The organism is Bacillus sp. FJAT-28004 (genome assembly GCF_001280845.1).
GTDB lineage: Bacteria > Bacillota > Bacilli > Paenibacillales > Paenibacillaceae > Pristimantibacillus.
The window spans coordinates 3,308,089-3,365,759 of sequence record NZ_LGHP01000001.1 but is presented as its reverse complement, the minus strand read 5'-3'; the positions used below and the strand labels follow the sequence as shown (position 1 = coordinate 3,365,759).

The 57,671-nt window shown below is 44.0% G+C and carries 43 protein-coding genes, 2 pseudogenes and 1 riboswitch (1 of these 46 running past the window's edge); of the genes and pseudogenes, 43 read left to right on the top strand and 2 right to left on the bottom strand.

Annotated elements, in window-relative coordinates:
- Positions 1-332: 332 nt before the first annotated feature.
- The 10 genes from AC787_RS14565 to AC787_RS14520 all read left to right on the top strand — a co-directional run bounded on the left by AC787_RS14565 (position 333) and on the right by AC787_RS14520 (position 9,724).
- Positions 333-1,841 carry an efflux RND transporter periplasmic adaptor subunit gene (locus AC787_RS14565; protein ID WP_054025435.1) on the top strand — a complete coding sequence of 503 codons (1,509 nt, stop codon included), beginning with the start codon at positions 333-335 and terminating at the stop codon, positions 1,839-1,841.
- On the top strand, positions 1,838-2,605 hold the full coding sequence (locus tag AC787_RS14560; protein ID WP_054025434.1) for an ABC transporter ATP-binding protein: 768 nt from the start codon (positions 1,838-1,840) through the stop codon (positions 2,603-2,605). The genes AC787_RS14565 and AC787_RS14560 overlap by 4 nt, the downstream gene beginning before the upstream one ends.
- A complete protein-coding gene (locus AC787_RS14555) occupies positions 2,547-3,737 on the top strand; it encodes an ABC transporter permease (protein ID WP_054025433.1) in 1,191 nt (396 codons plus the stop codon). Before AC787_RS14560 ends, AC787_RS14555 begins: the two co-directional genes overlap by 59 nt.
- Positions 3,738-3,861: 124 nt before the next feature.
- The gene (spoIID, locus tag AC787_RS14550) at positions 3,862-5,061 is read left to right on the top strand and encodes a stage II sporulation protein D (protein ID WP_235560981.1); all 1,200 of its coding nucleotides are present in this window, start codon (positions 3,862-3,864) and stop codon (positions 5,059-5,061) included.
- An 82-nt stretch (positions 5,062-5,143) separates the two neighbouring features.
- Positions 5,144-5,884, top strand: coding sequence for a M23 family metallopeptidase (locus AC787_RS14545; protein ID WP_054025431.1), 741 nt, complete (start codon positions 5,144-5,146; stop codon positions 5,882-5,884).
- 192 nt (positions 5,885-6,076) lie between these two features.
- Complete coding sequence (spoIIID, locus tag AC787_RS14540) at positions 6,077-6,364, top strand: sporulation transcriptional regulator SpoIIID (RefSeq protein WP_054025430.1); 288 nt, start codon at positions 6,077-6,079, stop codon at positions 6,362-6,364.
- A gap of 124 nt (positions 6,365-6,488) precedes the next feature.
- Complete coding sequence (gene mreB / locus AC787_RS14535) at positions 6,489-7,481, top strand: rod shape-determining protein MreB (protein WP_054025429.1); 993 nt, start codon at positions 6,489-6,491, stop codon at positions 7,479-7,481.
- 173 nt (positions 7,482-7,654) lie between these two features.
- On the top strand, positions 7,655-8,518 hold the full coding sequence (locus tag AC787_RS14530) for a flagellar hook-basal body protein (RefSeq protein WP_054025428.1): 864 nt from the start codon (positions 7,655-7,657) through the stop codon (positions 8,516-8,518).
- Between the two features lie 32 nt (positions 8,519-8,550).
- The gene (locus AC787_RS14525) at positions 8,551-9,393 is read left to right on the top strand and encodes a flagellar hook-basal body protein (protein WP_054025427.1); all 843 of its coding nucleotides are present in this window, start codon (positions 8,551-8,553) and stop codon (positions 9,391-9,393) included.
- Positions 9,394-9,409: 16 nt separating this feature from the next.
- The gene (locus AC787_RS14520; protein WP_054025426.1) at positions 9,410-9,724 is read left to right on the top strand and encodes a DNA-directed RNA polymerase subunit beta; all 315 of its coding nucleotides are present in this window, start codon (positions 9,410-9,412) and stop codon (positions 9,722-9,724) included.
- Positions 9,725-9,873: 149 nt separating this feature from the next.
- Here AC787_RS14520 and AC787_RS14515 read toward each other — a convergent pair whose 3' ends face one another.
- Positions 9,874-12,084: an Ig-like domain-containing protein gene (locus tag AC787_RS14515; protein WP_152970637.1), complete on the bottom strand. Its 2,211-nt coding sequence runs from the start codon at positions 12,082-12,084 to the stop codon at positions 9,874-9,876.
- A gap of 244 nt (positions 12,085-12,328) precedes the next feature.
- On the opposite strand from AC787_RS14515, the gene AC787_RS14510 reads away from it, so the two are divergent.
- The 17 genes from AC787_RS14510 to AC787_RS14430 all read left to right on the top strand — a co-directional run bounded on the left by AC787_RS14510 (position 12,329) and on the right by AC787_RS14430 (position 42,123).
- Positions 12,329-12,862: a CDP-alcohol phosphatidyltransferase family protein gene (locus AC787_RS14510; protein ID WP_054025424.1), complete on the top strand. Its 534-nt coding sequence runs from the start codon at positions 12,329-12,331 to the stop codon at positions 12,860-12,862.
- A gap of 176 nt (positions 12,863-13,038) precedes the next feature.
- Complete coding sequence (gene fabZ, locus AC787_RS14505; RefSeq protein WP_056631018.1) at positions 13,039-13,470, top strand: 3-hydroxyacyl-ACP dehydratase FabZ; 432 nt, start codon at positions 13,039-13,041, stop codon at positions 13,468-13,470.
- Between the two features lie 33 nt (positions 13,471-13,503).
- On the top strand, positions 13,504-15,231 hold the full coding sequence (locus tag AC787_RS14500) for a phospho-sugar mutase (RefSeq protein WP_054025422.1): 1,728 nt from the start codon (positions 13,504-13,506) through the stop codon (positions 15,229-15,231).
- 35 nt (positions 15,232-15,266) lie between these two features.
- Entirely contained in the window at positions 15,267-17,411 is a 2,145-nt protein-coding gene (locus AC787_RS14495) for a DUF5693 family protein (protein WP_054025421.1), read from the top strand.
- The gene (csaB, locus tag AC787_RS14490) at positions 17,375-18,532 is read left to right on the top strand and encodes a polysaccharide pyruvyl transferase CsaB (protein WP_054025420.1); all 1,158 of its coding nucleotides are present in this window, start codon (positions 17,375-17,377) and stop codon (positions 18,530-18,532) included. Before AC787_RS14495 ends, csaB begins: the two co-directional genes overlap by 37 nt.
- Before the next feature lie 64 nt (positions 18,533-18,596).
- Positions 18,597-19,301, top strand: a complete 705-nt coding sequence (locus AC787_RS14485) for a WecB/TagA/CpsF family glycosyltransferase (protein ID WP_082360986.1) — start codon at positions 18,597-18,599, stop codon at positions 19,299-19,301.
- A 103-nt stretch (positions 19,302-19,404) separates the two neighbouring features.
- Positions 19,405-20,547: a glycosyltransferase family 4 protein gene (locus AC787_RS14480; protein WP_054025418.1), complete on the top strand. Its 1,143-nt coding sequence runs from the start codon at positions 19,405-19,407 to the stop codon at positions 20,545-20,547.
- A gap of 260 nt (positions 20,548-20,807) precedes the next feature.
- Complete coding sequence (locus AC787_RS14475) at positions 20,808-24,941, top strand: S-layer homology domain-containing protein (RefSeq protein WP_054025417.1); 4,134 nt, start codon at positions 20,808-20,810, stop codon at positions 24,939-24,941.
- Between the two features lie 594 nt (positions 24,942-25,535).
- Positions 25,536-28,046: an S-layer homology domain-containing protein gene (locus AC787_RS14470; RefSeq protein WP_054025416.1), complete on the top strand. Its 2,511-nt coding sequence runs from the start codon at positions 25,536-25,538 to the stop codon at positions 28,044-28,046.
- Between the two features lie 212 nt (positions 28,047-28,258).
- Entirely contained in the window at positions 28,259-30,349 is a 2,091-nt protein-coding gene (locus tag AC787_RS14465; RefSeq protein ID WP_152970636.1) for a hypothetical protein, read from the top strand.
- A gap of 79 nt (positions 30,350-30,428) precedes the next feature.
- Positions 30,429-30,920 (top strand): hypothetical protein, encoded by a 492-nt coding sequence (locus tag AC787_RS14460; protein ID WP_054025414.1) that lies wholly within the window; start codon positions 30,429-30,431, stop codon positions 30,918-30,920.
- 112 nt (positions 30,921-31,032) lie between these two features.
- Positions 31,033-31,311 carry an alpha/beta-type small acid-soluble spore protein gene (locus AC787_RS14455; RefSeq protein WP_054025413.1) on the top strand — a complete coding sequence of 93 codons (279 nt, stop codon included), beginning with the start codon at positions 31,033-31,035 and terminating at the stop codon, positions 31,309-31,311.
- A 159-nt stretch (positions 31,312-31,470) separates the two neighbouring features.
- Positions 31,471-32,685 carry a methionine adenosyltransferase gene (metK, locus tag AC787_RS14450; protein ID WP_054025412.1) on the top strand — a complete coding sequence of 405 codons (1,215 nt, stop codon included), beginning with the start codon at positions 31,471-31,473 and terminating at the stop codon, positions 32,683-32,685.
- 183 nt (positions 32,686-32,868) lie between these two features.
- The gene (locus tag AC787_RS14445) at positions 32,869-37,251 is read left to right on the top strand and encodes an Ig-like domain-containing protein (protein WP_054025411.1); all 4,383 of its coding nucleotides are present in this window, start codon (positions 32,869-32,871) and stop codon (positions 37,249-37,251) included.
- A gap of 190 nt (positions 37,252-37,441) precedes the next feature.
- Positions 37,442-40,150 (top strand): stalk domain-containing protein, encoded by a 2,709-nt coding sequence (locus AC787_RS14440; RefSeq protein WP_054025410.1) that lies wholly within the window; start codon positions 37,442-37,444, stop codon positions 40,148-40,150.
- A gap of 76 nt (positions 40,151-40,226) precedes the next feature.
- The gene (locus tag AC787_RS14435) at positions 40,227-41,387 is read left to right on the top strand and encodes a sensor histidine kinase (protein WP_054025409.1); all 1,161 of its coding nucleotides are present in this window, start codon (positions 40,227-40,229) and stop codon (positions 41,385-41,387) included.
- 4 nt (positions 41,388-41,391) lie between these two features.
- A complete protein-coding gene (locus AC787_RS14430) occupies positions 41,392-42,123 on the top strand; it encodes a response regulator (RefSeq protein WP_054025408.1) in 732 nt (243 codons plus the stop codon).
- A gap of 168 nt (positions 42,124-42,291) precedes the next feature.
- On the opposite strand, the gene AC787_RS33790 is transcribed toward AC787_RS14430, so the two are convergent.
- Positions 42,292-43,782 carry a SpaA isopeptide-forming pilin-related protein gene (locus AC787_RS33790; RefSeq protein WP_054025407.1) on the bottom strand — a complete coding sequence of 497 codons (1,491 nt, stop codon included), beginning with the start codon at positions 43,780-43,782 and terminating at the stop codon, positions 42,292-42,294.
- A gap of 33 nt (positions 43,783-43,815) precedes the next feature.
- Positions 43,816-43,897: riboswitch (cyclic di-GMP riboswitch) on the bottom strand.
- Between the two features lie 245 nt (positions 43,898-44,142).
- Between AC787_RS33790 and AC787_RS14420 the strand changes: the two genes are divergently transcribed.
- The 16 genes and pseudogenes from AC787_RS14420 to AC787_RS14350 all read left to right on the top strand — a co-directional run.
- Entirely contained in the window at positions 44,143-44,604 is a 462-nt protein-coding gene (locus tag AC787_RS14420; protein WP_054025406.1) for a glycosyltransferase family A protein, read from the top strand.
- A 193-nt stretch (positions 44,605-44,797) separates the two neighbouring features.
- On the top strand, positions 44,798-47,050 hold the full coding sequence (locus tag AC787_RS14415; protein ID WP_054025405.1) for a DEAD/DEAH box helicase: 2,253 nt from the start codon (positions 44,798-44,800) through the stop codon (positions 47,048-47,050).
- Positions 47,047-47,937 carry a ComF family protein gene (locus AC787_RS33275; protein ID WP_054025404.1) on the top strand — a complete coding sequence of 297 codons (891 nt, stop codon included), beginning with the start codon at positions 47,047-47,049 and terminating at the stop codon, positions 47,935-47,937. The genes AC787_RS14415 and AC787_RS33275 overlap by 4 nt, the downstream gene beginning before the upstream one ends.
- 114 nt (positions 47,938-48,051) lie before the next feature.
- Complete coding sequence (locus tag AC787_RS14405; protein ID WP_054025403.1) at positions 48,052-48,468, top strand: TIGR03826 family flagellar region protein; 417 nt, start codon at positions 48,052-48,054, stop codon at positions 48,466-48,468.
- A gap of 108 nt (positions 48,469-48,576) precedes the next feature.
- On the top strand, positions 48,577-48,843 hold the full coding sequence (gene flgM / locus AC787_RS14400; protein ID WP_054025402.1) for a flagellar biosynthesis anti-sigma factor FlgM: 267 nt from the start codon (positions 48,577-48,579) through the stop codon (positions 48,841-48,843).
- 8 nt (positions 48,844-48,851) lie between these two features.
- Positions 48,852-49,355 carry a flagellar protein FlgN gene (locus AC787_RS14395; RefSeq protein ID WP_054025401.1) on the top strand — a complete coding sequence of 168 codons (504 nt, stop codon included), beginning with the start codon at positions 48,852-48,854 and terminating at the stop codon, positions 49,353-49,355.
- Positions 49,356-49,374: 19 nt separating this feature from the next.
- Positions 49,375-50,934 carry a flagellar hook-associated protein FlgK gene (gene flgK / locus AC787_RS14390; RefSeq protein ID WP_054025400.1) on the top strand — a complete coding sequence of 520 codons (1,560 nt, stop codon included), beginning with the start codon at positions 49,375-49,377 and terminating at the stop codon, positions 50,932-50,934.
- Between the two features lie 23 nt (positions 50,935-50,957).
- Positions 50,958-51,929 (top strand): flagellar hook-associated protein FlgL, encoded by a 972-nt coding sequence (flgL, locus tag AC787_RS14385; protein ID WP_054025399.1) that lies wholly within the window; start codon positions 50,958-50,960, stop codon positions 51,927-51,929.
- Positions 51,930-51,941: 12 nt separating this feature from the next.
- Positions 51,942-52,508 (top strand): DUF6470 family protein, encoded by a 567-nt coding sequence (locus tag AC787_RS14380; RefSeq protein WP_054025398.1) that lies wholly within the window; start codon positions 51,942-51,944, stop codon positions 52,506-52,508.
- Between the two features lie 100 nt (positions 52,509-52,608).
- Positions 52,609-53,001, top strand: a complete 393-nt coding sequence (gene fliW / locus AC787_RS14375) for a flagellar assembly protein FliW (RefSeq protein ID WP_235560980.1) — start codon at positions 52,609-52,611, stop codon at positions 52,999-53,001.
- A 15-nt stretch (positions 53,002-53,016) separates the two neighbouring features.
- Positions 53,017-53,241: a carbon storage regulator CsrA gene (csrA, locus tag AC787_RS14370; protein ID WP_054025397.1), complete on the top strand. Its 225-nt coding sequence runs from the start codon at positions 53,017-53,019 to the stop codon at positions 53,239-53,241.
- A gap of 140 nt (positions 53,242-53,381) precedes the next feature.
- Positions 53,382-53,807 (top strand): annotated as a pseudogene (locus AC787_RS35380) (flagellin); the annotation flags it as partial.
- 756 nt (positions 53,808-54,563) lie between these two features.
- A pseudogene (locus AC787_RS35375) lies at positions 54,564-54,890 on the top strand (flagellin); the annotation flags it as partial.
- Between the two features lie 347 nt (positions 54,891-55,237).
- Positions 55,238-56,773: a flagellar filament capping protein FliD gene (gene fliD, locus AC787_RS14360; protein WP_054025395.1), complete on the top strand. Its 1,536-nt coding sequence runs from the start codon at positions 55,238-55,240 to the stop codon at positions 56,771-56,773.
- A gap of 61 nt (positions 56,774-56,834) precedes the next feature.
- Positions 56,835-57,203 (top strand): flagellar protein FliT, encoded by a 369-nt coding sequence (locus tag AC787_RS14355; RefSeq protein WP_054025394.1) that lies wholly within the window; start codon positions 56,835-56,837, stop codon positions 57,201-57,203.
- A 149-nt stretch (positions 57,204-57,352) separates the two neighbouring features.
- A protein-coding gene (locus AC787_RS14350) for a flagellar protein FlaG (protein WP_063847528.1) crosses the window boundary here: on the top strand, positions 57,353-57,671 show its 5' portion. 95 nt of this gene lie beyond the right edge of the window; the window shows 319 of its 414 coding nt (coding positions 1-319); its start codon is at positions 57,353-57,355; its stop codon lies off the right edge, out of view.

The following is a 57,671-nucleotide window of genomic DNA, read 5'->3' as shown; positions in this document are numbered from 1 at the left end:
ACGCAGGTGTTCTTACAGCGAAGAAATAGGCATGATTAGTTGTCTGTAAGCACGTATGTGTTCTTATGGTGCGAATACGGCGTATGTGGCGGCAGAAAGAATGGCTATAAGCACGCAGGTGTTCTTACAGCGAAGAAATAGGCATGATTAGTCGTCTGTAAGCACGTATGCGTTCTTATTGTGCGAATACGGTGTGTGTGGCGGCAGAAAGAATGGCTGTAAGCACCCTCGTATTCTTACACCGCTAAAGGAGGCAAGCTTGTTCATCTTCCGTTCATTTTTGAGTGCTATAGTCGATCTCACTAAGACCGATGGAAGGTGGATTAAAGCAGATGAAGAAGTGGACGATAGGGCTCGGCATTTTAATCATTTTTGCCGCAGCTGGAGCAGGTGCATATTATTTTTATTTTGCTAAGGATAAGGAAGCAGCAGGTGTGATGCCTACATCTCTGACTGTGCAGGCTACCAAAGGGTCAATCGTCAAACAAATTAGCGGAACTGGATCAGTAGCAGCTAATTCGAGGGAAACGGTGACTGCAGGCAAGAGCGGCACCATAGCCACTGTGAATGTCAAAAAAGGGGACAAGATCAAAGCAGGGCAAGTTCTTGTTACCTTTGAGGCTGCGGATGACAATGATGACAAAATAAAAACGATTGAGAAAAGCATTAAAAAACTGCAAGAAACGATTACTGGATATCAACAAAATTATAAGGAAGCAACGGGCACTGAAAATGAAGAGGCTACGAAGGAATCGCTTCAAAAAAATATTGAAAATGCAAATGACGAGATAGCGGACTACCAAGATCAATTGCAAGATATTTATGATGAACAAGAAAAAGAGGAAAAAGTGGTGACAGCCTCCATCGATGGCGAAGTTACCGAAATGACTATTGAAGTAGGCGATGAGGTAAATGCAAGTACGGCGATAGCTACAATTGTAGATTATACGAAGCTGGAATTTGTTACGTCTGTGGATGAGCTTGATATATCTTCTTTAAAAGTTAAGCAAACGGCAGACCTATCCTTAAGCGCACTTACCGACAAGACGATCGATGCGACCGTATCTGAAATTGCGATGGAGGGTACATCAAATAACGGTTCATCAGCTTTTGAAGTTAACCTACTGCTTAAGGACATCGAGGGTGTTAAGGCGGGTATGTCTGGTGAAGCAGCAATAACGATTGCATCAAAGGAAGATATCATTCTTGTACCGGTGAATGCCGTTGTCGAAATGGGAACAAGGTCTTTCGTTCGTGTTCCGGCTGAAAACGGCGGAGAGGCTGCACCAGCGGGAGTAGGGCAGCAGCAAGAGGGAGCAGATGGTCCCGGCGGAGCCGCAAGCGGGAAGCAAGGGGCTGCAGCTGGTCAAGGCAATGCGACAAGCGGAGCTCAGAAAGCTCCGGCTGAGGGAGCTGGTACAGGAGCAGGAGCAGGAGCTGCGAGGCAAGGTGCTGGAGCAAGAGCAGGAGCGGTTCAATCAACGGCAGTGGATGGAGCGGCTCCTGCAGGACAAGCAGGCGCAAACCGTGCAGCCACTGGAGGCGGGTTTGCAGCAGGAGGCCGTGCTGGCGGCCGAATGCCGGATGCGCTTGGCGGTAAGCTCGTAGAGGTGACAACAGGACTTAGTAATGAGAATTTTGTGGAAATTGTCTCAGGGCTGAAAGAAGGGGACAGTGTGCTTGTTCCGATTGCCCAAGGAGCGGCTGGCATGGGCAGTGGATCTACGGAGATGACGATGCGGCAGGGCGGTTTCGCTGGCGACGTAATGGTCTTCCCAGGCGGAATGGGCAACGGAGGCATGGGTGGAGGAATGCGAACAGGAGCGGGTGGTATCCGATGAGTTCAACGCTGAATGCTCCTTTAATAGAAATGAACAATATTTCAAAGTTTTATATGATGGCGCGTGAAAAAATGACCGTGCTGCACGAGGTTTCCCTCACGGTTGCACACGGTGATTTTCTAGCCATCGTTGGTCCATCCGGATCTGGGAAGTCGACGCTAATGAACATTATTGGCTGTCTCGATTTGCCGAGCGAAGGAAGCTACAAGCTTGAAGGGCTTGAGGTGACTGGACAAAACGACAATAAGCTGACGGAAATTCGCAATAAAAAGATCGGATTTATTTTTCAAGGGTATCATTTGCTTCCGAAGCTTACAGCACTAGAGAACTGCGAGCTTCCGCTTATTTATCGGGGCTTGCCTGGCAAAGAGCGGCGATTGAGAGCAATGGAAGCGCTGGAGAGAGTAGGGCTTGGCGATCGGATGAATCACCGCCAAAACGAGCTATCAGGCGGACAGCAACAACGTGTTGGCATTGCGCGCGCGCTGGCGACTAATCCCCCAATACTACTTGCTGATGAGCCAACAGGGGCGCTTGACTCTAAGACTGGCATGGAAGTGCTAAATATGATGGATGAGCTGCACAGCGCGGGTCAGACTATCGTTTTAATTACACATGATATGGAAGTAGCCAAACGAGCAAGCCGTACAGTCATTATTCGAGATGGGGTGTTGACGGAGCGGGAGCAAGAGAGGAGGGACAGCGATGAAGCTTACGCAAGGCCTCAAAATGGCAGTCAAGAGCGTCTTATCCAACAAGCTTAGAACAATCCTATCGATGCTCGGTATATTGATTGGCGTTGCAACGGTAATTGCGCTCGTAGCTATGGGGAAGGCATCCTCCAATGAAGTAGCTAAGCAGGTATCTTCACTTGGGAGCCCTAACTCGCTCTCTGTTAACATTCTGGGTCGTGGAACGGTTACAACGCTTTCGGTAGATGAAGCAAATGAGCTTGGGGATGTTATGAATATAGCGGGGGTTGCGCCAGTCACGAGTACTACCGGTTATGCGAAGTATGGTAAGACTCAAGTATCTGTTAACGTAGAAGGGATAACTGCTGCTTACGAGGAAGTAAAGAGTTTTCCCGTACAGGATGGTAGATATATCGCTTCTCCAGATATAAAAAATAATACAAAGGTTGCGCTTATCGGCGTAGATACCGCAATCGATTTATTTGAGGACGAGGGAGAGGATCCGGCGGCAGCAGTAGGCAAGAAAATAACGATTAACGGTTATATTTTTACAATTGTTGGACTGCTCGAATCACAAGGGAGCTCACTGACCGGATCAAACGACGAGAAAATACTAATTCCTATAACTACGGCTCAGAAAATATTTCAAACAAGCGGCGTTTCTACTATTAACTTAATGGTGTCGGATATAGATCGCATGGCTGCCACTGTTACTGCAGTAGAGGCCGTTCTCTATGAGAAATTCCGAGGCAATGAGAATGCCTACAGGGTATTTAATCAAGAAGAAGCGATGAAAACATTAAATTCTGTTAATGAAACGATGAACAGGCAGCTCATTTATGTGGCGATCATTTCACTTATCGTAGGTGGAATCGGCATTATGAATATTATGCTAGTGTCTGTAACTGAACGTACGAGAGAGATTGGCATCCGAAAATCATTGGGAGCAAAAAAACGGGATATTATGTTTCAATTTTTAGTAGAGGCTGTGTGCATTAGCGGTTTGGGCGGTGCACTCGGAATTGGGCTCGGATATATTGCCTCTTTTACGATTGGAATGGTTATGCATACAGAGACAGAAGTTCCTTTAGATACCGTATGGCTGGCTTTTGTATTCTCTGCTCTCGTGGGCGTCATATTTGGCTATCTGCCCGCAAATAAAGCGGCAGGCCTACGGCCGGTTGACGCGCTTCGCCATGATTAGACTTTAAGGTTCTACCCTATCATTTGTACTCATAGAATGAACCATCAGGATCGGATTAAGAGAGAGGGGGTCGGCGAAAGCTGATTCCTGCTTCCTTTTTCCGGCCAAGGTGGAAGGAGAGCTCATGAGGCGAAGAAGAGGGAAGGTTTCAATAGTTTCGATGATCGATCGTTTGCGGACAAGCAGACGGATGGCCTTGTTTGCAATAGGAGCGATGCTTGGTGCATCCATCATTCTGGTAAGGCTTTCGCTCGATGAGCTTCGTGATGTACAGGCTGCTAGGTCAATGACAGATAATACTGCTGTACAAGTTGGTGCTCAATCCATACCGAAAACGGGCGAGTTGGATGATGTAGATGTACTGCTTCCGTCTTCAGAAGGAATCGATTCTAGGCAGACGATAAAGCCCACAGATGGTGATGAGAAGAATGGGGAAACGATGGATGCCATTGATCGTCTCATCGTTCGTATTTATATGACAAAAGAAAAACGGATTGAGAGTGTCCCGCTTGAAGCGTATGTTCGTGGTGTAGTAGCAGCGGAAATGCCAATCGGCTTCGAGCTTGAGGCGTTAAAGGCGCAAGCCATTGCCGCGCGTACGTATATGATACGAAGAATCCTGCTTGGCAATGACAGTGGAGTTCCCGTAAAGGGAGCCGATGTGACGGATACGACAGATCATCAGGTGTATATTTCAGTTGCAGATCTCGCAACCAAATGGCCAAAGTATGAGCAGAAGAACAATATGAGCAAGCTGAATGAAGCGGTCATTCAGACGAAGGGCAAAGTTATTACGTATAAAGGCGAGCCGATAGATGCGGCTTTCTTCTCTACCAGCAATGGATTTACCGAAAACTCGGAGGACTATTGGAATCAAGAGGTTCCTTATTTGCGAAGCGTCGCAAGCCCATGGGACAAAGAACTTTCGCCGAAGTATAAAGAAACAGTGAAGTTGTCACTTAACGAGTTTTACAGCAAGCTCGGAGTAGCAAAGAAGAACTCTGCCAAACCCTCTATTCGCGTAGTAGAGAAGACAGAAGGAAATCGAATCAGCAAGATTATTATAGGAGGAACTACCTTCTCGGGCAGGGAAGTGAGAGAAATGCTAGGACTTGCTTCCTCTCAATTTACTTGGAGTATAAAAGGTAAAACTATTTCCATAACGACATTTGGTTACGGGCATGGAGTAGGCATGAGCCAGTGGGGAGCCAATGGAATGGCGCAATCAGGGGTAAAAGCCGAGGCGATTCTGGCTCATTATTATTCTAGCGTTCAAGTGGAACAAGCTTCGAAGCTATCGGAACAACTCAGGGTTCGCTCGTAATTTGAACTCTTTCAATATTTCGTATTAACCTCACGTATAAACCTAGCAGATCTGGTAACAATGGCTAGTGAGGTGATAGAAAATGAATGATCAAAATCAAAGTAAACCGAAGCAAAGACCAGAAGAAACTCCCAAAACTGTTCTGGGAGGAACGTCTGCCGCCAAATCTAGCAGTGGATGGAAGAACCTTTTTGCAAAGCGATGGGTATCTCCAGCAATCTTCATGGCCGCGGCAGCAATTATCGTAACCTTAATGTGGATCTATCAGGGGGCGGATACGAAACCGACAGCAGGAAAAACCGATCCTTCTGAAGTTACACAAGGGGATACAACTGTACCGCAAGGCAAGGATGAGGATGTCCTTGAAGTTATTGCTGCTAACGAATCGATCCATTGGCCGCTAACTGACAAAACAGTGCTTAAGGAAGAACTTCCATTCTACGACGAAAAAGCAAGTGACGCAGAACGCGAGGCTGCATTGATTCAAACGGGCGACAAGTTCTCTCCTCATATGGGTATCGACTTTGTTGACCCAAGCGGTAAATCATTTGATGTACTTGCAGCGCTATCAGGTAAGGTTACTTATGTGGAGGAACATCCGACCAACGGCAATTCGGTCGAAATTACACATGAGGGCGGTCTGGTGACTGTTTACCAAAGCTTAGCGGATGTAACGGTTAAAAAAGGCGATGACGTTACACAAGGTACGATTATCGCAAAAGCCGGTCGCAATGATTTAGAACGCGATTTGGGGATCCACCTTCATTATGAAACAAGAAGCAATGGCAAGGCGATAAACCCAAGCTCATTAATCCAAGAGTAATAAGAGCTAAAGAATAACGTTGAGTTAGTAAAAATAGGACTTTAGTCGTACAGGCGGGGAGCAATTCCCTGCCTGTTTTACGTTTTTATGAAAATTTATTCACATTCCTGCCTGTCAGGCTTGACCACAACGAATATATACGATGCCTACTCATATAATGTACCAAACTATCTCGAGTAGGGAGGCGGGAACGTGCACGATTACATTAAGGAGCGAACCATTAAAATAGGCCGCTGCATCGTGGAAACGAAGCATACGGTGCGGACGATCGCCAAGGAGTTTGGTGTGTCTAAAAGCACAGTGCACAAGGACTTAACAGAACGGCTTCCTGAAATAAACCCCGATTTGGCCGATCAGGTAAAGCACATTCTCGAGTACCACAAATCAATTAGGCATCTAAGGGGAGGAGAAGCGACCAAAATTAAATATAAGAAAACGAGTACGAAAAAGCGTGAAGTACTCGCTGCAGGGAAACACTGAAGTTTTTTCGCGAATTATAGAGGAATTTTGTCTTTTTTGGCGAATAATAAACGTTAACGGTTTCTGTGTCAAGGGAACCAATCGTACGTTTTGTAATTATTATTCGTTGGGGGACTTAAGCCTTATGTTGAGCAAGGATATTGGGATTGATCTTGGTACTGCAAATGTGTCCATACATGTAAAAGGTAGAGGCGTCGTACTCGATGAGCCTTCAGTTGTTGCCATTGAAAGCGATTCGAAACGTGTGCTGGCAGTAGGCGAGGAAGCGCATCGCATGGTAGGCAGAACGCCGGGCAACATTATTGCGATTCGTCCGCTGCGCGATGGTGTTATTGCTGATTTTGAAATTACGGAAATTATGTTAAAAGCATTTATTGATCGCGTCGAGGGACGGAAATGGTTTAGCCGTCCCCGTATTCTTATTTGTGCTCCAACAAACATTACTTCGGTGGAGCAGAAAGCTATTCGTGAAGCTGCGGAACGCAGTGGAGCGAAGGAAGTATTTCTTGAGGATGAACCAAAAGCGGCTGCGATAGGGGCTGGAATGGATATTTTCCAGCCTAGCGGCAATATGGTCGTTGATATTGGCGGGGGCACGACAGATGTAGCCGTACTTTCCATGGGCGACGTTGTCACTGCCTCCTCCATTAAAGTTGCAGGGGACAAGTTCGACGATGCGATTATGAAGTTTATCAAAAATAAATACAAGCTTCTAATTGGTGAAAGAACGAGCGAGGATATAAAAATAAAAATCGGTACAGTGCTAGATGGCGGGAAGCAGGAAGAAATCGATATTCGCGGAAGAGATATGGTGTCGGGACTTCCTCTTACGCTAACGATTCGTTCAGGAGAGATTCGCGAGGCGCTATGGGACTCTGTAATGTCCATCGTATCGGCTGCTAAGTCCGTGTTGGAACGCACGCCGCCAGAGTTGTCAGCGGACATTATCGACCGTGGTGTTATTTTGACAGGTGGGGGCGCTTTGCTTGGCGGACTAGATTCGCTTCTAGCAGAAGAGCTTAAAGTACCTGTGCTAATTGCAGAAGATCCGATGCACTGCGTCGTTAAGGGAACGGGAATCCTTCTAGATAACTTGGACAAGCTCGGGAAGAAGTAAAGACCGCAAGCGGCCTATATTATAATGATTTGCGCGGGTAGGGAGCCTTAGGGGGGCGTAGCCGAGGCGTAAATGAGTCATAGGTCGCATGGACAAGCTATTCAGGCAGCCTTGCTTTCAACCGATAACATATATAGCTAGGATCGATTGGAAGCACTAAGGAGGTAACAACGATGTTAAGAGGACTATACACCGCGGCGTCGGGCATGATTTCTCAGCAGCGCAGACATGATACGGTGACGAATAATATTTCGAATATAAATACGCCTGGTTATAAACAGACAAACGCTGTAACTCGTTCTTTTCCGGAAATGATGTTGTCATTAACAGGTGCAGGACCGGAGAATTTCACTAAGATCGGGAAACTGACTAACGGTGTATTTGCGGAAGAAAGCTTGTCCATTCATTTACAGGGTGATCTGACACAGACGAATAACTCGTCTGATTTTGCATTGATCTCCAACATTGATGTAGACGGCTTATCCTTTGACGCTTCCGGTAAAAATATTGGACCAGACGGAGAGGTTACTTTTCAACCTCAAGCCTTTTTTACGCTACAGGATCAAAATGGCGAGATTCGATATACACGCGGTGGGAAGTTTACGCTGACCGAGGATGGTTTCCTTATGGGAAGTGACGGATCAAGTGTGCTTGGGACAAATGGTCAGCCTATTCAGATGCCAGCGGGTGTGGGGCTTGATAGACTCGTACTAACGGATAACCAGCGCTTCATGGATACGAATGGGCAGGATATCGGCGTTCAACTGCTTATTAGCCGTGTTGATGATCCCAATCTGCTTGTGCGCGATGGGAACGGGAGCTTCCGTTTCTCGGGAGATAATGGTGAAGCTGTCGCTATCGCTCAGAATGAGCGCGTTGAAGTAAGACAAGGCTACATAGAACGCTCTAACGTTGATACCGCGCAAGCGGCTATTGATCTTATGTCGGCGCTGCGTGCTTATGAAGCTAACCAGAAGGTTATCCAATTTTATGATCAAAGCTTAAGCAAAGCAGTCAATGAAGTAGGTCGCGTGTAACAACAGGTTGAAGTAGCGGAGGTGCACGAAGCATGAACAGTTCAATGATTAACGCTATGGTATCGATGAATGGTCTTCAACAGAAGCTGGATCTTCTCGCGGATAATATAGCTAATGTGAATACAGTTGGTTACAAACGCAAGGAAGCGACCTTTGAGGATCTTCTTACAAACGTAAGAAGCCAGCCAGAGGCTTTTAATCAGCCTGGTCGTAAAACACCAATGGATTTCACGCAAGGCTGGGGCTCGAGAATGACGATGGTTCAACCCAATCTCTCTCAAGGCCCTATGCAAGGAACCGATAAAGAAACGGATATTGCGATTGAGGGAAATGCACTGTTCGAGGTGGAAGTGGACAACGCTGGCAACCGTGCTTATACACGCAACGGAGCGTTTCAGTTGACGGTCGGCGCAAACGGTGATACGATTTTGGCAACGGAAGACGGATATCCAGTCGTAGCTAACGTAAGAGATGCTGTGACAGGAAACGTGGTTGAGCGCAATATCGTAGTACCTCAAGGGTACAGTTTACGGGTAAATCCAGACGGAACCGTGCTTGGAGTATCTTCTGAGCGCACGATTCCGCTTGGCAGCATTAAGTTGCTGCAAGCTTCGCGTCCTGCGGCATTGACTGCGGTTTCTGATAACCTGTTTGTCGTTGCAAACGGAATTAATGCTGGTGATGTCGTGCAGCAGGCTGTGCCGAATTCGGAAAATAACATTGTGCTGCGTCAAGGTTACTTGGAGCAGTCAAATGTCGAGCTGACGGACGAGATGACCGAGCTTATTAATGTGCAGCGCGCTTATCAATTGGCAGCTAGAGCGTTATCGTCAAGTGATACGATGATGAGCCTTACCAACGGGCTGCGCGCATAAGGATAGGATGATGTTGATGAGTATGGCCGATGAGCGAATGGACCATGAAGCAAGCGGATCCGGGAGTAAAGCGGAAGAGAAAAGCTCTGGGAGGCAGAAGCGCAGTAGTCGCGCGAAGGCTGAAGAGAGCTCCAATAAGAAGCAACGGCCCAAAGGGGTAAGCATGCTGCTGTGGCTTTTACGCAAAAGCATCGTACCGCTCATAATGATCATTATGCTAGTGGCAGGCTTGTACATTGGTTACGTCGTAATAGGCAAGCAGTCTGGGGATGAGGTTTTTAGCTGGGCTACATGGCAGCATCTCTATGACTTAGTGTTTGCTGAATCGTAATTAATATAAGAGAAAAAGGGTTGCCCATTTTGCAGTGTATGCTGCAAAGCGGGCAACCCTTTTTTGGGTATCAATACGAAAGATACACTTCTATTACGCAAGTGAAAAACTCGTTATGTAACGAGCTTCACACTTGCAGCATTTTTTATTTATTTTACACTTACCCTTATCGTGACACTTTTGCCTGCATAGGTTGCTTTAATGGATGCGGATCCTTTGCTAACAGCAATGATCTTTCCATTAACTACGGTAGCGACACTAGCTTTGGATGATGTCCAAACTGCGTTATCGGTTACATCAGCCGGGTTTCCAGTCGTAAAATTAGCTTGCAGCTTAGCCGAATAGATTCCTCCAGGGCTGAGCTGAACTGATTTGCTGGATAGGACAAGTGATTTCAGTTTAGGGGAAATCACAACAGGGACAATGACCGTTTTGCCTTGGTATGAACCGGTAATTTTAGTTGTTCCTACGGCAACCCCTTTAACAGTAGTGCTGCTAACGGTTGCGATGTTAGGATTTCCAGACTCCCAATTCATTTTTGATCCTAACGAAACCTGCTTGCCGCTCTTGTAATAACCTGTAACCTTAACGGATTTGGATCTGCCAGGATAAAGATCGAGAGAAATGGGGTCAACAACAAGCTTGACGATTTCTTCCTCAATTTTTACACGTACAGTTACACTCTTAGTCAGGTAAGTGGCTGTGAGCGTAATACTGGCTACATCTAAGCCTTTCATGCTCTTTTCTTTCAGCACGATATCCTCTGATGAAGACTTCCATTTGACTCTGCTCGAAATATCCTCTTCTTCTCCGTCTTCATTAACAACGGTTACGGAAGGGAAAGGTGTTTCTTTTCCTAAAATAATGCTAAGATCTTTTACGCCAGCTATCAGCTTTAATGGCTTCATATGAACGACTAAAGTCACATTTGTTTTATATCCCTGAAGAGCTGCGGTAAGGACGGATTTCCCAAGCGTTTTAGCTGTCCATTGGCCGTCTTTTATGGTAGCTACTTTCTCATCCGCGGAAGTCCAAACCACAATTTTGGATACGTCGACCTTCGTACCATCAAAGGTTGTTGCCATTACTTTAGGCAGATTCTCGCTGATTTCGGTGTAACCATCGATGGTTTCCGTTTCAACAGTAAGCTCGGTTATGCTCGGGTATACCGTAATTTCAATGCTGCGGCTAACACCCTTGTAGTTTGCTGTAATTTTAGTTGTGCCGACCGATTTAGGAAATATCTTTCCTGCTGTAACGGTAGCGACTACGACGTTCGAAGACGTCCAATCGGCTTTATCAGTCACATCGTCAGAATTATTTTTATTATCAAGCACGTCGGCTTTAACTTGAAGCGGTGCGTCCTGCAGCAGCAGATGGTATTCCTTCTCAGGTGAGAGCTTGATCGACTGAAAAGCCGTACGCACAACAACATCAATGGATGTGCTAACACCTTTGTAGGATACGGTAATCGTCGTTTTTCCAGCGCTTACCGCTGTGATTACGCCTTTTTTAACTGAGGCCACTTTTTCATTAGCGCTTACCCATTTGGCTTCATTTGTAACGGGAAGTGTTCCGCCAGTCTTCGGTGCGACGGAGGCGGTTAATACTTTGTCGTCATAGCCGATGTCGAGTTCGACCAGATTGCCTGAATTACCGGAATCAATCGTAATCGATTTGTAAGGTGAGGTAACATTTACTGTAATCGAATCGGATTTACCTTTAAGCTTGGCGGTAATCGTAACGGCTCCGACACCTAGTAATGTAATAGCGCCTTCATCAACTGTAGCAATAGCAGCGTTTGATGTTGTCCAAACAGCATCGCTTGTCACGTTTTTTGGCTCTTGGTTTGCTTTCAAGCCGTTTAACGTGAAGACCAAGTTTTGACCAATCTCGATATCAGTCGTTGCTGGTGCGGTTATTCCGTTCTGCATCAGGGTTACTGAATCATAAACATAATCTGATGAAGCCTTGATAGAAATCGTGTAGCCTTTATAAGTAGCACTTATCGTTGCAGTTCCCTTGCCCACACCCGTTAATATGCCTTTTTCCACTTTGACGAGAGCGGTATTGGATGATTTCCATGTCGCATCCGCTGTAACTTCCTTTTTCGATGACGAACCTGAAATGGAGGCGAATACCGTTAAATTGACCTGATCATCTTCAACAAATGTTTCCAGTGATGACGTGCTGCTGTTGTAATCCGTTGAGTCATAGTTAAATTCAATGCCGTTTACTGTATCTTCTGCGGCGTTGACAACTCCAGTCATGGAAGTCATAACCAATACGAATGCAAGTGCAGCTGACAGCCACCTGCGAGTTCCTTTTAACGACTTATTTAATCGCAAACTAAAATTCACTACATCCCTGTCCTTTCTTGTTTAAAGTAATTGGTATTCTATTTATAACGGTAAGAAGATGGTAAAAATGAATAACGATCACAAAATGTATAAATAAAAAAATGGCAAATAGTTAGTTTGAACTAACTTCTGCAATTTGCTTAGCTTATTAGGAACAGCGATAGTTTTATTTTTGTGGGAGGTAGTTGTATAATAGTTGGGAACCATGGTGGACAGTCAGTAATAGGTAGAGGAGCGTGAATATTTGAATCTGCCGAATCTATTAACATCATTGCGTTTTTTATTAATCCCTGTCTACATTGTGATTTTTGCGGAAGGACATATGATTCCTGCCTTTTTGATTATGGTTGCTGCTGGTATTACCGATGTACTTGATGGTTATATCGCACGCAGAACCGGTCAGGTAACGACGGCTGGAATAATGCTTGATCCGCTTGCGGATAAGTTGATGCTGATCACGGTTATTGTATCGCTGCTCGTATCCGGCCATATTTCTTGGGCAGCGGCTGCAGCGATGTTTTTGCGCGATTTGGGCATGATAGCGGGGGGACTCTATTTTCACTTTCGAGGGAAAAAGACGGTACCTGCCAACTGGATGGGGAAGCTGACAACTGTGCTCTTTTATGCAGCGATTATGCTGATTTTCTTTGAAGCGCCGAATGCTCATTTTTATTTGTGGGGGGTCATTGCCTTCTCATTCGTAACTTCAATTATGTATATCGTGATGTTTAAAGCGCTGAATAAAAACATAACGGAAACACCAGCCGGACATTCGTGATCTTTTAATTCACTACATATGAACAAAGAGGCTTGGCTGAGGACACTTCGGGTCCAAGCAGCCAAACCTCTTATCTTAACCTTCATAAACTGCAGTTTATGAGGGATATGTATAGTGTCGTACAGAAAGACACTTTTTATACTACCTAACTACTAATGAGAGGGGCTTTTTTTGTCATGTTGGATATTAATCAAATTCAAGAAATCATTCCGCACCGTCCGCCGTTTCTGCTAATCGACCGAATTTTGGAGGTTGAGCCAGGCGTGCGTGCAGTCGGTCTCAAAAATGTTACGATGAATGAACCCTATTTTGTAGGTCATTTCCCGGGTTATCCGGTTATGCCAGGCGTTCTTATAGTAGAAGCGCTTGCGCAGGTAGGTACTGTAGCGATGCTGATGATAGAAGCTAATCGTGGAAAGCTTGGTTTTTTTGCTGGCATCGACGGCTTCCGTTTTCGTGGTCAAGTAAAGCCTGGCGATACGTTGACGCTTGAGGTCCAGATTACAAGGCTTAAGGGCTCTATTGGAAAAGGGCAAGGGACAGCAAGAGTTGGCGATCAAATCGTTGCCGAAGGCGAGCTTATGTTTGCTTTATCTAATCCTTCATAAATATAAATTCATGAATGAAAGAGGCTGCTAAATATGACGAACGAAACGAATACTACTGTTATTGCTAAATATGAGGCGTGGCTTAATGATCCGCTTATTGATGCGGGAACAAAGGACGAGCTGCGCAATATTGAAGGGCAAGAAAAAGAGATTACGGACCGTTTTTATCGTGACCTTGAATTTGGTACGGGCGGCTTGCGCGGTGTAATGGGTGCAGGAACGAATCGTTTGAATACTTATACGGTTGGTAAAGCGACACAGGGACTTGCGAATTGGCTGCTTGCAGGTAAATCTGCTGATGGAGCTGCTCCTTCAGTTGTCATCGCTCATGATTCCCGCAATAACTCCCCTGAGTTTGCGCTGGATGCAGCGCTTGTGCTTGCTGGCAACGGTATTACTACTTATTTATTCACCGCGCTGCGTCCAACACCTCAGCTTTCTTTTGCGGTGCGCTCACTGCATGCATCCAGCGGTATTGTCATTACGGCAAGCCACAATCCGCCTGAGTACAATGGTTACAAAGCATATGGCGCTGACGGCTGCCAGCTCATTCCTGAGGAAGCTGAACAGGTTATTTCTGCTATCAGTCAAATCGCTGGTTTTGATGAAGTGAAAAGGCTTAGTCGCGAGGAAGCGGAGGCGAAGGGCCTGCTTCGCTGGCTTGGAGAAGATGCCGATCAACAATTTATTGATACGGTAGTTGCTCAGAGCTTGAATGCAGATCTCATCAAAGGGGAAATTGGCGAAAAGATTAGCGTTGTATTCACACCTCTGCATGGCACTGGCAATATGCCTGTTCGCGAAGTGTTGAAAAAGGTTGGTTTTAAAAATGTGCACATCGTACCGGAGCAAGAGCAGCCGGATGGATATTTTAGCACCGTAAAGTCTCCTAATCCGGAAGAGCGCGAGGCGTTTACACTTGCGATTAAGTTAGCGCAGCAGGTCAATGCAGATATCATTATAGGTACCGATCCTGACGCAGACCGTATGGGTGCGGTTGTGAAAAACAATGAGGGCGAGTACGTGGTGCTCACTGGCAACCAATCAGGTGCACTAATGGTTCATTATGTGCTGAGCCAGTTGAAGGAACGTGGACAGCTGCCAGACAATGGCGTTGTTGTCAAAACGATCGTGACAAGTGAGTTGGGCGCGGATATTGCCCGTTCATACGGCGTGGCGGTTGAAAATACGTTAACAGGCTTCAAATATATTGGTGAAAAAATGACTCGTTATGAGCAAACGGGTGAGCACACTTTCCTATTCGGCTACGAGGAAAGCTATGGTTATTTAACAGGAACTTATGCGCGTGATAAAGATGCGATCGTTGCCGCACTATTAATTGCTGAAGCTGCGGCTTATTATAGCAGTCAAGGGAAAACGTTGTACGATGTTCTGCTTGAACTATATGCTGAACATGGTTTTTATTTGGAAGGCTTGGAGTCGCGTACGCTTAAGGGCCTTGATGGTGTACAAAAAATTGGTGCTATTATGGATGACTGGCGTCAAAATCCGCCAACTGAAATCGGCGGCGTTAAAGTGGAGCATGTGCTTGATTACGGCGAGGGCCAAGATGGCTTGCGTCCGGAGAATGTGTTGAAATATTTGCGAGCGGACGGCTCATGGTTCTGCTTGCGTCCATCGGGCACGGAGCCAAAAATCAAAGTATATTTTGCGGTCAAGGGTGAGTCTAAGGATGCTGCTGCTGTAGCGCTGCAATCATTGCAAACCTCCGTTATGGAACGGGTAGACCGTACCGAATAGAACGTTAATCAACCTGTTTAGAACGGAGGAATTGTGTGTTTTTACGTTGGCAGCAATGGAATCGGCGTGCAAGATTCGTTTTATGGATCATTGCAATTATCGGGGTGGCGGCAGCATTGCCGCTCGGAGCCGTTCGTATGGAAATGGAAAAATCGTCGAAGCAAGTTGAATATGTATTTGATTACCGGGATATTATTGAGGTTGCGGAAAAGCAGGCAAGGCCGCAGCAGTTTCTGACTGAGAAGCTGGAGATGCTGAAGGAATCTGGCGTCACAACGATGGCCGTTTATGAGAGCTCTCTGAAGGATCTGCAGATATCAGGCAGACTGACTTTTTACAGCTCTAGAGACGCTGCATTGCTGCAAAGCAAGTTTGAGCCGGTAGGTCAAAACTTTACTTATATTTTATTCAATGGACCAAAAGAAGAAGAAATGATTAGTCCTATTGTACGCGAAGCGTTGGATCGTTCCGAGGCTGTGTACAGTGATTGGTCATACGGCGGCCGTAAAGGTTTTGTCGTTGAGATGCCGATTACCGAGGCTGTTATGAAAACGATGGATTTTGATCCAATGTCACTTGAAACGATTCATAATGCAGGATTTAAAATATTGCCTCGCTTCTCCGATCGTATTAAGCCTTATGATCAGCAAGCAACAGACGCTGTGCTTGCGAAATTGAAGGAATACGATGTTGAGCGCGTATTGTTCGAAGGCGACAAAGTAAAGGGTGCATCCGATCAAGCGATGGATAACAGCCTTTATCAGTTCGGAGAACTGCTTAAAAAATACGATATGGGTATAGCTACAATAGAAAATTTGAAAAAACCGCAACAAGGTATAAATAAATTAGCTTATATTACAAATTATAATGTAGTCAGATTATATTCTTTGTCGGAGAACGATGGAATGACGATGTCTCCAGAAGCGATTGCTGATCGTTTTCTTTTAGCGGCAAAGGATCGCAATATCCGTATGTTTTTCTTGAACGGGACGGCTCAGTCGAATACGGATAAAGCAATGGTGGTTAATTCCTTGGACCGCATTGCTGAAGCAATGGGTGAAGAGGGCGGCATAGTAGATAAGCTCTCGAACGCAGGCTTTACGCCAGGCATGCCAAAAGCGTTTGATCATGAGCCGCCTTCTTGGAACAAACCTGTACGTGCAATCGTTGCTGCTGGTGCAGTAGCATTGATTACTTTGTTAATAGGAGCCTTTATTCCAGGCGTTTATATTCCAGTCTATGCTATTGGCTTAGTTGGAAGCGCAGGCTTGTACAAGCTTAACAGCTCGCTCATGGAGCAGGGCCTAGCATTAGGTGCTTCGATTGCAGCCCCTACGCTGGCTCTTGTATGGGTGATGAATCGGATTTACTCCCGCACCGTCGGTGAGCGTCGTGTTATTGGCGGAATGAATTGGTCGGTAGGACGCAGCCAGCAAGGACAGACACCTCAGCAGCCAGGTGCTGTATATGAGAGTGGAAATCGTATGAAATGGATATTTCCTGCCTTATCTACAGGTAGACGTTTTGGTCTTGCTTTGAATTGGTTTATTGTGGCGACACTAATCTCCCTCATGGGAGCGCCTATGATATTCGGATTGTTGAACAATATTACGTACAATCTGGTATTGGAACAATTCCGCGGAGTTAGTGTGCTGCATTTGGCACCGATTGTATTGGTGGCCATCTATGTATTTTTCTATAACGGTCAAACTTCGATCGGAAAGCTGCGCAAGCTGCTGTCACAACCTATTACTTTAACGTGGATTATCGTAGCTGTATTCATTGGCGCTATCGGTTTCTATTACTTGTCTCGTACAGGGAACAATGGACAAGCACCAGCAATCGAGCTGCTTATTCGCGGGTGGTTAGAGTCTACATTCGGCGTACGACCACGCTTTAAAGAGTTTATGCTTGGTCATCCACCGCTGTTGCTTGGCTTGTTCCTTGCACTTCGTTACCGTGCAGCTTGGCTGCTTGTCATTGTCGGTTCGATCGGCCAATTGACGATGGTTGATACCTTTGCACATCTTCACACGCCGCTTTACATTTCGATGATTCGTGTAGCGCTCGGCTTGGGTACAGGTATCATAATCGGCTGTATTTTGATTTTGGCATGGCAGTTAGTGGAAGGAGCAATTCGTAAATGGGCACCAGCCGTCATCCGCAAATTCGTCGAATAGTAATTTCAGGCTATTATGGCTTCCACAACAGCGGTGATGAAGCGGTACTCAAATCGATATTGCTTGCACTAGAAGAAGAAGGCAAGGCGCAAGGCGTGCAAATTCAGCCGATCGTTTTATCGGCTGATCCGGATTGGACAAGCCGGATGTATGGCGTTGAAGCTGTTCGCCGAATGCATCCAGCAGATCTATGGAAAGCGTTGAAAGGCAGTGACGGTCTAATCAGCGGAGGCGGAAGCCTCCTGCAAGACGTTACAAGTGCCAAAACGATTCCTTACTATACTGGAGTCATGAAGCTGGCACAATTGCTGGGTAAGCCAACATTCGCTTATTCGCAAGGTATCGGTCCTGTGAACCGCCGCTGGATGGATTCTTTCATTCGTGGAGTCATGAATCGAAGTGCTTATGTATCCGTTAGGGATTCGGAATCTGCTGCTTTGCTCGGAAGTATCGGCGTGCCTAGTGATCGGATTGATATCGTTCCCGATCCGGTCATGGGCTTGCCGCTTCCAGCTGGCACATCGGCTGTTGGACAAGCCGCCGATGCGTTCAGCCCTCCTGCTGCGCCGTTAGTCGGAGTATCGCTGCGCCACTGGCGCAGTGACGGCGCCGATCTCGAGCGCGCCGCCGACGCGCTAGTCGCGCTGTCGAAGCGCATGCCTGTCCGGCTGCGCTTCCTGCCGTTCCATACTCCCTCCGACACAGTAGCGTCGGAGCAGGTGATGGAACGGCTGCGCGGCCGGCTCGGCAACGGTTCCACCGCCGAGCTGACCGCGCCCGGCGACGACCCCCAGCAAATGCTGCTTGCGGTCAGCCGGTGCGACGCTTTGCTTGGCATGCGCCTCCATGCGCTTATTTATGCCGCGGGCCAAATGGTTCCCATGCTTGGCCTCTCGTACGACCCGAAGATCGACCAATTTCTGGGTCGACTTGGCATCAAAGCCATCGGCACGACAGAGCAGCTGGATGCCGAACAATTCGCAGAGGCAGCGCATTTGCTGCTGTCTGACAAGGAGAGCTGGCAAGCGAAGCACAAGCCAGCAATCGATCTTTTAAAACAACAATCGCAAAGACCGGCGCAACAAATTGTTCATTTGCTGCGTCATACATTATCGAGGTGAGTTCCTCTTGTCGAAACAACTACCAACTGTGCCGATTTACGGCATACCATTCTCCAAGGTGAGCATGGATGAGACAGTCAATTATTTAATAGAAGCAATCGAGGGAAGACAGGTAACGCATGTTATTACCGCTAATCCGATTATGATTATGTCTGCCGTTGAGGATCCTAATTACAGTGCGATGATTCGACGTGCAGATCTTATCGTGCCCGATGGCGCAGGAGTTGTATGGGCAGCCAAATACGTGGGACAGCCTGTTGCAGAACGAGTAACAGGGTTTGATCTCCTTCATCGTCTTTTGCAGGAAGGTGAAACACGTAAATGGAAAGCTTATCTGCTTGGCACCTCGCAAGAGATTATTGAGGCGGCGGCAGAAAAGCTGCAGCTGCAATACCCTCAAGTGAAAATCGTAGGTTACCGGAACGGATTTTTTGGCCCGGATCAGGATGAAGAAGTGGTGGAAGAGATCCGTGCTGCTGCACCTGATTTATTATTTGTGGCACGAGGAGCGGATACGCAGGAGCCGTGGATAGTGAAATACAAGCATAAGCTGGGCGTGCCTTTGATTATGGGCGTTGGCGGAAGCTTCGACGTTGTTTCAGGCAAACTAAAGCGGGCTCCTGATATTTTTCAAAAACTTCGGCTTGAATGGTTTTATCGCTTGCTGCAAGAGCCTAAACGCTACAAAAGAATGCTTGTTTTGCCGAAATTCGTAGTGAAAGTGGTTCGCGACAAAGAAAACGTAACAAAACCTCGACCTACACCGTGAAATTCTCGTTAAAACCATGAAAATTGGATGAAAACGGGGTTGGAGTTTCCTTTCCAATCGGAGTATAATTCACTTCGGTAGAAAGAAAAGGGGAGTTGCACACATGCCGGTAGGCTTGCTGTATTCAATTGGGTTCATAATCGCTCTTGTTCTTGCCATTGCGATGACGCCGCTTGTTAAGAAATTTGCATTCAAAGTAGGCGCAATAGACAAACCAAATCACCGCAAAGTACACACGCGCATTATGCCGCGTCTTGGCGGTCTAGCTATTTATATTGCATTCGTAGGCGCATTCTTTATTTTATCGCCATTTATACCAGACGGCTTGCTCCGTCCGCAGGATTCAAATATGATCAACGCGCTGCTTGTCGGCGGTACGATGATTATTATTTTAGGTGCTTTCGATGACCGTTTCGAGCTTTCGGCAAAGGTGAAGCTGCTCGGTCAAATCGCGGCGGCATGCGTAGTCGTTTTCGTCTTTGACGTAAAGATCGACTTGCTGAACATACCGTTCGGTGAAACGATGCAGCCAATTGCCGGTTGGATCAGCATTCCGCTTACGATTCTATGGATCGTTGGCGTAACAAATGCTATTAATCTGATCGATGGCTTGGACGGGCTTGCTGCCGGCGTATCGGGAATCGCGATTGCAACGATTGTTGTGATGGCATCGCTGATGGGCTTCCAACCTGTTATCTTGCTAAGTACATTGCTGCTTGGCGGAATTGTCGGATTTCTTGTTTTCAACTTTCATCCCGCAAAAATATTTATGGGCGACTCGGGATCGCTTTTTCTCGGCTTCAGTCTAGCAACGCTTTCGATGCTCGGCTTCAAGCAGGTAACGATGGTATCGTTTGTAACACCGCTGCTCATTATCGGCGTTCCGCTTTCGGATACTTTCTTCGCAATCGTTCGCCGCTGGGTAAACAAAAAACCAATTTTTGCTCCAGACAAAGGACATTTGCATCATCGTTTGCGTGACCTTGGCTTCAGCCACCGTCGTACTGTCCTTATCATATGGGGAGTAGCTGCAATATTCGGCGGACTCGCAATCGTGCAATCGGCTGTCGTACAGTCGAGCGCGGCGAACTGGATCACCTTTGCCGTCATCTGTATGCTAATGTTTTTCTTACAGATTGGGGCAGAAATAACCGGTATCGTGGACAAAACACGCAGGCCGCTTATTAATTTCCTAGCTCGAATGAGACTTCGACTCAAGCTGGATGCTGAATCCCGTTCCAAATAAATAAGAGCTCTGAATCCTTTAACGGAATCAGGGCTCTTTTTTTGTTCGAAATGGAGCAAATAGCTAAAAAATTGGGAGCCAAAAGCCGATAACAACTGTACAGAACTTTTCTGCGGTCAGAGCGCCTAACTGCAATTGCATCAAAGCTGACTAAAGAGGAAAAGGGAGGAAGATTTATTCAGAGGTAAGCCGCATAGTCGTCAGGCCATCTATCATTCTAATACCCATGCTCGTCACATACATAAAGGAGGAACATTGTTTTGAAAAAATTACTATCATTAGCGCTAACGCTGGCACTGTTGATTACATTGTTGCCGCCGTTCGGAGCTTCACAAACGGTAACAGCAGCAACAGGCAGCTTCAGTTTTCCAACAGAAAAGGAATTATCTACGGAAGCAAGGGTAACGACAGACCCGCGTCTGACTTTGAATGGATCAATCACGGGTGTAGACCCTACTTCGGTATCTTACAGTATTGTTCAAGTAATCAATAACAAGGGCACCGCTGACCCAACAGATGACGATCTTGGCTCCAAACGCGAGAACATTACAAGCAATATTTATATTAGCGGATTTAATATGCAGGTATTCAACGTAGAATTATTCCCTGGCTTGAACCGTATAACGTTCAGAGGTATTCAAGGCGGCGGAGAAGTAACAAGCTCCATTTATATTGAATATCACAACGGACCTGTATTTTACGATTTAGTTGCACAATTAGATGGAAATAAATTTGCAATTGAAGAAGTTGGAACAACGGTTGTGCATTCAACGACATCAGCAGGCCGACAATCCGCTGACATCAGTATTACGGGTTTCGCTCCTAATGCACAGCAGGTTACGGTGGATGTGAATGGCAGCAGTAAAACCTATTCGGTTAACAGCTCCAATAATTATCAGTTTGCTGCATCTCCGATTACGGTGAACAAAGGAAAAAACTTGGTTAGCATCAAAGTGAAAAACGCGAATCAGACGGTTGAGACAACTCGAGAGATTGCTTTTTATAACGGCCAAGTGACCTTTTTAGATGTTAATCTTAATGGTAAAAATAACGGAGTCGATACAGCAGAACCGTTAGAGTACAATCCAAACCTTTTGGTAACCGATGTGAATTCAGCAAGTGTGACAGGTAGAATCATCGTCCCTAACTTTTTAAAGGATGATAACGCAGACGATAAGCTTGACCCGCATCCAGATCCAACGAAGAGCATACCTATCGAATATACGATCACACAAAATGGAGACAGCACCTTTAAGTTGATACAACCAGCAACTGCTTCTGCTACACCTGTAGGAACTTATTCGGGTCAAGAAGCATTCTTTATTTATGAGTTTACTCGTCCTATTGGTGTGGATCATAATAATAAGCTGGCTTACAATAAGATCTATAACATTCAGTTAACAGCAAAAAATGCAAAAACAGAGTCGCTCGGCCAGAATGGCAGTGAAGGAACGGGGCTTATGAGTTTCTCGCTTCGAAATGGAGCGGCCCAATTCATTGACAAGATTAATTACTTGAACGGTTATAAAACGGGGACAGGTGAATCACTCACTGGTACTCCGCTTGAGGGGGCCAATATTTATAGTGTACCTTTCGCGATGGAAGTGTTGGTTGGTAATGCTGATGTAACGAAGACCGCTGATCTCGTTACAATTACGGGAATTAAAAATGTTTCCAATGCGTCAGCACCGAGTGACTATAAGTTTGACGATAAAGCTAATATTGAAAATGTATCGAGTCAATTGAGTAATAAATTTGTCAATATTAATGGCAAAGTGTATAAGCGTGAGATCATTGTTTTTCATAAACTTCCATTTGAAGGAACGCAAACAGTAACGCTTGATGTTGGCGGCGTGAAAAAAGATGTTAAGTTTACGATGCTCTTTGGACCATATGTCAGTTATACAAGTGTATTTGACAATATGACGGTATATGATGATACGAACAAGCTGCAATCTGAACGGATTACAGCGGCTATTTCAGGTACTTTGAGTGACTTTAAAGGTATTATGAACAATATTAATAATACTTCTGAGGTTCGTTACACTTTTAAAGCAAATGAAGCTCAAACTGTATTTTTCTACGTGAATAATACGCCGATCCAGCTGCAGCAGCAAGCTGGCAAGCCTGTAACCAATTTCGAAATTGTACCAGACCAAAGGGCGAATGCATTTAATGCATTGTTTAGTGGTGAGAATGAGATCAAATTCGTATTCCAAGGAAGCAAAAACTCTTACGAGAAAAAGATCAAATTATATTTGATTCCAACAAACCTGCCGGTAATACCAGTAGAAGGCACCTCTATTTATCCGTATAGCAGCAAATATGCGGAGCCAGTTCCGAATGATCCAAACTTCGTGAATCGTGGTGGGATTTTCACGACAAACGAAGCGAACATGAATATTTTTGGTACATTCGATTTTATCGATTTTATTGCTACTGGCAGTACGAACACGGATATTTTGGCTAATATTCAAGCTAAAATTCAATTGATGAAAGATAGCGCAGAACTCACAGATCCTGATAAATACATTTTGAAAATTGAAAGTAGCTCACTGAAAACGCCAATCCGCTGGAACCTAAGCAATGAGCTGGTCATCATGAAAGGTGCGACAGTGCTTGGCAAAGTAAATGAAAGTACAACAAACAATATCGCTAACCTGGCGGTTCGTTACGATATAGACACAAAGACGTTCTCATTCGTTTTGAACGCGCAGGCTTTAAATCCTGACGGCAGTTCGAGTGTATACACGTTTACAGCGTACAACAATGGTGAAACAGGTCCGAAAGCTTCTTATCGTCTTGAAGTGGATCCAACATCGCTTCCTTATACGATTTTGCGTCCAATTTTGCCAAACAAAGCGATTGTAAATCAAAATTTCATTGAGGTTATCATTGACGCCCCAGGCGCAAACTCGGTAACTATTAACAAGCAAATTGCTGAGAAAATTGATTATGACTCTGATAATAATCCAGCAACTATCGAAGAACTTTATAAAAACACATATCGCGTCTATGTAAGCAAACTGAAAGTTGGCAAAAACAAAATTGACTTTATCATTTCGAGTGTAAACGATAAAGTGCAAAGCAGTATTGAGATAACGTACGCTCCAACGAATATACCGGGCGCTCAATTTATGGAGCCAATGGCGAGTACTCACAAAATTTTCGATGGATCACTATCACTGAAATTCGAAAAAGGTACTACGTTGATCCGTACAGACTTTAACGTACCTGCAAATCTGAAGAACCAGGTATTTAACGGACATAATATGTTGTTCGCAATTGCCAATCCAGAGGATGGGGTCGTTGATCGACGTGAATTAGAAGCATGGCCGCCGAATTTCAACATCATTATGGAAAGTTTCGGAACAAGATTCAGATTGTCTTATCCGACAAGGTTTACAAAGGCAAGTCCTGTTTACTGGATTGATGCTGGCTTGGCGGATGATCCTGCTACAGGTGCATATGACCCTCTGAAAATGGGCGTAGATCCATATCAATTCCCGAATGCTAAGGGAACAGACGGGACAAAGATTCCTACCTATGATGATCGACCTGACAATCGTGAGCTAGTTACTTCTAAGACTGGATCCTTGACGCTTGGATTCGATCCGAACATGAAGGACAGCATTGGAACAATTATCACCGTATACCGTTATGATGTTAAAGCGAAATATTGGGAAAACATTGGCGGTAAAGTAGATGTGAAGAAAAATACAATCACGGTTCCCTTCAATAAATTCGGTTATTATGTAGTCGGAAAAATGGTTTATTCATACAGTGATATGACTTCTCATCCGTATGCAAGAAACTTTCTAGAGGCAATTTATGCTAAAGGAATCATGAATGCAGCAGGTTTTGATGATTTTGGCTCCAACATATATATTTCGCGCGGCGAATTTGCAAGAATGATGGTTAAGGCACTAGATATTCCGCTTAACTTTGAACTCAGCAAGCCGCATTTCGATGATGTACCGGCTATCATTAATCCAGATGCATTATGGGATTATAGATATGTAGAGACAGCAGCGAGGGAAGGTATTATACGCGGGACGGGTCCACGTACGTTCCAGCCAAGTGCTAGTCTGACAAGAGAAGAGGCATCTGTTATTATTGCGAGAGCGCTGGACATGAAGCTGGCTACCGATTCATCGAAGATCGATAAGGATCTCGAGAAAACATTTAAGGATGCGGGCAGTGTCAATTTCTATGCGAAGAGTTCTGTGTTTGCCATTGCAAAGAAAAGGTATATTCTCGGATCTCCTGTTGATCCAAGCAATCCAAAGGGTGGTTCAGTGTTTGAGCCAAGATCAAATCTGTTGCGCTCTGACGCAGCGATTATCGTAGCTCGTATTTTGGCTGACTTAGGTAAGCTTCCTAAAATCGGTTAAACTTAAAAGGTTAGAAAAATCTGGTTGCAGTATTTTTTCTGCGACCAGATTTTTTTACGCCACTATTGCTTTTTAAATATACGAGAAACTTTATCCATGGAAAATGTTTAGCATCGACGTGCTCTATGAAAACAAGCTATACTAACAAAGCAGTGAGTAGATAACCGTTAGGTGTACATAAGTGAAAAAAACGGAAAAAGAAAAACTTTTAAAGTTTTTTTTAGAACATCGCAACTTTTCATTGTCACGTGCGTTTAAATACATGACGTTGTAACAAACACATGATTTGATGCGCGAGACCTACTCATGCTGGAAACAAATTGGAATGAATTCTCAACTTCCTCTTTACGGTACGACCCGCCCATTGTATAATGTTAAAGTGGTGTCGTGACTCTAGCAATGTTCTCGCATTTTTTACAAGTTTCTACGACATGATTTTACAAATGGGTTTATCATGATTGTAGACATCATTTATATCAAATCTGTGCTCAACTCTGGAAAGGGGGTGAATCGGCTATGAGGGAAAAGAGCAATTCACTATTTAAACAAAACTCTCAACAACCGCACGTATTTAGAGGAGGAGAAATAAAGGTTATGAAGAAAAAAATAGCAGCATTTGTGCTAGCTACAGCGCTAGTACTACCATTATCAGTTCCAGCTTTTGCAGCAACACCATCTGATGTTGTTGGCAAACCGATACAATCAGCAGTTGAAGAACTAACTGCACTAGGAATCATCTCAGGTTATGAAGACGGTACATTCAAACCAGAAAACACAATTACTCGCGCTGAATTGGCAAAAGTAATCGTTATCGGTTCTGGTAACGAAGGCGCAGCTAAATTGATGCAAAATGTTAAACCAACGTTCAAAGATGTTAAAGCAAACGTTTGGTACACAGGCTACATCAACGCAGCTGCAACAAAAGGTTTCATCTTGGGCGATCTAGGCACTAAAAACTTCCGTCCAAGTGATGCAGTTAAGTTTGAAGAAGTTGTTGCGGTATTGGTTCGTGCTCTTGGTTACCAAGAGAAAAAGTTGTCAGGCGTATGGCCTTATAACTACCTATTGAAAGCTGAAGATGTTGGCTTGTTCAACAACGTTGATCTTAACGTTGGCGCTAAAGCACTTCGTGGTGTTGTAGCACAAATGACTTCTAACACTCTTAACGCTAAACTGGTTTCGTACAATGTTGATGGTAACGAAGTAGTTTCGAACAACGCATTGATTTCGAAACTTGGTAACACATCTTCAGCTGAGCTTCTTGCAGCTTCTGTAGTTGACGGCAAAGTTAAACTTCGTTGGACTCAGAAAAACACTGCAGGTAACGACGAGTTGAAAACTGACACTATCGCTACTGCTTCTAACTTTATCGTTACTGGCGGTAAATCACTAGTTGATTTGCTTGGTCACAACGTAACAGTTGTTAAAGGTAAAGACGGTAAAATTGTTGCAATCACTGATGCACAAGATACTGCTGCTACTTTGACTGGTACTTTGGAAGCTGACCAAGTTGCTGGTTCCGTAAAAATCAAAGTAGGTTCAGAAGTTAAAACGAAAGCTACTGTTGCTAGCACAGTTTACTTCGTAAACGGTCAAGAAACAGCACTTTCAACTGCAACCACAGGCGACACTGTAACATTGTACTTGGTTAACGATCAAGTTCGCGTTGCAACTGCTGAAAAATGGTCTATCAAAGATGCTCTTGTAACTTCGGTTGAAGAGAAAACTGCTTACCGTGATGCTCGTGTTAACACGAACCAAACTAGCGCATTCATCAATGATGCTACATCTGTAACTATTGACGGTAAAGTAGCTAAAGTTACTGACCTGAAAAAAGACGATGTAATCAGCGCTGTTTCCAAATCCGGTAACGTTGCAATTAAAGTTGCTGCAGTTCGCAACACAGCTACAGGCAAACTTGAAGCTGTAGGTACTACAAATGGTACTGCTAAATACACTGTTGCTGGTAAAGTGTATGAAAAAACAGGTAATGCTGTAAGTGGTGATGTTGCAACATTGATCGCTACAAACATTGGTAAAGAGTTTACTCTTCTACTTAATGCAGATGGCAAAATCGTTAAAGCAACTGCTCCAGAAGCAGCGGTTAACAAACCTTACGTAGTGGTTCTTGAAGCTAAAAAAGCTCAACAACTTGAAAACGAAGAATTTGTTGAGAAAACAAAAGTAACTTACTTCGATGTAAAAGCTAACAAAAACGAAGTGAAATACACTGATGTTGCTCTTCTTACAAAATTCCAAGCAGTTCAGAATCAATTGGTTGAGTTGGTATTCAATGATTCCAAGCTTACTGACGTTACTGCTAAAACAGATGTGAAAAACGCTGGATACAATGTTTCCAAAGTTTCCGCAACTGAAATCGTTCTTGATACTGCTCAAGATACAACTACAAAATACATCATCAATGCGAACACTGTTGTAATCGATGCTACTAAGCTTGGTGCAACTGATCTTGCTGATCGTAAATTGGCTGTTGGTACACTTGCACAAGTAACAAAAGCTGATAAAGCTTATGTAAATGCTAGCGGTGCAACTGCTAACTACATCATTTTGAAAACTGATACAGATGCAAATGCAGAAACAGGCGCAGCAATCTATGGCTTGTTCGTATCAGCTGACAAAAATGCTACTTCAGCAACTGCTTCTACGTACACTGTTACATTGAACGTAGGTGGTCAAAATGTTACAACTGAAGTAACTGGCGAAGCGTACACTAACATTAATAACACTAATGTTAATAACAGCTCTGTAAACAAAATCGTTAAATTGACTGATGCAGCTAACTCAAGCAAACTGTATGATACTGCAGATCTTGTTGGAACTGGATTGACTACAATTTCCATTGCAGCTAACCAAAACGAAAACACTTTTGGTAGCAGCAACGGTAACTACCTCATCACTCCTAACACTGTTGTATACGTAGTATCTGCAGATGGCAAAACTATCTACACTGGTAACTACACAGATGTTAAAGACCTAAACGGTACAAACATCTCAACAGTTACTAGCGTAACTGTAGCTGAAACTGGTAGCGTTTATGACGTGAACCACAAAGAAGCTGCTGTAATCGTAATTAAAAGAAAATAGTAATCATGTTCGCATGATGGAAGAAGGCTGAGAGCTCGTCTCTCAGTCTTTTTTTTGTTCATACATAGTTCATAATAAAAGGTTATATTTAAATTAGGTATATTCATTTTTCTTGCGAAAGGAGAATATGAAGGAATTTATTTTTAAACGAAACTTATTGGTAAATGTTTGCGTCTAGATATGTATACCAAAAGATACGGAGTGAAATGAAAATGCAGAAGAGTTTAAAAAGAATGCCTATGATACTATCGTTCTTTCTTGCATTAGTGGTGTTGATAAGCGCAGTACCTGTACCAAAGTCAGTTGAGGCTGCAGCTGCCGCCAATGTTTTCAAGAAAGTAAGTATTACAAAGTCATCATATATTCAATTAACGGATGCGAATTTAATTCCAAGTGCAACCGGTGCGACTGCCAGCTTTACCTTTACCATCTATAATGGTGACAGCAGCGCAATTAATTTGGTCGATTATTGGGCGCGATTAAAGACAACGGGAGGAACAAAATACACGTTGACCTTACTTGAAGCCGACAAAAAAAAGAAGGCTCTACCAAAAACAACGACAACTTTAACTTACTATAGTGAAGTTGGAACAAAAGTTACATTGGATCAACTCGTTGTAAATATTATAAAATTTGATTTTAGCGTGTCTGGATATGAAAAAACGATTGGACAGTATACTTTCCCAAAAGGATACTCGAACTTTGTTAAAGCAGGAGGATTTAAGGGTGTGCTTGCTAATAACTCCCTAATCAACTTGCGTATTGATCAAATTAATATAACAAAGTCTGCAAAAAACTATAATGTTAATTTAACTTATGTAGCACGAAATACAGGGAAATTCGGCGTAGCATTACCGCAATATAATTATTATGCCCAAACACCTAAAGGATTATATAAGCTGGCTCTAAGAAATAAAACAGATGAAACGCTAGCATTAGAACCATCCGTACTTAATGCGGTTCAGTTAACGGGATCCATCCCTTTGTCTGTTGCGACAACTGGCTGGAAACTTATTGTTACTAATAATGTTGGAGCAGAAACGAATAAAGTTGAGATACCGGTTGTCGTGTTTGATATTCCATTCAAAGTGACAACAACAACATCTACTTCAACCAAAACAACATTTACGAATGATGATGGTACATATGAAGTAGAATTGAGCGCGGTGCAGAGGTTCCCTTGGAATAACGATGATAATGTAATCGCGGATCTAATTGTGAGAAATAAGGGTTCGGTATATCTGCCTTTACCTGACTTAACAGGAATGCTCATTGTTGATGACAATATTAAGCTGAATGGTAAAGCAATTAAGAAAGTCGGTGACATTGGATTAGCCCCAGGAGCATCAACAACGATTAGTTATGTGGGCTCGATTCCGTACAACTATTCATGGAAGAAGCTTAAATTGAAACTATCACAGAAAGCTGGAGAAACGGTTACTGAAATTGGAGAACTTACAAGATCAACGATCGTACCCGTTAAGCAAGTAGATTTAGGTGCTGTATTTGTTCAGCAAAATAATGGAGCGCCATATAATGCACTTATTACAGATGTTAGAACATATAGCGGTGACAAAGCGGATATGTATGCTGTATTCGTCGAGTTGACTAATAAACAAAAAAGAATCGGATCTCTTCCGTTACTAGCAGGATACTTTAAAACAGCGGATGGAAATCTTTATGAAGCAAAATTCACGAAAGCAACAAACGCAATCAAATCAGAAAGTAAAGATCAGCTCATCGTATGGACGGAATTACCACAAAATGTAGATCGTTCTGGTATTCAGCTTTTAATGGGAGAAGCATTTGACGATAATGGTTTATTGCAAGGGACTGCAACCGCTAAGGGATTCCTGCGCGCAGCGCAATTTACTCTTCCAGAAGAGAAGATCGCTAGCAACAACTTTACGGGATTGAAGGTTGGACCGTATACCGTCGACATGAATTTCTTTAATGTATGGATGAACGGCACGAGAATGGATATCAAAGTTGGAGGTAATGTTCAAAAGGATACTAATTTTGATGGATACACACAATCTCAATTGGTATTTGAGATTGAACATGAGGAAACAAAACAAATTCTTATTTCACAAGTGATTGATCTTGAAGGAAAAGCTGAAAACAGCGTGAAGTGGAAAGTAGGTTCCAATTACAGTGATCCTGATAAAGAAATGGGAGAAACACTGCTTTGGGAAAACTATCAATTGAATATTTATGAGACTTTCAACGGTAATAGAAAAAAATTAGCTACAATGCCTATTTCGTTCTCTTCATCAATTAACTGGCTAGACGGAAAGCACTAAACTTATAAAAAAACTGGTTTCTCCTACTTAAATCTAGTATCTTTATAGGAGATGAGAGATAGAGAGGAGACTTCCAAAAGTGAAGAAAAAGGTAATACGCGGTTTAGTTGCTGTTGTTTTAGTAGGAGCAGGCGTGTGGGTCGGCGTGAACTTTGCATCACCGCTTGAAGCGGAATCAAATGCGCTGACTCCTGGCTCTGTAGAAGACCCTGTTGTCACCAAAAGCTATGTGGATGAACAGCTTGCAAAACTAGGTGGTGGCTCTCCTGGAGGCGGTACAACGCCACCTGTCGTAGACTCTGCGCTAGAAGTTGTCACAGTGCCAGCTGGCAAGACGCTAATGGCCGGCCAAGGGACAGAGGTCATTGTACGTGTAGGCAAGGCGATTGCTTACAGCTCTGACGCAAGCGGTATAGCCGATCTTACTGGCGGTACGGATATAACTAAAGGGAAAGCTATTCCAACCAATCATTTATTGCTTTTCCCGCGTGAGGGCCGCGGCATATTGCCAGATCCTAATCAAAAGAACGGCTTAACGGTTTTGGTTAAAGGGAAATACAGCTTGCAATAATATGGATGGATGTTCAACATTTTACCCGAAATGACAATAGATTATACGCTTCAAAGATGATGAACGGATGCACAATACAATTGTGTTCCTACATTCTTTGGAGGTGTCATTTATGAGTCGTTCGAATAAAATAGTAGTACCAACAAGTAAGGCAGCATTGAATCAACTGAAATATGAAATTGCTGCAGAATTTGGCTTAACCTCAGGCGGTTATGCAAATGAGGGAGCGGACACTGAGTTTGCAGGCGAGCTAGGGGCTTCTTCTGGAGCAGGAGCAGGTCACAGCGTACACTGGTCAGCATTATCGACAAGGCAAGCTGGTTCAGTGGGCGGAGAAATTACCAGAAGGCTGATTACACAAGCAGAATCGGTACTTGGCGGTTATCAATAATTACTGGAAATTCCGGCGTCCATTGACACAAAGCGACATTTTCGGTATCATACTGTTTTAGAAGAGTTGTCAAACAACCTTTTCCTACGGGAAAAGGTTCATTTTTTGTGTAGAATGTCCGCACTTATATCATACTAAGGTTGTAGGAGGTTGATACGGATGTCGGTTAAAGGACGCCATTTGTTTACATCAGAATCAGTTACTGAAGGCCATCCGGATAAGATTTGTGATCAAATATCCGATGCTGTCTTAGATGCATTTCTAGAAGCAGATCCAAACGCGCGTGTTGCTTGTGAGGTTTCTGTAGCAACAGGTCTTGTACTCGTTATTGGAGAAATTAGCAGCCGTGCTGATTTTATTGATATTTCTTCCATTGCACGCCGTACAATTAAGGAAATTGGCTACACTCGTGCCAAATACGGTTTTGACTCCAGCACATGTGCAGTATTGACTTCGCTCAATGAGCAGTCCGCTGACATTGCACAAGGCGTTAACGCTGCGCTTGAGACACGTGATGGCAAAGATATGAAGCTAGAGAATGAAGATATCGGTGCAGGCGACCAAGGGCTTATGTTTGGTTTTGCTACAAACGAAACGCCTGAGCTTATGCCGCTTCCAATTGCGCTTTCTCACCGTATCGCTCGTCGTTTGTCTGAAGTTCGTAAAAACGAGACGCTTGATTACCTTCGTCCAGACGGTAAAACACAAGTTACTATTGAATACGCAGATGGTAAACCAGTTCGCGTAGACACAATTGTCGTTTCTACACAACATGCGGAAGAAATCACGCTTGAGCAAATTCAAAAAGATATTCTTGAGCATGTTATTAAGCCAGTTGTTCCAGTGGAATGGCTTGATGCTGATACTAAATACTTCATTAACCCAACTGGTCGCTTCGTAATCGGCGGACCTCAAGGTGATGCTGGTCTAACTGGCCGTAAAATTATCGTTGATACGTATGGCGGCTACGCTCGTCATGGCGGCGGCGCATTCTCCGGCAAGGATCCTACAAAAGTTGACCGTTCAGCAGCCTATGCTGCCCGTTATGTAGCTAAGAACATCGTAGCTGCAGGACTTGCAGACAAGTGCGAAATCCAATTGGCTTATGCTATTGGTGTTGCTCAACCGGTATCCATTAACGTGGATACGTATGGAACAGGCAAAATTGGTGAAGATAAACTCGTTGAGCTGATCACTAGCAACTTTGACCTTCGTCCAGCGGGCATTATCAAAATGCTTGATCTGCGTCGTCCAATTTACAGACAAACAGCTGCATATGGTCACTTCGGCCGTACAGACGTTGATCTTCCTTGGGAACGTGTTGACAAAGCTGAGAAGCTTAAAGCAGACGCTGGCGTTCAAAGCGGAGTTTAAGACTTAGGCTCACAATATAAGATGCCTTTATAGGTTAAAAAGCTGTCCAGAAAGTAGTAAGACTACTTCATGGACGGCTTTTTTGTTTGTCATTCGACACAAAAAAGTAGTTTAACCTAAATTTTTCATGCCAAGTAACCGACAAATAAGGTACGAGTGTATTTTTTTGAGGAGTGAATTGAAATGAATCGAACGAGCAAGCTATCTTCGTTTATCGCTGTTATGCTGTTGCTCCAACTAAGTCTGGCTGGCTGGTCATCGGCTCCACAGCAAGCGGCTGCAGCGGCTGCCGGTCCTGTCGTACTCAGTTTAAGCCCAGCCGACGATCTAATTAACGTATCGATCTCCGCTGATTTAAAGATGACCTTTGATGAAAATATAAGCAAAGGCTCTAGTTCAACGTCTATTCATATTTATGACTATGCCACAAGCAATTTGGTAGAGAGTATACCCCTATCATCTAATCGTATTACTATTGATTCAACGCAGCGAGTCGCGACTATAGATCCGCTTAATCATTTTGCCTTAAATACGAATTATTACATATTGGTAGATGCAGGAGCATTTGTTAACCAATCCAATGGTGTTGGTTATGCCGGAATCAAAAGTGCAAGCAGTTGGAATTTTCGAACTGTTGCTGAAGTCGATGTGACCAGGCCTTCTCATACGGGTTTTTCACCGACTGCAGCTCCGATTGCAGTGACTACGCCAATTATAATTTCATTTAATGAACCTGTATATGTTGCTAGTGGTGATATCCAAATTAGTTCGGTGGAGGATAACCGTACAATTGCAGTTACATCCAACGCGGTAAGAGGCAGCGGTACGAACCAAATAGTTATTCAACCCCCGGCAGCACTTCAGCCAAATACAGCATATACCGTTACAATTCCAGATACTGCATTTCAAGATGCAGCGGGGAATCTGTATTACGGCACATCATGGGTTTTTACAACGGACGCAGCGCCGGTAAACGTGGCCGCACCGTTTGTTCCAGCAGATAACGCGACCTCTGTTCCGGTCAACTCGGAGCTAACGATCACTTTTGATAAAAATGTACAAGCACGCGCAGATAAATATATTGAAATACGCAGAATTAGCAATAATACGACATTTGAACGTTTTAGTGCTCTTTCTTCCAGAATCACAGTAAATAAAAATCAGGTAAAGATTACTCCAAGCTCTAGCTTTGAGCCGAATACGGCTTATTATGTTTTGATTGACGCCGGAGCATTCACCCAGACAGACCCAAATGGAGCTCAGTGGTATCACGGTATTGCTGGAGCATCCATTTGGAATTTCAGTACAGACCCAGGTTATGAAACCATTCCGCCACTAGCAACAGAATTACTTCCGGCAGCTAATGGGTCGATTAGCAGCTTAAATTCTGTGCTCAGAATTACATTTAACGAACCGGTATTTCCGAGTAATGGGCTTATTGAGATAAGGGAGTCTGCAACGGGTTCCTTGTTTAGATCCATTCCAATTACATCGGAGCGAGTGACTGGCGGCGGTACCTATCAATTGACGATAGATCCCAATAAGGCGGTTAACGGAGAATCCGAGAAGGCTTTCGTCAACAATACGAAATACTATATAACGATCGGCAATCGGGCTATTCGTGATGCGGCAGGAAATCATTTTGCAGGGATATCTTCATCGACTTACTGGTCCTTCACCGTATCACAAGATACAGTTAGACCAACGCTATCTTTACTGAATCCAGTTAACAATGCCGTAGCAGTAGGGTTAAACCAAGCTTTTACTGCTACGTTTAGTGAGCCTATAAAAAAAGGTGCAACAGGGTCAATAACGTTCAATCCAATCGGTGATAGCAAACTGCAGCCGATTCCCGCTAATTTTTATGTAGATGGCAATAATAATAATGTGTTAGTCATAGCGCCAACGCAACCATTTACAGCAAAAACTTCTTATTATGTTACGATTGATGCGAGTGCAGTAACTGATTTGGCTGGCAATAATTTTGCTGGAATATTAAATGAATATCAATGGACTTTTCAATCATTTGGTTCAGATACAACAGCTCCTACATTAAGCAAGCTTGAGTGGAGCGGAGCAACGATTACGATGACCTATAATGAAGAGCTGTACGTGCACGCGATACCTTCGACAGGAAGTTATTATGTGACAGTTAATGGGGCACCTCGTTCTGTGATCGGTGTTCAGATTCGTGGAGAAACAGTCATTCTAACGTTATCGAGCCCTATCGTGGCTGGACAAGTGGTGAAACTCTCCTATTCCAAAGCAGCAATAAGCCCTATTCAAGACACTTCGGGCAATATAGCTATAAGTATTGCAAATCAGGACGTATCGGGTGCAAAGGATGTCGCTGCACCAACCATTGTAAGCGGGAACGCTTCGGGTACAGCGATCACTTTATCTTTTAATAAGGACCTATCGACCGTGAACAGCTATGCATATTTGCAATTTACGGTTAATGTGGGCGGTGTGAATTACAGTACAACTTCGATTTCGAGCACCGGCAGCAATATTTTGTTAACGATTAATGGCTCGATACAAAACTATCAGAACGTGTATGTGACTTATGCTCCGGGCACGTACCCAATACGCGATACGGCAGGCAACTATTTGGCAGCATTTAATAACTACAGCATCTATAGTACGCCAGACACAGGTACGCCAACTCTTCAGTCCATTGGCGTGAGCAGTAATATCGTTACACTCAATTATAATAAAAGTTTAAATCCACAAAGTGTTCCTTCAGTGGGGCAGTTTAATGTTCTGGTAGAAAATATCGCACGCAGTGTTATCCAAGTTCGAATTTCTGGGAGCTCAGTTTTATTGACGCTTTCATCAGCCGTAACAACAGGGCAAATTACTTCCGTATCCTATTTGGCATCCGTAACGTTAATATCAGATCTAGCAGGCAATGCTGCTTCATCCTTTAATAACGTAACATCAGGTGGTGGAGGCAGCGGAGGACATAATGGAAACATTTACGGAGTAATTGCTAAAGGATCAACACTAACTATTAATTTTGCGGAAACGTTAAATGCAAGCTATGTGCCTTCTACAGTTCAATTTGTTGTTAATGCGAATTACTCTGTTAAATCGGTATCGAGGGTAGATATTAGTGGATCATCCGTTATTTTATCGTTAACCTCTCCATTCGCTGTAGGGGAGACGGTTTCAGTAACCTATTATTCAACTGTTTCAGGTCTTCGAACAAATAGCGGTTCAACGATAAACAGCTTTACGAACATAAATGCAGCAAACCAAACGACGATACTTGACGGATTATCTGGTGACTATGAAGCAGCGGATGGCGGTGGAGTTGGTTTGAAAACGACGGCAGCAACGACAATGTTTGACGTATCACCTGCCGGAGTGCAAGCTAACCGATATACTTTATCGAACGAGAAGCTGCTTTCTGCATTCCAAACGGCTCGTGCAGCTGGCTTAACAAGTCCACGTGTGGCGTTTAAGGTGCCATCATCTGAGAGAGCCGCTATTGTAGCTGTTCCAATCAGTGCGCTAGATGCAGCATATCGCTTGAATTCGAACTCCATATTTGCTGTTCAATACGGTGATGTTACCTATGAGCTGCAATTAAATGCAGCGGATTATATGAAAATCAATACATTGCTTAATGGAAATAGCGTGGCGGGTCAATTACTTGTTCGCATTGACCAAGGACTATCGACCTTAACTGGAAGCCTCAGTACAAAAATAAATAGTTCAAATACGAGTTTGCTAGCAGGCCCTTATCACTTCGATATTACTGTTGTGAATGGGTCGATTCAAAAGCCATTCAATGATTTTAGCGGTTATGTCTCACGAACGACTCAGACATTTCAAAATGCGGATCCTAAAAATACGGCAGTTGTGTGGTTCGACCCTACAACAGGAGGGCTCTCCTACGTCCCTACAGTGCTTACGACAAGCGGTGGGAAGACAACAGCAACGTTTAAGCGAAAAGGCAATAGCGCGTATGCGCTTGTAAGCAATTCATCTAGCTTCTCGGATCTATCAAAGCATTGGGCAGCTTCTGCGATCCATATTATGTCACGCAAATTTATTGTGGAAGGGCGCACAGCCACGAAGTTTGAACCAGAAAAGGCTATTACACGTGGTGAGTTTGCGACGTATATTGCCAAAGGACTTGGCCTCAGCAGCGACAGGAATGCAGCGGCTAAGTTCAAGGATGTGAATGCGAACACGGCGATGGGGGCTTATATTGGAGCAGCCTCAGCAGCTGGAGTCGTTGCTGGCAATACGGACGGCACCTTTAAGCCAAACAGTCCGATTACACGTCAAGAAATGGCCGTTATGATGATTAGAGCAGCGAAGGTGGCTGGTTTAACGGTGCAGCTGCCAGAATCAGCCTCAGCTTATCTCAAGAAGTATACGGATCGCGGCAAAGTCGGCGCGTGGGCGCAGACAGACATGGCGAAATCAGTGTATATTGGTGTGATTAGCGGTAAAACAGCAACAACGTTGAGCCCGCAAACAAATGCAACCCGTGCAGAAGGTACAGTGATGCTTCTTCGTTTGCTGCAGAAGGTGAAATTTCTTACATCATAATAAATGAACCGTAGCTCAGCAGCTCGCCCAAACGGCGAGCTTTTTTTTTATAATATGCTCTTCCGCCAAACACATAGCTGATATCTATCACCCAATAGAAAACGATAGCAGTCTTCTATCATGCGTAACTTTTCTACAACTCTTGTAGTCTATAACTAATAGATTAATCGATGGGAGAGTTGTAAATCTAATGAGTAAGTTTCAAAAAATCATAGATCGACAGTCAGAAGGTTTAGGAAAACGGGTTATAATCGTCGTATTAGGTGGAGCGCTGCTTGTACAACCTATTGCTTCAATTATGCCTAGCAGCTGGCAGACAGCAGTTATTCAGTCAGCAGAGGCTGCTGCTAATCCTACGCTTAAGCTTTCACAGCAATCATTTATAACAGCAGGAGCTAAGCGGCTTGACTACGTATTTCAAACTACGCGCGGCAGCTCCAAGGTGCAAACCGATGTTCATGTTATTGAAATCGATCTTACGAATCCCTACGTATCCTTAAATGCGATGAGTGGAAAAAATAATAGCATAGGTCAATTAAATACGATACTTAATATGACAAAAGAAAACGGAGCCGTAGCAGCCATTAATGCTGACGTATTCGTAATGGGAAATGAAGGTGCTCCGCTTGGCGGGCAAATCGCAAGCGGCATGTTTATGTCGAGTCCTGCGAAGCTAAAAGGGATGTATGCTTTCTCGGTTTCCAAAGATCGCAAACCTATGATTGATAACTATACCTTTAATGGCTTGGTAACAGCAGAGGATGGCTCCACATTCCCACTGGAAGGGCTCAATCAATCCGCTTATATTCCGGAGACAACGGGCTCCAACTTTAGCCATGTGAATATGATGTATATCTATACAAGTGCTTGGGGAGGTACAGAACGCCCGAAAAACTCAGGCTCCACGCCTACAGAAGTATTAGTACGCAATGGCGTAATTGAGGAGATTTCAATCGATAAAGCAATTGCAGGTCAAGTACCTGCTGATGGATACATACTCCGGTCACATGGTCTTGCGGCTAATTATGTGAAGGAGCATTTACAAATTGGACAATCGATCAATGCGGATTATGCGCTCGTTTCTCAAACAACGGGAGCGAAGGTTGATCCGAACTCTTTTGAAATGATGGCAGGTGGACATACGCTGTTAGTCAATGCAGGTGCAGCAGCACAGTTTTCCCGCGATATAACAGGAGTAAGCGGCTCATCTTATACTTCTCGTTCAGCGGTAGGCTATTCACAGGATGGGACTAAAGTATATCTCATCACGAGTGAGCGCAGCGGCGGAAACACGGGTGTAAGCTTGAAAGAGCTTCAGCAAATTATGCTGCAGCTAGGCGTATATAAAGGCGTGAACCTGGATGGTGGAGGGTCTACGACGATGATCGAACGCCCACTTGGAACCAATGATTTGAAGCTGTCTCATCCAACGCAATACGGCACAACTCAAAGAAGTGTCGCAAACGGAATAGGAGTATTCACATCGGCACCAGCGGGTTCGCTGAAAGGTATCGCTGTGAGCGGTGCTAACGTCATGTTTATCGGGCAAAAATCGTCTTATTCAATAAAAGGTTATGATACATACTATAACCCGTTTGAAATAGACAATTCTACCGCAGTGTGGAGTTCTGACAAAGCAATAGGAGCTTTCAAAGGCAATGAGTTCACTGCGACTAAGGCAGGCAAAACGACTCTCACTGTGAAATCAGGAGCGATCTCAACCAAACAAGAAATTGAAGTTATAGGACAGGATCAAATTGCATCCCTCTCTATTGATACAACTGCAGGTGTACTGGCAAAAGGAGCAACCATTACTGTTCCGTTAACCGTAAAACTGAAAAATGGAAATTCATATAAGCTTAGCGCAGATTCCGTGAAGTGGGAGTTTATTGGTTTTACCGCAGCACGAAATGGCGACAGCCTAACGGTGCAATCGGTTAACGCAGGTACAAGCATTGGCTACGCAATTGCGCGTTATGATGGTTTTCCGGCAATGATTCCATTCACGCAAGGGGAAGCAGTCAAAACTTTTGAGGATTTTGAAAAAACGACATATCCAATCACGTCACAGGTTACGCCTGCGGATACAACGACAGGAAGCGTAAACTTGGTATCCGACTTCCAAGGACAAGCTTCTTCGAAGACTTTGAAGCTGGATTATGATTTCACAAATGGCACCGGAACCAAAGCATCGTATGCGGTGTTTAATACAAACGGTCGCGCGATAGAAGGCTCACCTACTTCAATGACGGTCGATCTTTACGGAGATAACAGTCTGAATTGGGTACGCGCAGAGTTTATCGATGCGGCTGGGAAAGCGCATCTTATTGACCTTGCCAAGCAGCTTGATTGGAGCGGCTGGAAGAATGTGAAGATGAATTTATCATCTGTTGGGATGAAATTTCCTGTCAAACTAAAAAGAATTTATGTTGTGACGATCGCCGAAGGCCAGGATGAACGAACAGCATCAGGTTCAATTGGACTAGATAATATGAAGCTGCAATATCCTCCTTCCGTAACGGTTGATACGCAAACTAAGGTCGTAATGACTGTAGGTAAATCGGCAGCGACGGTTAATGGAAAAGCGATTACGCTCGATTCAGCACCAATCGTTTTGAATGGAACGACCTATGTGCCGGTCCGGTTCGTATCCGATGCAATGGGAGCTAAGCTGTTGTTTGACGGTAAAACGGGACAAGTCACCGTTCTTCGCGGCAATAAATTGATGGAAATGACACTTGGCAAAAAGGATCTTATTTTAAACGGAGCCCTGCAATCGTCAGATATTACGCCTATCGTTCGTAATAATCGGACGCTGATTCCGGTCCGTTTATTTTCAGAGAAACTAGGCCTAAAGGTCGGGTATGACGGGAAAGTGAAAAAGATTACCATCGATTAACGATGGACGAAATATATCCAATCTGTGGTATGATAGAGTAGATTAACCTTTAAAATAGAAAGGTTGCCGATCTACAGTGGACCACCTTACAGTCGATATAAATCGAGTCATTAAAAATGCAATTGAAGTAATGGAAGACAGCAAATACCAGATTTATGAAATATGTGAATCAGCGCGCACGGAGTTGGAATCGCTCGAGCAGGAGCTTGAAATCGTGCTTCAAGAAACGGTGAAGACGATTGACAGGGTTGATCAGCTGGAGCAGGACTATCGCCGTGCGCGTATAAGGCTGACAGAAGTAAGCCGAGATTTCGTGCGCTACAAGGAAGATGACATCAAGTCTGCTTATGAGAAGGCTACACAAATCCAGTTGGATTTGATGGTGTACCGCGAGAAGGAATCCTACTTGAAAGCGCGTCGAGATGATTTGCAAAAACGTGTTCGAAATGTAGAAAATTCAATCGAGCGGGCTGAAACGATTGCTTCACAAATAAATGTCGTGCTTGAATATTTATCGGGTGACCTTAACCAGGTTACTCGTATTCTTGAATCTGCCAAAACAAGGCAACTGCTGGGTTTGAAAATTATTTTGGCACAAGAGGAAGAACGTAAAAGGATCGCTAGAGAAATCCATGATGGTCCAGCTCAATCACTCGCCAATATCGTCCTTCGAACAGAAATTGCAGAACGTATGCTGATCAAGCAGGAATTTGTGATGGTGCAGGAAGAATTAGTAGATTTGAAAGGACAAGTTCGTTCCGGTCTAGAAGAAATTCGCAAAATTATATTTAATTTGCGCCCGATGGCCTTGGATGATTTGGGACTTGTACCGACTCTTCGTAAATTCACGCAGGATTTTGAAGAGAAAACAAAAATACATACCGTATTCGAGCTTATCGGTAAAGAGGCTCGAATGCCCTCTGCAATGGAAGCTGCTATATTCCGCTTGGTTCAGGAAGCCTTTACCAATGCACTAAAACATGCGAGCGCTTCACATGTAATGCTCGAGATTAACTATCAGCCACAGCATATTTCACTCGTAATTCAAGACAACGGCGTTGGATTTAACAGCGATTTAATCGAGCAGGATGCTACTCGAAACGCACATTTTGGCTTGGTAGGGATGAGAGAACGCATTGAGCTAATAGAGGGAAGGATGGATATAGACTCAAATCCCGATATAGGGACGAAAATTATAATAGATATACCTACTACTGCTGAATCTAGAAAGGAGTAAGATGATGACGATCCAAAGAGTTGCAAGCAATGTGAATACAATCAAAATTTTACTTGCGGATGACCACCAACTGTTCCGTGAAGGACTAAAGCGGATTCTTAATATGGAAGACGATCTTGAAGTTATTGGCGAGTGCGGAGATGGCATTCAAGTTTTGGAGTTTTGTAATCATACCATTCCTGAGATTGTCCTGATGGATATTAATATGCCCATTGAGAACGGTGTTGTCACAACAGAACGATTGAAAAGCATGTTTCCTGACGTTAAGGTTATCATTCTATCTATCCATGACGATGAGAGCTATGTATTCGAAACACTTCGTAAAGGGGCTACGGGCTACCTTCTGAAAGATATGGAGGCAGAATCGCTAATTAACGCTATTCGCTCCGTTGTCCAGGGCCATGCCTATATCCATCCTAAAGTAACAGGCAAACTAATTAATCAGCTTCGTCGGATGACGTATTTGGATGAAATGGGAATCGTATCCGGAGCTGCAGCTGCTCAAGAACCAGGAGTCAAGTTCGTTGCTGGCGATGAAAGCCCATTAACACGCCGCGAGGCAGAGGTGTTAAGGCTTATGGCAGAGGGCAAGAGCAATAAGCTCATTGGAGAGTTTTTGTTCATTAGCGAAAAAACGGTTAAAAACCATGTGAGCAGTATTTTGCAAAAGATGGAAGTTGATGACCGTACGCAAGCTGTTATTCAATCGATCAAATATGGATGGGTTACGCTGTAGTATCCTTTTTGATCCTTAACTACATATCGAGCAAAACCCCCGTATCGGTTGGTGCGGGTTTTTTTGTGTGCTTTTGATAGCTGCTTAGCAGAGATCATGTAAAAGAAAAGCACTCCTAAGCTGTATGAAAATTAGCTTAAGAGTGCGTGGTGGAAGAAATGATATCAACTATTTTCTTTGTTTTTGTTTGCGAAGAGTAAGGAATCCAGCTGAAAGGGCAAATGCACCGATGAGATAATAAGGAATCGGACTGCCTTCACCTGTTTTTGGCAGGGTATCAAGCGGGACTTGATCTTCGTCAACATCAACGACAGGAACGATTGGAGGTTCGCCCTCCTCGCCCTCACCAATTCCTCCAATAGGCGGGTCTTCATCATCAATTTCAATAATTGGCGTTGCCTCAGGTGATGATGTCGGTGATGTCGTTACCGTAGTTGTTACAGTCGGTGTATTCACAGGTGTAGGAGATGGTGTAGGTGAAGCAGTCGGTGTATTCACAGGTGTAGAAGATGGTGTAGGAGTAGGTGTATTCTCAGGTGTGGAAGATGGTGTTGGTGTAGGCGTATTCTCAGGTGTAGATGATGGTGTTGGTGTTGGCGTAGAACAGGTTTCACCTTCGTTCACAAGTGAAAGCTCCTTCTCACTGCCCCAATGAATTTTAAGCGTATTAGGTATAGCTTGGGGATCGGTTGGGTTGACAAGTTCCGTATTCGTTGTTAAATTGACGGAATCTTTCCCAGGTATAACGCCATTACCTGTTTGATTTGAATTTGGAATCTCCCATGAAAAAGGAACTTCGATATTACTCTCATTGCTTACTTTCCAGATTCTTGTCTTATCCGGTTCGGCTGAGCATGCCGATTCAAGTTTAAGCTTAGGCGTATTGATTACTTGTTTTTGTACCAAATTATCAGTCGTTACTACGATCTGCTGGCTAGCCACTAGATCCGTGGTAAAGCCGTCTAAGGTTAATTCTTTTAACGTATAGGTGCCGATGGGCAATTCGTTGAATTGCAGAATACCGTCACTATTTGTAACACCGCTTTTGATTAAAAGGCCATTTTTCCAAAGCTCGAAGGTTATGCCTGCATGAGGAGCGCCTTCTACATGATTTAAGTGTTTGTTGATTGTAATATTACCGGTACAGCTATTCGAAAGTTTTAGGTTCCAGGCTAAAATTTTGTCGCCGTGAGCGCCGGGACCTAACTTCTTAATTAAATCACCGCTATAGATATCTATTTGATAAGGTAAACATTTTGGAATATTAATTGTGACGGTGTGGGTTCCGGCTTTGGGATATACAATAGATTGTCCTCCCTCAAAGTAAGTCTGCAAGTTGTATGGAATGGTTGTATCGCCAGAACCAGGAGCCCAGTCTGCAGGGCCTTCATAGGCGGAGAAGCTAACTCTGACGCAATCTTTTGTCGTCTGGAAGGTTGCGGTAGCGGTTCCATCATTATTGACTACGATATTGGAATGCGTTGCAATGACATCCTTCCGATCTGATGAGTATTGCGGGCAGCTATTCTCATCTACGAGTGCCGCAGTATCTGTGCTTTGATTGCTCTCACCTTCCGCCATGGCAAGGGAACTAATCGACAACGTGAAAATTAATAATAGGGCCAAGCTTAAACAGAGCTTCTTCTTGAAATAACGCATCGTTCACTCTCCTCTTAGATACGTAGTGGGGTTCCAAGAGGGCCGGTTACACTACTAGCTCCATATAATCCAAGTGTCCAGTTGTAGATTATACTTCATCGCTTCCCTAGTTATTTTGAATGCGAAAATCCACTCTCCCTTTCTATATGCGCGCATAGGTTATATATGCATGTATTCATAGTAAAATGATACCATGTATTGGAAATTGCTCAAGGGTGTTTCTTTGTCGGAAAATGACTAATAATCATCGCAAACTAGGATATAATTTTGACATAACGCACATTTTGTCACCTTGTCCCTCGATTGCGGAACCAGTGGGCTCTTCATGGCATATAGTGTCACAAAGAGGAGGTGGCCGCCATGTTTGAACTTTTACTTCTTGTTATTGGCTGTTATGTTTTGGCTGCATTGTCGGTGCATCTGGCGTTTCGAATCTGGCGAGGACGCCAGCAATCCAGCAAGCATTATGTGCTTGTTGCGGACGTCCAGCAAAAAAATATGGAATGGTATGTACGCTCGCTGTTTTCTTTCTCACGGAGGATGGGCAAAAATGTGCGGTTGACGATCGTAGATCAAGGGGCAACGGATGAGACGCTGGCTATTGTTGAACGATTAGCTAGAGGGGGCAATGAGGTTAGGATACACTCTAATGGATCGGATCCATTGACCGAAAGCAAAGATAGTAAGCGTTCTCAAACGATGGGTGTGGATGGAACTCAGCTGTTATGGCTGCTGCAGGCAGAAGGGGTTGTGTCGCTTTCCGATCATGCGGTGCTGGTTGATTTGCAAAACCCGTCAGATTTGTCGAAAATGCCGTTTTAGTATATACTTTACGGTAATGGAATAACCGGAGTGAAGCACACTCAATAACGCTAAATGCGTTGTTGGGTGTGCTTTTTTTTGTTTAAAGCGTTGGAAACAACAGTCTCCTGTTGTTCTAGATGTGTGGTCATATTCAATTTAACATGACTTTAAAAAAAACCAGCTATTTAAAGCGTCAAGGGAGCGGATGGAGATGAAGGCTCAGGTTTATGTTGTGAATGTGTGCGGATGCTGGAAGGCCCGAGTGACCATCAAATCAGCGGTGGATAAACACTTCTGGATGAGTGGCAAATTTGGTGAAGCAGGCTGCCTAAATAGAGGAATTGCGGATGAAGGCTGGTTAATAAAAGAAGAACTGCCGCTTGGGGATGCTTGTGTTGCAGTGGAGCTTTGGGATAGGGCTATGAATCGAGGCAAAGATGGCAGAGCGGGTAAAGATAAAAGCGGTAGCGGAGCGGGCGGAAATCATAGCAGTTATGAGGCGCTTAAGCTGTTGCTTACATGTGCTGAGGAGGCGAGGGTTATGGGTATGGGTAGTCGAGAGGCGGAAGCTGGAGGGCAGGCGAGTCGTGATCAGAAATTTGATGGAGCAGCAAAGCATGTTGATAAAAGTAGCAAGATTGTGGGGGAAAGCCGTTGGTTGCGTTGGGGGAAGCGGGAGAAGCAGTATGGGACGGTGGGGGTAGAGAGTGTGCTTGGGTTGGTGGAGCGGTGGAAGCGGGTTCTAGGGGCGGAGCAGGAGTTTGTTGGAGTAGTGGGAGCGGGAGCGAGGTGTGAGGAGGGAGAGGCGGGACGAGTGGGTGAGTTACTTGAGCATAGAGAAGTGGCAAGAGGCAGGGTTATGATCTTGGGCGGGGAGGGAGCGCGAGTTTATAGCGCTGCGGAGCTGGGAGAGATCGCGGCAGGGGCGAAGCTTGCCGCGGGTAGGATGCAGGGACGTGCGCTTTTGCGAAGCGAGGCACACGCCCTGTTAGATGGCGCAAGCTGTCCCGGTGCCGCGTCAAGCTGGAGAGAAGTGCTCCAGCTTGCTGCGCTGCTCGGGCAGGTGCGCCTGAGCGGATCAATCGCCACCGTGGTTGGCGGGCGATTGGACGCTTTGGGGCGCCGCTGTTTGCGCTGCGGGAGCGGCGAGGCGCAAATGCACCGCACGGCATGTGCAGCGTGCGGGAGGCACTGCGCCTATTGCATGGCGTGCATTGGGATGGGGCGAAGCCGGGAATGTGAGCTGCTCATTACAGGGCAGCGCATGGGGGTGTGTTTGGCAGAGGCGAGCGTAGGCGGCTCTGCGCAGGTGTTGAAGCCGCTGACGTATGAACAGCGGCTTCATAAATGGGCGCTGAGCCCAGCGCAGACAGCTGCAGCGGCCGAGGCATTGCAGTTTGTGGAAGAGCCGTCGCTGGATCGGTCTTCATCAAAGAAGATCGACTCAGACCAGGTAAGGGATTTTCTCCTCTGGGCCGTTACGGGAGCGGGTAAGACGGAAATGATTTTTCCGTTGGTGGAATCTGTCCTACTGCGGGGTGGGAAGGCGCTTATTGCAACGCCGCGCCGTGATGTGGTGATCGAACTTGACCCGCGCATTCGAAAAGCTTTTCCTAAGGCATCGGTCGTAACGTTATACGGTGGAAGCGAGCAGCGCTGGGAGAGTGGGGATATTACGCTTGCAACCACACATCAGTTGATGCGGTTCTATCAAGGGTTTGACCTTGTTGTAGTTGACGAGCTTGATGCGTTTCCCTACGCGGGTGATCCGCTGCTGCATTTCGCAGCAGACAAAAGCTGTGCGCCAGGTGCCGCTCGTTTGCTGCTGTCTGCTACCCCGCCTAGTGAGCTGCAGCGAGCAGCCAAACGCGGGAAGCTTCCTCATGTAAGGGTACCTGTTCGTTATCATCGTCATCCGCTTCCTGTACCCAAGCTCCTTCAAACACCGACAGTAAAGCAGATGCTTCAGCAGCGTAAGCTGCCGCCAAAGCTGTTAACAGTCATGCGGGCATCGCTTGATCGCGACGCCCAGCTTTTTGTATTCGTGCAGCAAATTGCGCAAACCGAGCCTATGGCGGCTTTGCTGCGCGCAGTTTTTTCACTTTCTGCTATAGCGGCCACCTCTTCCCAAGATGCCGAGAGAACGGAGAAGGTACAGCGTTTTCGCTCGCGAGAGATACGGGTGTTAGTTACGACTACCATATTAGAGAGGGGAGTTACAATTCCAAAAAGCGATGTCTACATCCTTGATGCAGACGGAAGGCTCTTTGACGAAGCTTCCTTGGTCCAAATGGCAGGCAGGGCAGGACGTTCCGCGGAAGATCCATTCGGTCGAGTTTATTTTTGCAGCCACGATCGCAATCGGCCGCAGCTGCTTGCTGTGAAGCACATACAAACGATGAATCGCATGGCTCGCAAGCAAGGCTACTTGCTCCCCACACCCAAAGGAGGCTCGCCCATATGAGTGTCTCGCCAAGAGCTTGGCTTCAGCGTCTTCAATCCGCTTTCACCCTATCCGCGCAGCTGCTTGCTCCCCATTCTGCCGCATGTCTCCTTTGCGGCAAACCGCAAAGCGAGGCTCGCAGCGCGAGCAGCTACAACCACGCGAAGCTGACGACCCTGCTTCGAAACTCCCTTTGCGGAGCGTGCCTCTCCGCAATACCATGGCTCACCCGCATCGCCTGCCGTAGATGCGGGCGCGGAATCCCCTGCGAGGACTGCATACGTCGTCCGCATGGCTCATTCGTATGCAACCGCAGCGCGGTTCATTATAATCAAGCGATGCGAGCAATGCTCGCCCTGTACAAATACAGGGGCAACGAGCAGCTCGCTCCTTTGCTTGGAGATATGCTCCTGCCTGCATTCGAGGCGATGACCGCTGAAATCATTCAGCAGTCTAACGTGGCAAGCATTAGTAGTCGCAGCCGTAGAGCGAAAATATCAATAGCGGATTACTGGGATGCCATTACCTATGTTCCTGTCAGTGAAGAACGAGTAGCGGATCGAGGCTTCAATCAAGCGGAGCAGCTAGCCAGCCATATTGCTAAGCGCTATCAGTTGCCGCTTATGGAATTACTCATTCGTTCTCGCCATTCAGAGAAGCAAAGCTTCAAAACGCGCTCCGAAAGAATGCGCGATACCCAATCACTTTTTGAAGTGAATACAATTAATATAAGCTTATTGGTTTCTAGACCACATAGCAAAAAGCAACTAAACCATAGAGCTGCTCGCATACTTTTAATTGACGATATCTATACGACTGGAAGCACGGCAGAAGCCTGCTCAAAAGCTCTTCAACGACATGTGGAGCAGCCGCTTGATATCTATATTTTGACCTGGGCTCGCTCATAATTCAGCTAGGCTGATAGATCTGATAAATAGATTCATAGTGAAAAAGTTAATGCTATCGATTAGAATGTAACTAATAGCTTGTATGGTTTTACAAAAAAAGGAGGGCTCAGAGCGATGAACCTAGATAATTGTCCTCGCTGCGGTAAGCTTTTTGCAAAAAACTTTAGAGACGTGTGCCCGGCATGCATGCGAGAAATTGATAAAGAATATGAGCTTTGCGCAAATTATTTGCGTGAGTTTAGAGGCTCGATTATAACTGAGGTTTCTGATGCTACTGGCGTTTCGATTAAACAAATTACAAAGTTCATACGTGAGGGTCGTATCTCCATTATGAATGCGCCGAATATGTCATACCCTTGTGAATCCTGCGGAACGCTGATTCGTGAAAATCATCTTTGCGACAATTGCCGCCAGCGTATCGAGAAGGATAAAAAGCAAATGTTCCAAGACATATCCAGAAAAGAAGATTTAAAGAGTGCTTACAAATCAACAGGTGTTTATAAAGGTTTAGAGAGATACAACGATAAATGATTTAAGTTAATATTTTGTTGACTATAAAATTTCACTTGACTGAAGCCGATAATACTTGTAAAGGTAATCGGCTTTTTTAGTTCCTGTAAATAATGAGGTGGGTAAACAATGAAAATAAATGAGACGAATCGTATCGGAGCGCTTAATCCTTACCAGAAGCAAATGGAGTCCAGAATCGGCGGGACAGACAAAGCAAAGCAGAAGGACGAGGTTCAAATCTCTGCAGCTGCCAAGGAATTACTATCCACAAGCAAATTGAGCGGAGCAGACAGAACAGAACATATTGAACAGCTGAAGCGTTCGGTAGCAACAGGCAACTATCATGTGGAAGCTGGCAAGATTGCCGAGAAGCTGCTTCCCTTCCTGAAGGAGTAGTCCTCTAAATGAATGAGTACATCCAGCAAATCATCGTGATTTTGCAAGAGCTATTAGACGAGCACCTTCAGCTAATTGAATATGGTAATGCGAAGACATCGGCCATTACCGTAAACCAAGTAGAGACGCTCTCGTATATTTCCAGTAAAGAGAAGAAAAGCCTTCAGCGCATAATGGATCTGGAGCAGCAGCGTATCTTTTTGATTGGAAAATATATGCTCGACCAGAAACTGACTGCCCATCGTTCATTCAAAATGGAGAAGCTCATACAGGCTGTTTACCAAGCGAATGAGAAGCAGCAGCTTCAAGCTATATGGAATGACCTGTCGGCGGCCCTTAAGAAACTTCAAGATATTAACGAATTCAATCAGCAGCTCGTAAGGATGACTCTGGAGCATTTGCATTTCACTCAGGATTTGCTGCTTGGTCCGACTGAGGAAGAAGCGACCTATCATCGTGCTGTGCAAGGCATGGCCTTAAATCGTAATGGCCGCTTTAATATGAAAACGTAACAAGAGAGGACAATATACGATGGCATCGACTTTTCATGGCTTAGAAACGGCAAGGCGCAGCTTATTCACGACTCAGTCTGCTCTGAATACGACTGGACACAACATTTCAAACGCCAACACGAAGGGATATTCGCGCCAGGTAGTGAATATGACTGCATCAAGGCCAATAGACGCGGTTGGTTTCTCCAAATCAACAGCAGCTGGTCAGCTTGGTACAGGGGTAGAGGCGTCATCTATCACCCGTATTAGAGAGAAATTTCTGGATAATCAGTATCGTAACGAATATAAATCATATGGTAATTTCTCCGTACAGCTCGACACACTCTCTAAATTAGAGGGCATCGTGAATGAACCGAGTGATACAGGCCTCAGAACGGTTATCTCGAATTTTTGGAATTCGTGGTCAGATCTCAGCAAAAACCCGGAGAATGCCGATGGCCGCAAAGTCGTTATGGAACAAACGATGGCTTTGGTTGATTCCTTTAATTACACGGCGAAGCAGCTCGGCGATCTAAAAGCAGATTTGACGGAAAATGTCGAGATTAACTTAAATACAGTTAATTCGATTACGACAAGCATTGCCCAGTTAAATGGCGAAATTAGACGTGTTGAAGGCTTAGGAGATAACGCGAACGATTTGCGAGATCAGCGTGATCTGATTACAGACCAGCTTTCGGGATTAATCAATATTCGCGTAGAAGACCAAGAGAGCGGCTATAGAATTATGATGGGCGGTACGGAGCTGGTACAAGGCACAGCTACTGCAGCACTGGATTCGGCAGCGATAGCTACGGCTGTTGCTTCTGGTGATTTAAATAGCGGAGCTATTTATGGGACGATTTATGCGAGAGATCATTACGTTGAGGGGTATATTGGAGAGCTCAATAATCTCGTTCAAACAATGGCAAATGGTGAATTTGAAGTTACTTTGCCTAAAGGTTCCGTATTGCCAGAGGGAACAGTTTTGAACAATGTTACTTACTCTGGGACAAATCGTACATTAAGTGAAGATACAACGGTTACGGTAAAAGGGCTTAATGGTTTGCACCAGCTTGGATACTCATTAGCGGGACAAGAAGCAGGCTTACCGTTCTTCACAGACGGTTCGGGCGGAACAGCAGGACTAAATGCGGGCAACATAACACTTAACCCAGCCATTGTCGCGAATTCCAATTTGATTGCTACATCAATGCGAGTGGCTACGAATGCAGATGGTTCAGAGTCAGTCATTAGCGGTAATAACTCATTAGCCGTTCTTTTCTCACAAATGAGAGATACTCGTTTTGACTTCGATGCGGGGACAGGTGAGAACAAAAATACGGTGGATGCTTATTTCCGTTCTGTTGTCGGTCAGCTGGGCGTACAAGCAGCTGAAGCAACTCGGATGCAAGCGAATCAACAAATTATCGTCGATCAAGTTGAATCCCGCAGACAATCGGTTAGTGGAGTTTCGCTAGATGAAGAAATGTCCAATATGATCAGATATCAGCATGCATACAATGCAGCTGCTCGAAATATGACGATGATTGATGAAGTTTTAGATAAGGTCATTAATGGCATGGGCCGTGTAGGCTTATAATTAAAAACTGGAGGTGAGACATTATGTCGTTTCGCGTGACACAATCGATGATGAATACGCAGCTGCTGCGTAATATATCGAACAATATGGGGCGCATGAATACCCTTCAAAATCAATTATCAACGGGTATGAAGATCAATAAGCCATCTGATGATCCCGTTGGTATCACTTTTGCTCTCCGTTACCGTAGTGAACTGGATTCCAATGATCAATATTCCAAAAACGTAAGCTCTTCGTTATCTATGCTGGAATATACAGACACTTCGATTGGACAAGCAGGAGAAATTATGCAGCGTGTCAGGGAGTTATTGGTTAAGGGTGCCACTGGGACGAATGAGCAAACAAGTCTTGATGCAATAAAAGTCGAAATGTCGCAGCTATATAATCAAATGGTGGAAATTGGTAATAGTCAATTCAACGGTAAACAAGTATTTAATGGCGAATTGACAGGTGAGAAGCCTTATCCAACGATGGGAGTAGACGGTACAGTTGATTTGATAGCTGATCCACCTTTGTTAAAAGCATATCAAGTCAGCTCGGATAATGGCTCAATTAAATATGAGCTTTCTGCGGGTATGAAATTAGGCGTAAATATAACAGGTAATGAAGTTTTTGGGAATGGTATATCTCCAAACGCAACTCAAGCAGAGATCGAAAGCAACGACAACGTCTTTCTACTTCTTCAAAGAGCATATGATATGCTTGGTTCAGCTGATCAAAAGGGAGTTTCCGCATTGATTGGGCAGGTAGATAGCCGTATGAATACAATGCTTACGAAGCGTGCTGAAGTAGGAGCTAAAGTAAATCGGGTCGATATTGTTCAAAATCGACTTGCGGATATCGAAATCAATTTAAAAACGGTACAGGCGAAAACAGAAGATGCCGATATGTCTGAAGTGATTACTAATATGAAGACAGAGGAAAATGTGTATCAGGCTTCCCTATCAGTTGGAGCACAGCTTATACGTCCAAGCTTGGTTGACTTCTTGAGATAGGGGGAGATAAACATGCGAATTCCTCAAATTCAAATACGCCAGACAGATGCAGTTCTGTCCATTGATGCCGATATTGGCAAACAGCGTCTTGAGCAGCCTGCTGCTACTATGGAAATGGAACAGATTAGGCCAGAACAACATTTCAATACAACCAGAGGACGGCTTGAAATTAATCAAGATCGAGTATGGGATGCTTTAGCAGTTGGAAACAACTTGCAAACAATGAGCAAAATATATTCAATGGCCTCTGATATTGCGTTACAGGGTATTGCACGTATTGTGGAGAAGGGCGATCAGATGGCATCGATTCATTTAGGTGGAAACCCCATTGCAGAGATGGCAAGGGATTGGAAACGAACCTTCCCTGAATTTGATTTTCGCGGGGAAGCAGCCTATGATAATATTGATATTCAATATATTCCTAGCGAGCTCTCCATTGAAACAACACCAGGTCGAGTGAATCTAAATGTTCAAGTGAACAAGCCCATTCATGAATATGAACGCGGCAAGCTGGACATTTATATGAGCCAATATCCTAATGTGGAGATTATTCCTCCACAACTCGATCAACTCATTTAGATGTTGCCATTATTTTAGACTATAGATCATTTGCGCATGACGCATTGGGTCTATAGTTTTTATTTTTAATAAAAGAGGAATCCTAATAGGGGGTTATGATGTGAATACAGAACAACTAATTTATCAATTTGAGCAGGGTATTCCAGGTTTCGAGCATTTGAATCAATTTTTATTCGAAGAATTCGGAGACGTACTGCCAATGAAGCTAATGAAGGCTACTGAGGAGAAAAGCATATCAATGTTAGTTGCAAGTCCATTTTTGTTTTATCCAGAGTACGAATGGCAGCTCCCAGAAATCATTAAACAAGAACTAAGCATTAAAAATGAAGAAGAGGTCGAGATTTGGTCTGTCATAACGGTTTCTACGGACTTTGCAAATGCGACAATTAATTTGCTTGCCCCGATCGTTCTGAATAACAGAACAAAATTGGGAAAACAGCTTATTCTTCACGATAGTACATACAGTTCGCGTGCTCCGCTCAATCGAATTTAGGGAGGTAGAGAAGCTATGCTCGTTTTATCAAGGAAAACTAATGAGTCCATCATGATTGGCGCGAATGTTGAAATTATTGTATTGGGCGTAGAAGGTGACAATGTTAAATTGGGTATACGAGCGCCGAAAGAAGTTGATATTCATCGCAAAGAAATATATATGGCTATTCAAGCCGAAAATCGTGCGGCAGCAACTAGTGCAGTATCCATTGAGGACGTTTCAAAGTTTTTTAAAAAATAATTTGTTTTTTTAAATATAAGCTATAAACAATTGATGGAGAAATCCGATAAATATAATAGCGCGATAATAGGACGGCCGAACTATTATCGTAAGCTTCCGCAAGGATGCGGAAATACGAAAATTTCAAGGAGGAAATAACAATGATTATTAACCACAATATCGCAGCTTTGAACACACACCGCCAATTGGGTGCTAACACTGCAGCTACTAGCAAAAACATCGAGAAATTGTCTTCTGGTCTTCGCATCAACCGTGCAGGTGACGATGCAGCTGGCCTTGCAATCTCCGAAAAAATGCGCGGTCAAATCCGCGGATTGGATATGGCTTCGAAAAACTCCCAAGATGGCATTTCTTTGATCCAGACTGCTGAGGGTGCTTTGAACGAAACACATTCCATTTTGCAACGTGTGCGCGAACTAGCAGTTCAATCAGCAAGTGATACAAATAACGATAAAGATCGTGGAGAACTTCAAAAGGAAGTTAACCAATTAGTATCAGAAATCGATCGTATTGCCAATACTACAGAGTTCAATACTAAGAAGCTATTGAATGGTGATCTTTCTGGTAAAAAAGCTGCTCAAGTAGCAGTTGCAGCAGGTTCAGCTGTATTGTCAGATGCAGGAGCAACAAAAGCTTCCGCAGTTACAGGTTCTTTCACAGATACAACTGTAGGAAAACATGAAATGACAATTTCCGTTGGTACTCAAGCTTACTCAGAGACAGCTCTTAAATTTGCTTCCAATCAGAAGCTGACTGATCTTGGAGTTACTGATACTACTGATTTTACAGTTAAAGTCGGCGCAGCTGCTGCTGTATCGATTACAGGCTTAACAACAGAAAGTACAGTTCAAGATTTGGTTAATGCTATTAATACTCAAGTCACAGGTGCTACTGCTACTTTGTCCGAAGATGGAAAACTACTAATTAATGCAAACAATACTACTGATGCACTTGTGCTTGCAGATGCAACAGGCGGTAATGTACACTCGAAATTGTTTGCTGGCGCTACTACAGGAGCAGCATCTGCAACTAACTTAACTGTATCGGATAAATTCACTGCAGAAGATGGTACAGTATCTACCAAAGTATATCGTCTTACTAGTGTTGCAGCAGCAGATGCAGTTGTAGGAAATGGCATAACATTAAAGTATGATGGTACTAATGCTCTTGCGGCTGGTACTGTTACTGTTAACTCCCTAGCTCAAAGAAATGCAGTTGCAGCAAAAGCTGATTCTTCTGCAAGTTTCCAAATTGGTGCGAATGAAAACCAAAATGTGAAAGTTGACATTGAAAAGACAGACGCTGAATCTTTGGGATTAACTGATACTACAGGTGCTACTCCAAAAACTATCAGTATTGCTGACGCAAAATCTGCTTCCAAAGCGATTACAATCATTAATAATGCTATCGAAAATGTATCAAGCGAGCGTTCTAAACTAGGTGCATTCCAAAACCGTCTAGAGCACACAATCAACAACCTAAACACTTCTTCCGAGAACTTAACTGCTGCTGAATCTCGTGTTCGTGACGTAGACATGGCAAAAGAAATGATGAGCCAAACGAAAAATAATATCCTTGCTCAAGCTGCTCAAGCTATGTTGGCTCAAGCTAACCAACAACCACAAGGCGTTCTTCAATTGCTTCGTTAATCTTAAAAGAGCAAAAATTAAGAGACTCCGTTTTTTTCGGGAGTCTCTTTTTTTTGAGTGATGGTCCAATAATAATCAGATTAACTAAGTTTTAGTATCAACAGATAACACTCTGACTGTTGACTTCAAATATACTATGATTAATATTATCAATTTTCCTAAACAATACATTAATAATAGCCGATAATACTTGTATTAGATTTAATGATTTTGACACAACTATTGTGCAGTAGTTTTATTATTTATTGAAATCGCATATGGGTTTAAGAAAAAAAATCATAATATTAAGATTCAATAGCTTTATAAATATTGGATATAAATAGATGAGAAGAGGCTGGAGGATAACCATGATAAACTCGATTCGGATGGGCGGCTTAGTATCAGGTTTAGATACAGAAACAATCGTTAAAAACTTAATGAAGGCTGAGAGCGCCCCATTAAACAAACTTCTCCAGAAAAAGCAAACGGAGGAATGGAGACGTGACCAATATAGAGAGATGAACGCTCTCTTATCGGATCTTAAAAATAAAACCTTTGATATGAAGCTACAAGGAACATACCAGAAGAAGGTTTTGACATCGGATAATGATTCGGTCGTATCTGTAAAACAAAAGGGGAGCCCAAGCGCATCCGTTTATAATGTTGAAGTAGATAAGCTCCCCGAGCCAAGTAAGGCAGCGTCTGTGAAATTCACTACAGATGCTATTTTGAAAGATGGGTCTACTGCAATTGGAGAAGAGTTTTCCTTTGCTATTGGTTCAGAAATTAAGAGTATTATTGAAGTGAAAAAAGATGATACAATCAATAGTATATTAGCAAAAGTTAATGCTCTTTCTTCGAAAACGGGTGTTAGTGCAAGCTACTTGAAGGATGATAAATCCATCACGTTTACAACAACGACTAGTGGGGCGGAATCTAAAATAGAGCTTAGTGGCCAGTTTGGAGTTAAGCTGGGCATGTCTGCTGGGATTGTTGATGATAAAGTGATAATTAACCCAGCTGATCCGACAAACGAAAACTTTAAAACAAGCACGGGACACCAACTCTCAGCAGATGCTAAATCAGCAACCGTGAAGATTAACAGTATATCTTACTCAGTCAATAGTACTTCCTTCACGTTCGATGGTGTGGAATTCAATATTAAAAGTAAGGGAACGACCCAAGTCAACCTCAAGCCCGATGAGGATGCAATCTTCAAATCGATTAAAGAATATGTAGAGAAATATAACGATATTTTGGATAAAATTAATAAGAAAATCAGTGAAAGTAGTTATAAAGATTTTAAACCTCTATTAGCTGAGGAGAAAGAATCATTATCGGATAAGCAAATTGAACAATGGGAAGAGAAAGCGAAGAGCGGTTTGTTGCGTCAAGATACTTTGCTCTCAAATGTGTTATCTCAAATGCGTCAATCTTTATCAACGAATGTAAAAGGCACCGGCATTGATCCTAAATATGATAGTCTTAGTGAGATTGGAATCACAACGGGCACCTATTCGGAAAAAGGGAAGTTATATATTAGTGATACGAAGCTGCGTGAAGCAATTTCTCAAAATGGAAATGCTATAATGGAGATGTTTACAAGGACGAGTACCTCAACAGATGCCAATGTGAAATTAAATGAAAGTGGATTTGCTGAGCGTTTGTACAATCAACTTAACGTTTCGATGGGTAAGCTTACGGACAAAGCAGGGAGTTCTGCTTCACTTGCAGACAAGAGTATTCTTGGTAAGGGTCTGAGCAGAATTAATACAGATATTAGTAAGTGGGAAACGCGACTTGAGGGTATTGAAAGTCGTTATTGGAGAAAATTCACTGCAATGGAAACCGCAATGAACAAAGCAAATGCCCAAGGGAATTGGTTATCACAACAACAAGGTTGAGTTAGCTAAGAAATAAGAAGCATACAATTTATTAAAGCTTCATAGGAAAGGGTAAGTGTATATGAATACCTCTCTAGATTCTCTTCTTAACGAACTTTTAAATCACACGCTTTCGTTAGAGCAGAGAGTATTAGATGACAATAGTGAGCCCGAAGAATGGATAGAGCTTTTGAATAAGAGACAAGAGATTATAGATCTCGTTTCTGAATTGTTAGCTCAAGGTTTATCCTTTACCGATACACAAAGAAAAACCTATCTTCAGCCAGCGTATGAGATTGATCAGAAGATTGTTCCCATCATGGATCGGAAGAAACAAGCATTGGGTTCAGAAATCATGAACATGAAGAAAACCCAAGCAGTCAATCAGCAGTACGGAGATTATGGTAATTCTTATTCGCCATATGGCGCATTTTTTGATAAAAAGAAATAATTAACCAAGGCTTCTCCTAGAGAGGCCTATTTTTAATTCTTTAATTTTGATAATCGCACCATAACAAATTACAAGTTTTCTTCTAACACAAAAGAGATTAGTTGCCGATATATAAGCTAGGACTATTGATGCGGAAGGAATGATAGGTAATGAACACTAATATACCGGTTGCTGGGGTGATTAACTCGCTGAACCGAAGTATTGTCAGTATTGACAGTAGTAATTCTGGAGTAGATAGAGCGAGTGCTAGCGGGGTAAGTGAATTGCAAAATCTTTCGAAATTTTCTAGTTCAGCAGAATTGAAAAAGGCAGAGGCTCGCGGTGAGCATGTTGCAATTAGTGAAGAGCAGCTTGTTAAAGCAATCGATAGAGCAATAAAGGCTATGGAAGGCAAAAGCACAAACCTAGAGTTTTCTGTACATAAGCAAACGAATATAATCTCAGTAAAAGTACTAGATAGTACATCGG

Excerpts from the sequence above, each read along its gene's own strand:
- AC787_RS14565 (WP_054025435.1), top strand. The coding sequence starts at position 333 with ATGAAGAAGTGGACGATAGGGCTCGGCATTTTAATCATTTTTGCCGCA.
- AC787_RS14470 (WP_054025416.1), top strand. The coding sequence starts at position 25,536 with ATGAAGAAAAAAATAGCAGCATTTGTGCTAGCTACAGCGCTAGTACTA.
- AC787_RS14560 (WP_054025434.1), top strand. The coding sequence starts at position 1,838 with ATGAGTTCAACGCTGAATGCTCCTTTAATAGAAATGAACAATATTTCA.
- AC787_RS14480 (WP_054025418.1), top strand. The coding sequence starts at position 19,405 with ATGCCGGTAGGCTTGCTGTATTCAATTGGGTTCATAATCGCTCTTGTT.
- AC787_RS14415 (WP_054025405.1), top strand. The coding sequence starts at position 44,798 with ATGAAGGCTCAGGTTTATGTTGTGAATGTGTGCGGATGCTGGAAGGCC.
- AC787_RS14440 (WP_054025410.1), top strand. The coding sequence starts at position 37,442 with ATGAGTAAGTTTCAAAAAATCATAGATCGACAGTCAGAAGGTTTAGGA.
- AC787_RS14545 (WP_054025431.1), top strand. The coding sequence starts at position 5,144 with ATGAATGATCAAAATCAAAGTAAACCGAAGCAAAGACCAGAAGAAACT.
- AC787_RS14530 (WP_054025428.1), top strand. The coding sequence starts at position 7,655 with ATGTTAAGAGGACTATACACCGCGGCGTCGGGCATGATTTCTCAGCAG.
- AC787_RS14395 (WP_054025401.1), top strand. The coding sequence starts at position 48,852 with ATGAATGAGTACATCCAGCAAATCATCGTGATTTTGCAAGAGCTATTA.
- AC787_RS14525 (WP_054025427.1), top strand. The coding sequence starts at position 8,551 with ATGAACAGTTCAATGATTAACGCTATGGTATCGATGAATGGTCTTCAA.
- AC787_RS14380 (WP_054025398.1), top strand. The coding sequence starts at position 51,942 with ATGCGAATTCCTCAAATTCAAATACGCCAGACAGATGCAGTTCTGTCC.
- fliD (WP_054025395.1), top strand. The coding sequence starts at position 55,238 with ATGATAAACTCGATTCGGATGGGCGGCTTAGTATCAGGTTTAGATACA.
- metK (WP_054025412.1), top strand. The coding sequence starts at position 31,471 with ATGTCGGTTAAAGGACGCCATTTGTTTACATCAGAATCAGTTACTGAA.
- AC787_RS33275 (WP_054025404.1), top strand. The coding sequence starts at position 47,047 with ATGAGTGTCTCGCCAAGAGCTTGGCTTCAGCGTCTTCAATCCGCTTTC.
- AC787_RS14355 (WP_054025394.1), top strand. The coding sequence starts at position 56,835 with ATGAATACCTCTCTAGATTCTCTTCTTAACGAACTTTTAAATCACACG.
- AC787_RS14485 (WP_082360986.1), top strand. The coding sequence starts at position 18,597 with ATGGATGAGACAGTCAATTATTTAATAGAAGCAATCGAGGGAAGACAG.
- flgK (WP_054025400.1), top strand. The coding sequence starts at position 49,375 with ATGGCATCGACTTTTCATGGCTTAGAAACGGCAAGGCGCAGCTTATTC.
- AC787_RS14555 (WP_054025433.1), top strand. The coding sequence starts at position 2,547 with ATGAAGCTTACGCAAGGCCTCAAAATGGCAGTCAAGAGCGTCTTATCC.
- AC787_RS14455 (WP_054025413.1), top strand. The coding sequence starts at position 31,033 with ATGAGTCGTTCGAATAAAATAGTAGTACCAACAAGTAAGGCAGCATTG.
- AC787_RS14430 (WP_054025408.1), top strand. The coding sequence starts at position 41,392 with ATGACGATCCAAAGAGTTGCAAGCAATGTGAATACAATCAAAATTTTA.
- csaB (WP_054025420.1), top strand. The coding sequence starts at position 17,375 with ATGGGCACCAGCCGTCATCCGCAAATTCGTCGAATAGTAATTTCAGGC.
- AC787_RS33790 (WP_054025407.1), bottom strand. The coding sequence starts at position 43,782 with ATGCGTTATTTCAAGAAGAAGCTCTGTTTAAGCTTGGCCCTATTATTA.
- fabZ (WP_056631018.1), top strand. The coding sequence starts at position 13,039 with ATGTTGGATATTAATCAAATTCAAGAAATCATTCCGCACCGTCCGCCG.
- AC787_RS14465 (WP_152970636.1), top strand. The coding sequence starts at position 28,259 with ATGCAGAAGAGTTTAAAAAGAATGCCTATGATACTATCGTTCTTTCTT.
- AC787_RS14520 (WP_054025426.1), top strand. The coding sequence starts at position 9,410 with ATGAGTATGGCCGATGAGCGAATGGACCATGAAGCAAGCGGATCCGGG.
- mreB (WP_054025429.1), top strand. The coding sequence starts at position 6,489 with ATGTTGAGCAAGGATATTGGGATTGATCTTGGTACTGCAAATGTGTCC.
- csrA (WP_054025397.1), top strand. The coding sequence starts at position 53,017 with ATGCTCGTTTTATCAAGGAAAACTAATGAGTCCATCATGATTGGCGCG.
- AC787_RS14420 (WP_054025406.1), top strand. The coding sequence starts at position 44,143 with ATGTTTGAACTTTTACTTCTTGTTATTGGCTGTTATGTTTTGGCTGCA.
- flgL (WP_054025399.1), top strand. The coding sequence starts at position 50,958 with ATGTCGTTTCGCGTGACACAATCGATGATGAATACGCAGCTGCTGCGT.
- flgM (WP_054025402.1), top strand. The coding sequence starts at position 48,577 with ATGAAAATAAATGAGACGAATCGTATCGGAGCGCTTAATCCTTACCAG.
- AC787_RS14500 (WP_054025422.1), top strand. The coding sequence starts at position 13,504 with ATGACGAACGAAACGAATACTACTGTTATTGCTAAATATGAGGCGTGG.
- AC787_RS14445 (WP_054025411.1), top strand. The coding sequence starts at position 32,869 with ATGAATCGAACGAGCAAGCTATCTTCGTTTATCGCTGTTATGCTGTTG.
- spoIID (WP_235560981.1), top strand. The coding sequence starts at position 3,862 with ATGAGGCGAAGAAGAGGGAAGGTTTCAATAGTTTCGATGATCGATCGT.
- AC787_RS14405 (WP_054025403.1), top strand. The coding sequence starts at position 48,052 with ATGAACCTAGATAATTGTCCTCGCTGCGGTAAGCTTTTTGCAAAAAAC.